General features: G+C 36.5%; 56 protein-coding genes (2 of these 56 running past the window's edge). 30 read left to right on the forward strand and 26 right to left on the reverse strand.

What is annotated here, in order from left to right; genetic code table 11:
• Positions 1-180: the start of a c-type cytochrome domain-containing protein gene (locus ACY2RS_RS02140; RefSeq protein WP_490096948.1), read on the reverse strand. Its footprint begins 207 nt before the window's first position; 180 of the gene's 387 nt are visible here — the first part of the coding sequence; the start codon lies at positions 178-180; the stop codon falls past the left edge of the window.
• A 725-nt stretch (positions 181-905) separates the two neighbouring features.
• Positions 906-2,609 carry an alpha/beta fold hydrolase gene (locus tag ACY2RS_RS02145; RefSeq protein WP_490096949.1) on the reverse strand — a complete coding sequence of 568 codons (1,704 nt, stop codon included), beginning with the start codon at positions 2,607-2,609 and terminating at the stop codon, positions 906-908.
• A 368-nt stretch (positions 2,610-2,977) separates the two neighbouring features.
• Here ACY2RS_RS02145 and ACY2RS_RS02150 point away from each other — a divergent pair, with 368 nt between their 5' ends.
• The 14 genes from ACY2RS_RS02150 to ACY2RS_RS02215 all read left to right on the forward strand — a co-directional run bounded on the left by ACY2RS_RS02150 (position 2,978) and on the right by ACY2RS_RS02215 (position 14,047).
• Entirely contained in the window at positions 2,978-3,313 is a 336-nt protein-coding gene (locus tag ACY2RS_RS02150) for an arsenosugar biosynthesis-associated peroxidase-like protein (protein ID WP_490096950.1), read from the forward strand.
• Positions 3,314-3,461: 148 nt separating this feature from the next.
• On the forward strand, positions 3,462-4,529 hold the full coding sequence (gene arsS / locus ACY2RS_RS02155) for an arsenosugar biosynthesis radical SAM (seleno)protein ArsS (RefSeq protein ID WP_490096951.1): 1,068 nt from the start codon (positions 3,462-3,464) through the stop codon (positions 4,527-4,529).
• Positions 4,530-4,533: 4 nt separating this feature from the next.
• Entirely contained in the window at positions 4,534-5,031 is a 498-nt protein-coding gene (locus ACY2RS_RS02160; RefSeq protein WP_490096952.1) for a rhodanese-like domain-containing protein, read from the forward strand.
• 49 nt (positions 5,032-5,080) lie between these two features.
• Positions 5,081-5,704, forward strand: coding sequence for a TIGR04282 family arsenosugar biosynthesis glycosyltransferase (locus ACY2RS_RS02165; RefSeq protein ID WP_490096953.1), 624 nt, complete (start codon positions 5,081-5,083; stop codon positions 5,702-5,704).
• Between the two features lie 104 nt (positions 5,705-5,808).
• Positions 5,809-6,531 carry a T9SS type A sorting domain-containing protein gene (locus ACY2RS_RS02170; RefSeq protein ID WP_490096954.1) on the forward strand — a complete coding sequence of 241 codons (723 nt, stop codon included), beginning with the start codon at positions 5,809-5,811 and terminating at the stop codon, positions 6,529-6,531.
• Between the two features lie 3 nt (positions 6,532-6,534).
• A complete protein-coding gene (locus ACY2RS_RS02175; protein WP_490096955.1) occupies positions 6,535-7,347 on the forward strand; it encodes a purine-nucleoside phosphorylase in 813 nt (270 codons plus the stop codon).
• A gap of 108 nt (positions 7,348-7,455) precedes the next feature.
• Positions 7,456-8,424, forward strand: a complete 969-nt coding sequence (gene arsM / locus ACY2RS_RS02180) for an arsenosugar biosynthesis arsenite methyltransferase ArsM (protein WP_490096956.1) — start codon at positions 7,456-7,458, stop codon at positions 8,422-8,424.
• Positions 8,425-8,497: 73 nt separating this feature from the next.
• A complete protein-coding gene (locus tag ACY2RS_RS02185; protein WP_490096957.1) occupies positions 8,498-9,034 on the forward strand; it encodes a transposase in 537 nt (178 codons plus the stop codon).
• 57 nt (positions 9,035-9,091) lie between these two features.
• Positions 9,092-9,979 carry a sterol desaturase family protein gene (locus ACY2RS_RS02190; protein WP_490096958.1) on the forward strand — a complete coding sequence of 296 codons (888 nt, stop codon included), beginning with the start codon at positions 9,092-9,094 and terminating at the stop codon, positions 9,977-9,979.
• Between the two features lies 1 nt (position 9,980).
• Complete coding sequence (locus tag ACY2RS_RS02195) at positions 9,981-10,928, forward strand: DUF547 domain-containing protein (protein ID WP_490096959.1); 948 nt, start codon at positions 9,981-9,983, stop codon at positions 10,926-10,928.
• Between the two features lie 98 nt (positions 10,929-11,026).
• Positions 11,027-11,731, forward strand: a complete 705-nt coding sequence (locus ACY2RS_RS02200) for a TIGR04283 family arsenosugar biosynthesis glycosyltransferase (protein ID WP_490096960.1) — start codon at positions 11,027-11,029, stop codon at positions 11,729-11,731.
• A 24-nt stretch (positions 11,732-11,755) separates the two neighbouring features.
• Positions 11,756-12,865, forward strand: coding sequence for a helix-turn-helix domain-containing protein (locus tag ACY2RS_RS02205; RefSeq protein WP_490096961.1), 1,110 nt, complete (start codon positions 11,756-11,758; stop codon positions 12,863-12,865).
• A gap of 124 nt (positions 12,866-12,989) precedes the next feature.
• On the forward strand, positions 12,990-13,481 hold the full coding sequence (locus ACY2RS_RS02210; protein ID WP_490096962.1) for a hypothetical protein: 492 nt from the start codon (positions 12,990-12,992) through the stop codon (positions 13,479-13,481).
• Positions 13,482-13,486: 5 nt separating this feature from the next.
• Positions 13,487-14,047 (forward strand): YceI family protein, encoded by a 561-nt coding sequence (locus ACY2RS_RS02215; protein WP_490096963.1) that lies wholly within the window; start codon positions 13,487-13,489, stop codon positions 14,045-14,047.
• A gap of 33 nt (positions 14,048-14,080) precedes the next feature.
• On the opposite strand, the gene ACY2RS_RS02220 is transcribed toward ACY2RS_RS02215, so the two are convergent.
• The 6 genes from ACY2RS_RS02220 to ACY2RS_RS02245 form a co-directional block, all read right to left on the reverse strand.
• The gene (locus ACY2RS_RS02220) at positions 14,081-15,307 is read right to left on the reverse strand and encodes a BamA/TamA family outer membrane protein (protein ID WP_490096964.1); all 1,227 of its coding nucleotides are present in this window, start codon (positions 15,305-15,307) and stop codon (positions 14,081-14,083) included.
• 68 nt (positions 15,308-15,375) lie between these two features.
• Positions 15,376-16,635 carry a POTRA domain-containing protein gene (locus ACY2RS_RS02225; RefSeq protein ID WP_490096965.1) on the reverse strand — a complete coding sequence of 420 codons (1,260 nt, stop codon included), beginning with the start codon at positions 16,633-16,635 and terminating at the stop codon, positions 15,376-15,378.
• Positions 16,636-16,758: 123 nt separating this feature from the next.
• Entirely contained in the window at positions 16,759-17,682 is a 924-nt protein-coding gene (locus ACY2RS_RS02230; RefSeq protein ID WP_490096966.1) for a glycoside hydrolase family 113, read from the reverse strand.
• Positions 17,683-17,864: 182 nt separating this feature from the next.
• Entirely contained in the window at positions 17,865-18,605 is a 741-nt protein-coding gene (locus ACY2RS_RS02235; protein ID WP_490096967.1) for a hypothetical protein, read from the reverse strand.
• A 46-nt stretch (positions 18,606-18,651) separates the two neighbouring features.
• The gene (locus ACY2RS_RS02240) at positions 18,652-19,572 is read right to left on the reverse strand and encodes a hypothetical protein (protein ID WP_490096968.1); all 921 of its coding nucleotides are present in this window, start codon (positions 19,570-19,572) and stop codon (positions 18,652-18,654) included.
• Positions 19,573-19,685: 113 nt separating this feature from the next.
• Positions 19,686-20,405 (reverse strand): DUF547 domain-containing protein, encoded by a 720-nt coding sequence (locus ACY2RS_RS02245; RefSeq protein WP_490096969.1) that lies wholly within the window; start codon positions 20,403-20,405, stop codon positions 19,686-19,688.
• A gap of 259 nt (positions 20,406-20,664) precedes the next feature.
• Between ACY2RS_RS02245 and ACY2RS_RS02250 the strand changes: the two genes are divergently transcribed.
• The 7 genes from ACY2RS_RS02250 (at position 20,665) to ACY2RS_RS02280 (ending at position 28,813) form a co-directional block, all read left to right on the forward strand.
• Entirely contained in the window at positions 20,665-21,972 is a 1,308-nt protein-coding gene (locus ACY2RS_RS02250; protein WP_490096970.1) for an NAD(P)/FAD-dependent oxidoreductase, read from the forward strand.
• A gap of 3 nt (positions 21,973-21,975) precedes the next feature.
• Positions 21,976-23,613 carry a 4Fe-4S binding protein gene (locus tag ACY2RS_RS02255; protein ID WP_490096971.1) on the forward strand — a complete coding sequence of 546 codons (1,638 nt, stop codon included), beginning with the start codon at positions 21,976-21,978 and terminating at the stop codon, positions 23,611-23,613.
• 332 nt (positions 23,614-23,945) lie between these two features.
• Positions 23,946-24,278 carry a hypothetical protein gene (locus tag ACY2RS_RS02260; RefSeq protein WP_490096972.1) on the forward strand — a complete coding sequence of 111 codons (333 nt, stop codon included), beginning with the start codon at positions 23,946-23,948 and terminating at the stop codon, positions 24,276-24,278.
• A gap of 8 nt (positions 24,279-24,286) precedes the next feature.
• Entirely contained in the window at positions 24,287-25,894 is a 1,608-nt protein-coding gene (locus ACY2RS_RS02265; RefSeq protein ID WP_490096973.1) for a S8 family peptidase, read from the forward strand.
• Positions 25,895-26,094: 200 nt separating this feature from the next.
• A complete protein-coding gene (locus ACY2RS_RS02270; RefSeq protein ID WP_490096974.1) occupies positions 26,095-26,628 on the forward strand; it encodes a toxin-antitoxin system YwqK family antitoxin in 534 nt (177 codons plus the stop codon).
• On the forward strand, positions 26,628-27,326 hold the full coding sequence (locus tag ACY2RS_RS02275) for a glycosyltransferase family 2 protein (protein ID WP_490096975.1): 699 nt from the start codon (positions 26,628-26,630) through the stop codon (positions 27,324-27,326). The genes ACY2RS_RS02270 and ACY2RS_RS02275 overlap by 1 nt, the downstream gene beginning before the upstream one ends.
• A complete protein-coding gene (locus tag ACY2RS_RS02280) occupies positions 27,323-28,813 on the forward strand; it encodes a cellulose synthase family protein (protein WP_490096976.1) in 1,491 nt (496 codons plus the stop codon). Before ACY2RS_RS02275 ends, ACY2RS_RS02280 begins: the two co-directional genes overlap by 4 nt.
• A 33-nt stretch (positions 28,814-28,846) precedes the next feature.
• On the opposite strand, the gene ACY2RS_RS02285 is transcribed toward ACY2RS_RS02280, so the two are convergent.
• On the reverse strand, positions 28,847-30,085 hold the full coding sequence (locus tag ACY2RS_RS02285; RefSeq protein ID WP_490096977.1) for a M28 family peptidase: 1,239 nt from the start codon (positions 30,083-30,085) through the stop codon (positions 28,847-28,849).
• A gap of 30 nt (positions 30,086-30,115) precedes the next feature.
• On the opposite strand from ACY2RS_RS02285, the gene ACY2RS_RS02290 reads away from it, so the two are divergent.
• Together ACY2RS_RS02290 and ACY2RS_RS02295 are read left to right on the forward strand one after the other, a co-directional pair.
• Positions 30,116-31,270, forward strand: a complete 1,155-nt coding sequence (locus ACY2RS_RS02290) for a TolB family protein (protein WP_490096978.1) — start codon at positions 30,116-30,118, stop codon at positions 31,268-31,270.
• Between the two features lie 354 nt (positions 31,271-31,624).
• The gene (locus ACY2RS_RS02295) at positions 31,625-32,890 is read left to right on the forward strand and encodes an MptA/MptB family glycosyltransferase (RefSeq protein WP_490096979.1); all 1,266 of its coding nucleotides are present in this window, start codon (positions 31,625-31,627) and stop codon (positions 32,888-32,890) included.
• Positions 32,891-32,990: 100 nt separating this feature from the next.
• Here ACY2RS_RS02295 and ACY2RS_RS02300 read toward each other — a convergent pair whose 3' ends face one another.
• The 4 genes from ACY2RS_RS02300 to ACY2RS_RS02315 all read right to left on the reverse strand — a co-directional run bounded on the left by ACY2RS_RS02300 (position 32,991) and on the right by ACY2RS_RS02315 (position 38,760).
• Positions 32,991-33,854 (reverse strand): pseudouridine synthase, encoded by an 864-nt coding sequence (locus ACY2RS_RS02300; RefSeq protein WP_490096980.1) that lies wholly within the window; start codon positions 33,852-33,854, stop codon positions 32,991-32,993.
• 242 nt (positions 33,855-34,096) lie between these two features.
• On the reverse strand, positions 34,097-35,059 hold the full coding sequence (locus ACY2RS_RS02305; protein WP_490096981.1) for a carbon-nitrogen hydrolase family protein: 963 nt from the start codon (positions 35,057-35,059) through the stop codon (positions 34,097-34,099).
• Positions 35,060-35,149: 90 nt separating this feature from the next.
• Positions 35,150-37,864, reverse strand: a complete 2,715-nt coding sequence (locus ACY2RS_RS02310) for a carboxypeptidase regulatory-like domain-containing protein (RefSeq protein WP_490096982.1) — start codon at positions 37,862-37,864, stop codon at positions 35,150-35,152.
• A gap of 50 nt (positions 37,865-37,914) precedes the next feature.
• Entirely contained in the window at positions 37,915-38,760 is an 846-nt protein-coding gene (locus ACY2RS_RS02315) for a GLPGLI family protein (protein ID WP_490096983.1), read from the reverse strand.
• A gap of 126 nt (positions 38,761-38,886) precedes the next feature.
• Here ACY2RS_RS02315 and ACY2RS_RS02320 point away from each other — a divergent pair, with 126 nt between their 5' ends.
• The 5 genes from ACY2RS_RS02320 to ACY2RS_RS02340 all read left to right on the forward strand — a co-directional run bounded on the left by ACY2RS_RS02320 (position 38,887) and on the right by ACY2RS_RS02340 (position 42,529).
• Positions 38,887-39,252 carry a DUF2200 domain-containing protein gene (locus ACY2RS_RS02320; protein WP_490096984.1) on the forward strand — a complete coding sequence of 122 codons (366 nt, stop codon included), beginning with the start codon at positions 38,887-38,889 and terminating at the stop codon, positions 39,250-39,252.
• Positions 39,253-39,322: 70 nt separating this feature from the next.
• Positions 39,323-39,874 carry an NUMOD4 domain-containing protein gene (locus ACY2RS_RS02325; protein WP_490096985.1) on the forward strand — a complete coding sequence of 184 codons (552 nt, stop codon included), beginning with the start codon at positions 39,323-39,325 and terminating at the stop codon, positions 39,872-39,874.
• A gap of 70 nt (positions 39,875-39,944) precedes the next feature.
• Positions 39,945-40,733 carry a response regulator transcription factor gene (locus ACY2RS_RS02330; RefSeq protein WP_490096986.1) on the forward strand — a complete coding sequence of 263 codons (789 nt, stop codon included), beginning with the start codon at positions 39,945-39,947 and terminating at the stop codon, positions 40,731-40,733.
• Between the two features lie 87 nt (positions 40,734-40,820).
• On the forward strand, positions 40,821-41,168 hold the full coding sequence (locus ACY2RS_RS02335; protein WP_490096987.1) for a hypothetical protein: 348 nt from the start codon (positions 40,821-40,823) through the stop codon (positions 41,166-41,168).
• On the forward strand, positions 41,165-42,529 hold the full coding sequence (locus ACY2RS_RS02340; RefSeq protein ID WP_490096988.1) for a Kelch repeat-containing protein: 1,365 nt from the start codon (positions 41,165-41,167) through the stop codon (positions 42,527-42,529). The genes ACY2RS_RS02335 and ACY2RS_RS02340 overlap by 4 nt, the downstream gene beginning before the upstream one ends.
• On the opposite strand, the gene ACY2RS_RS02345 is transcribed toward ACY2RS_RS02340, so the two are convergent.
• Positions 42,526-43,431: a geranylgeranylglycerol-phosphate geranylgeranyltransferase gene (locus ACY2RS_RS02345; RefSeq protein WP_490097092.1), complete on the reverse strand. Its 906-nt coding sequence runs from the start codon at positions 43,429-43,431 to the stop codon at positions 42,526-42,528. The genes ACY2RS_RS02340 and ACY2RS_RS02345 overlap by 4 nt on opposite strands.
• Positions 43,432-43,458: 27 nt before the next feature.
• A complete protein-coding gene (locus ACY2RS_RS02350) occupies positions 43,459-44,397 on the reverse strand; it encodes a mevalonate kinase family protein (RefSeq protein WP_490096989.1) in 939 nt (312 codons plus the stop codon).
• Positions 44,398-44,549: 152 nt separating this feature from the next.
• Here ACY2RS_RS02350 and ACY2RS_RS02355 point away from each other — a divergent pair, with 152 nt between their 5' ends.
• Entirely contained in the window at positions 44,550-45,920 is a 1,371-nt protein-coding gene (locus ACY2RS_RS02355) for a T9SS type A sorting domain-containing protein (protein WP_490096990.1), read from the forward strand.
• On the opposite strand, the gene ACY2RS_RS02360 is transcribed toward ACY2RS_RS02355, so the two are convergent.
• The 4 genes from ACY2RS_RS02360 to ACY2RS_RS02375 all read right to left on the reverse strand — a co-directional run bounded on the left by ACY2RS_RS02360 (position 45,917) and on the right by ACY2RS_RS02375 (position 49,249).
• On the reverse strand, positions 45,917-46,996 hold the full coding sequence (locus tag ACY2RS_RS02360; RefSeq protein WP_490096991.1) for a diphosphomevalonate decarboxylase: 1,080 nt from the start codon (positions 46,994-46,996) through the stop codon (positions 45,917-45,919). The two genes, ACY2RS_RS02355 and ACY2RS_RS02360, sit on opposite strands and share 4 nt — an antisense overlap.
• Before the next feature lie 75 nt (positions 46,997-47,071).
• On the reverse strand, positions 47,072-47,602 hold the full coding sequence (locus ACY2RS_RS02365) for a DUF1697 domain-containing protein (protein ID WP_490096992.1): 531 nt from the start codon (positions 47,600-47,602) through the stop codon (positions 47,072-47,074).
• On the reverse strand, positions 47,595-48,011 hold the full coding sequence (locus tag ACY2RS_RS02370) for a DUF4174 domain-containing protein (protein WP_490096993.1): 417 nt from the start codon (positions 48,009-48,011) through the stop codon (positions 47,595-47,597). The genes ACY2RS_RS02365 and ACY2RS_RS02370 overlap by 8 nt, the downstream gene beginning before the upstream one ends.
• A complete protein-coding gene (locus ACY2RS_RS02375) occupies positions 48,008-49,249 on the reverse strand; it encodes a BaiN/RdsA family NAD(P)/FAD-dependent oxidoreductase (RefSeq protein WP_490096994.1) in 1,242 nt (413 codons plus the stop codon). The genes ACY2RS_RS02370 and ACY2RS_RS02375 overlap by 4 nt, the downstream gene beginning before the upstream one ends.
• A gap of 183 nt (positions 49,250-49,432) precedes the next feature.
• Between ACY2RS_RS02375 and ACY2RS_RS02380 the strand changes: the two genes are divergently transcribed.
• Positions 49,433-50,161: a hypothetical protein gene (locus ACY2RS_RS02380; RefSeq protein WP_490096995.1), complete on the forward strand. Its 729-nt coding sequence runs from the start codon at positions 49,433-49,435 to the stop codon at positions 50,159-50,161.
• Here the strand turns inward: ACY2RS_RS02380 and tsaB are convergent.
• The 7 genes from tsaB to ACY2RS_RS02415 form a co-directional block, all read right to left on the reverse strand.
• Complete coding sequence (tsaB, locus tag ACY2RS_RS02385) at positions 50,148-50,819, reverse strand: tRNA (adenosine(37)-N6)-threonylcarbamoyltransferase complex dimerization subunit type 1 TsaB (RefSeq protein WP_490096996.1); 672 nt, start codon at positions 50,817-50,819, stop codon at positions 50,148-50,150. The two genes, ACY2RS_RS02380 and tsaB, sit on opposite strands and share 14 nt — an antisense overlap.
• On the reverse strand, positions 50,819-52,111 hold the full coding sequence (locus ACY2RS_RS02390; protein WP_490096997.1) for an efflux RND transporter periplasmic adaptor subunit: 1,293 nt from the start codon (positions 52,109-52,111) through the stop codon (positions 50,819-50,821). Before ACY2RS_RS02390 ends, tsaB begins: the two co-directional genes overlap by 1 nt.
• 1 nt (position 52,112) lies before the next feature.
• Positions 52,113-53,459: a TolC family protein gene (locus ACY2RS_RS02395; protein ID WP_490096998.1), complete on the reverse strand. Its 1,347-nt coding sequence runs from the start codon at positions 53,457-53,459 to the stop codon at positions 52,113-52,115.
• Positions 53,460-53,529: 70 nt separating this feature from the next.
• On the reverse strand, positions 53,530-54,696 hold the full coding sequence (locus ACY2RS_RS02400; protein ID WP_490096999.1) for an efflux RND transporter periplasmic adaptor subunit: 1,167 nt from the start codon (positions 54,694-54,696) through the stop codon (positions 53,530-53,532).
• Positions 54,697-54,789: 93 nt separating this feature from the next.
• A complete protein-coding gene (locus tag ACY2RS_RS02405; RefSeq protein WP_490097000.1) occupies positions 54,790-56,049 on the reverse strand; it encodes an ABC transporter permease in 1,260 nt (419 codons plus the stop codon).
• A gap of 57 nt (positions 56,050-56,106) precedes the next feature.
• Complete coding sequence (locus ACY2RS_RS02410; protein WP_490097001.1) at positions 56,107-57,351, reverse strand: ABC transporter permease; 1,245 nt, start codon at positions 57,349-57,351, stop codon at positions 56,107-56,109.
• Positions 57,344-57,671, reverse strand: partial view of an ABC transporter ATP-binding protein gene (locus ACY2RS_RS02415; protein ID WP_490097002.1) — the end only. It continues 395 nt past the right edge of the window; 328 of the gene's 723 nt are visible here — the last part of the coding sequence; its start codon lies off the right edge, out of view — the gene reads right to left on this strand; the stop codon is at positions 57,344-57,346. Before ACY2RS_RS02415 ends, ACY2RS_RS02410 begins: the two co-directional genes overlap by 8 nt.

Consider the following 57,671-nt stretch of genomic DNA (forward strand, 5'->3'; position numbering starts at 1 on the left):
GGTATCTAAAATGGCTTTTGCGGTATTGGTATAGGTTACCAATTCAAGAGGATCTGCAGGTTCCATTTCGTCTCCTACGAGTTCAGATAATTCGTTTTGTTCACAACTCATTAAACTACTTCCAAAAAAAATTGCCATCGGAATAATTGATAGTGTGTTTAAATACTTTTTAAAAATCATGAGTTTATTTTTTTTTTTGATACTGAGGATAGATTCGGTTTTATCTGGATGATTAGCTAGTTCGCATTTTAAACTAAAGGTGATTTTGAACGATCGATGAGCTAAATCAATAAAAAATTTGCGATGTGACTGTTCCAAAAGTTGCTTTATATTTTCATTTGTAAAATTAGTAGTAGTGTCAAAAAAGGACTATCACAATTGCGTTTAATGCATGTAAAATAACGACACTACATAAGATTTTACCAAACATAAAAATTCACTCTTATTATTTTTTTGAACTTCCAGGAGCAGGTAAATAAAAAAGAATTGATTTCAAAGTTAAGCCTGCTAGTTTATTAGGTGTTACCTCTACTACATATTAAAGTAAAAAGGAAATAAAATGCTTATTTTTAAGAAATAAGTTGTCTTAACAAAACATCCTCAAACGTTATTGTTATTGTAGTAATTAAACTTTTCAATTTTCCTGTGATCATTTATTCTAATGTATAAAGACATCACTAATGCAAGAAAAATGATCAAACATAAAGAGAGTACTACAAAAAAAAGAACACTAGATCCTATTTCAAATAATTCATTTATAAGAGATTTTTTTATTGTCATTTTGAAAAGTATTACAACTATCTATACTAAGGATTACATCTGTAAAAATAGCCTCAGTTTTAAATTCAAGGTATTACTATTACGAAAAATACATATACAAAAACGACATTTATATACATATAAGATTACAATACAACTGCTTTGTCAATGTCAGGATATCCAAAAACACTGGTATCAAAAGTTATAGCAGTTGGAGGGACCCCATAAGCTTTTTTGAAACATTTTGAAAAATAAGACGGACTTGAAAACCCAAATTGAAATGCAACCTCAGAAACCGAATATCTATGAGATAATAATGCAGATTTTGCTTTTTTTAATCGCATACAAGTAATAAGTAATCCTGGAGAAGAACCCGTAACTTCTTTGATTTTTCTTTGTAATTGCCTCTCACTCATGCACAACTTTTTACTGAGCATACCTATCCCTAAGTCACTATTTTCAATATTTTGATCTATAATAGTTAACACTTTTTCTAAAAAGGTAGCTTGATTAGATTCATAAACTATTTCTACATTTTTCTGTACTGAAGACTGAGTTTTATTCTGCACCAAATAAAGTTTACATAACCCATCTGAATGATACTCTAATATTGAAGCAGTTTTAGTAAAATCTAGAGCCGCCCCAGACAATAACTGTTTTACCGTTTGTGTTACCAAAATTTGATTTTCATAAGCCTGTTTTTGTATAATATCCATTAAATACGTATCAATATTCTGTATAGCTTCTTTAACGTTTAGGCTCCCTTCACGCATATACACTCCCATTATAGAACAAACGGTATTATTTTTTAAATAATTCATTAACTGAGTACCACAAAGAGTAGCTTTCCCCGGTCCTTTAAAAACTATTAAAAATTCTTTTTTAGTAATATGTACCATGTAACCTCCATAAGAAGAAACAAATGCATTTATTTGTGCTTTATTAAAAGTGTTTTTTGAAGATGATATAAGTCTTCCAAAAAGCATTGTAACCAGTCCTTTTTTATATTCAGGCTCGGGAGGTATCTTATTAATAAAAGAGGTCATTTCTAAAAGAACTTCATCTATGTTACCCGCCCAAAAAAGATGGTCATCCCCTCCAAACTCAACAAATTTCGAATCTTTTATATGTTTCGAGATATATTTACCTTCTTCTATTTTAACATCAATATCACCAGTTCGTTGCATTAAAAGCGTGGGCACTTTTATATACTTTAAAATATCAATAATATTAACTTGCGTATTCATCTTAGTTAGTTGCATAGCAGCCTTAGGACTTGCGCCAGATCTAAAATAACTAGCTAACCAACTCATAAATTGCTCATCTTCTGCCTTTGAGGGTGCAAGTGAAGCTAAATTCATTTCTCCACTTCCCCAGTTATGCTCAATCATGTCATACACTTCTTGACGTTCCTCATCTGTTGGAGCCCAAGGATAATCACTTGAATATGTTCTTTTAGCAAAAATTCCAAAAGCCATCAACGCCATAACTCTGTCTGGATAGGTAGCACTAAATAAAGCAGAAACACTACCCCCTTCAGAATGTCCAAACAAAATGGCTTTTTCTGATTGAGTTGCATCCATCACAGCTTTTATATCCTCCATACGTTCCTCCAAGGTAGATAATGTAACAACACGATCTGAAAGTCCCGTACCTCGTTTATCAAAAAGAATAATTCTTGCTTTTTTACTTAGTTTTTCAAAAAAATACACCAGTTCTGGACAGGCCCACATCCAGTCTATGTTTGAAACCCAACCAGGGATATAAACCAAATCTACAGGCCCTTCACCAAAAACTTGGTAGGCGATATTAATAGTACCACTTTTAGTATATTGGATAGGTGGTTTCATGTTGATTTTTGTTAGATGTTGTTTTCTTTTTTTTATTGCTTGTAAGACCCTTGACAAGTCAAAAAACCATAAAAATCAAATAAAAATTAAAAAACATATTGTACCAAAAAATCTGGGGTAGCATATAGGTGTCACTTTCATAAAACATTAATAAACATACATTTAAATCATTAGCACTGAATTATGTCACAACAGTTAATGATTACTTTTAATCAAGTTTATAAGTCTCTTATATTAAGAATAGTATAGTGCTTCATAATTAACACTACAAAACTTGTAAGCATTATTTCTTACAAGAGACTACTTATGTATCTTTACGCACAAAAACCAAATAAGCACAGTGTGCGTATTTTATAATAAATAATACTATGGCTAATAATTATTACGATCCGGCTGACCTTAGAAAATTTTCCAACATTACCGAATGGAGTGAAGAGTTAGGAACCAAATTTTTTGATTATTACGGCAAAGTTTTTGAAGAAGGAGCACTAACCGCAAGAGAGAAAGCATTAATCGCATTAGCGGTTTCCCATACAGAACAATGCCCTTATTGCATTGATGCGTATACTAAAGATACCTTGCAACGTGGCGTAACGAAAGAGCAAATGATGGAAGCCATTCATGTAGGTGCCGCTATTAAAAGTGGTGCAACCTTAGTGCATGGAACCATGATGATGAATAAGGTGAATAAATTAGAGATGTGAGCAGGACGTAAGGTTTTGCAACGCAAAACCTTACGTATCGCTCATCCCGATCCCGAAATTTCGGGAGCTTCGGGATCCCTATTAACAAAAATACGATTCTCATATCGTAGATTAAAAAAGTAAGATACCCGCCTGCGCGGGCATGAGTATGGCAAAGTTAAAACAACAATCACTGCAAAAAAGAGAGAACGAATTGGCAAACGCAAATCGCCAGTTGGAAATCTTAAGCAATGGTATTTTCCAAAATGGAGAATTACCCACCTTTGCAAAAAAAATAAAGGAAACCAACCAATTTCCATTACGCCCCAAAAAGCTCGAGATTCTCCAAATTAATGTAGGCTACATGTGTAACCAAGTATGCGAACATTGCCATGTTGACGCTGGACCAGACCGTAAAGAAATTATGACCTGGGAAACCATGGAGCAATGTCTTGAGGTGATTAGAAACACAGGCGCACACACCCTAGATCTTACGGGAGGTGCTCCAGAAATGAATCCAAACTTTAGACGTTTTGTAGAAGAAGCCAGCAAAGCAGGTATTAAAGATTTTATAGTGCGTAGTAACCTAACCATTATTAGAGCCAATAAAAAATACCATGATTTGCCGCAATTCTTTAAAAAACATAATGTGCATGTAGTAAGTTCTATGCCGCATTGGACGCGCGGTAAAACAGACAAACAACGTGGCGAAGGGGTGTTCGACATGTCGATCACTGCCCTACAAGAATTAAATGCTGTTGGCTATGGAATGCCAGATAGCGACCTTAGATTAGACTTGGTGTACAATCCAAATGGCGCCTACTTACCTGGCGACCAAATGAGTATGGAAAAAGAGTTTAAGAGTGCCTTGTTAGAAGATTTCAATATTCAATTTCACAACCTATTTGCAATTACCAACTTGCCTATTTCTCGTTTTTTAGATTACCTCATTGCTAGTGATAATTATGAAGATTACATGTATCAACTCGTAGAAGCTTACAACCCTGCTGCTGTTGCAAACGTGATGTGTACCAACACCATTTCCATTTCATGGGATGGATGGTTGTACGATTGCGACTTTAATCAAATGCTTGGCCTAAAAGTTGCTAGTAAAATAAAGCACATTAACGATTATAACGAAGAAATTTTAAACAACCGCGACATCATTATTTCGCAACATTGCTACGGATGTACTGCAGGCGCAGGAAGTAGCTGCCAAGGAACCGTTACCGAGTAAGACCATGAAAACACTAGCGTATCTCTTTATTTTTCTGTTTGCAACAAACCTAGTTGCACAAAAAACAATAGACGATATTATAAAAAAATATAATGACGATAGTGTTCCTTATATCACTTCGGAAATGTTAGCCACCAGTCAACATGATCCTTCCATGGTACTCTTAGATACCCGTGAAGCATCTGAATATTCGGTAAGCCATATAGAAGGCGCCATTTATGCAGGTCATGAAACATTTGAGATTTCTACTATTTCAGAAACAATAAAAAACAAAGACACACCCATTATTGTGTATTGTTCTCTTGGAGTGAGAAGCGAAGAAATTGGTAAAAAACTGCAAAAGGCTGGCTACACCAATATCCAAAACTTGTACGGCGGTATATTTGACTGGAAAAATAAAGACTATCCCGTTGTAAATACCCTAAACAAAGAAACAGATAGCGTACATGTGTACTCCAAAGAATGGGGCAAATGGTTGTTAAAAGGCAAAAAAGTCTATTAACCATCTAAGTTCTAAAATCGTTAATCAACACTCTAAAATCGTCAATCTATTGTCTGCCAAATCCAAAGACGCCCTCATTATTTTTACTCGAAATCCGGAGTTAGGGAAATGCAAAACCCGATTAGCTGCCACCGTGGGAGATCCAGCTGCTTTAGATATTTATACTTTTTTACTAGAACACACGGTTGCTATCACGACACCGCTTGCTGCAGGGAAATTTGTGTACTACTCTGTAAAAGTGAGAGCAAACGATTTTTGGGATGCAGGACATTTCAGAAAAAAACAACAGCACGGAGACGATTTAGGCATCCGTATGCAAAACGCCTTTACCGAAGTGTTTAGCTTAGGCTATGAGAGAGCCATTATCATTGGTAGCGATATGTACGACATGACCACACAGGACATAGAAAACGCATTTACGCAACTAAAAACAAACGATTTTGTAGTGGGTCCAGCCGAAGATGGCGGTTATTACCTACTAGGTATGAAAAGGATACAACCAGCACTTTTCGCCAACAAAAATTGGGGGACAGATACCGTTTTACAACAAACGCTGGAAGATTTAACTTCAGACACTGTTGCCATTCTAGAAGAGAAAAACGATGTCGATTACTACGAAGACATCAAAGATATTCCAGCCTTTCAAAAATTCTTCAAGCATTTAGATCTTTAATACTTTAGCCCATGTATTGCTTGAAGCTTTGGTCGAGGCGCAAAAAATTTATCTTTTTTTGAAATCTTTGAATGTGTACTACGACATAGTAAAGAAAAATTACTATGAAAAAAATTACTACACTCTTAATGGTTGTATTCTTTACAACTTTAACGTTTGCGCAATGTATTGAAGTTGCAACTGGATTTGGAAACAACACCAATATTCCTATGTATAATATCGAAGGAGATGTGAGTGTCACGCTAAACGATGGTGGCGCTACCCTAACCCTTGATTTAGGAGCCAATTTTATGACAGCAGCAGGACCAGACATTCGTGCCTTTTTTGTAAACAGCAATGGTCTTACCGATGCCCAATTGGTAAACACTCAAATAGGAGATCTTGAAAACCTAGAATTTGGTTTGGTGGGAGACATGAATGGAACCAATCAAAACGGAGCAAAATCTTTTACCATTGACATTCCTTCTGGCACCCAAATCCAAAATTTCGATAAAATCTTTTTCTACTGTCTGCAGTTCGATCAATTTTGGGATTTCGGGACCATCATTCCCTTTTCAGATGTCACTTGTGATGTGCTAAACACAGCATCTTTTCAAGCAAACTCTTTTACCATGTCACCAAATCCTGCAACTACTCTAATTTCTATTTCTGGAGTGAATCGTACTACATCAGAAATACGTATTTTTGACGTTCTAGGAAAGCAGGTATATCAAAACACCCTAACCGAAAATGTAAGTGTTGACATATCGTCACTAACCAGCGGTGTATACTTGGTTTCTGTTGTTCAAGAAGGAACACAAACCACAAAAAAATTAGTAGTACAATAACATATGATTAAATACATCGAAGAAGCCATAGAGTTTCTAAAAAACCGCGGATTTGGAACACCAGAAATAGGGATTATCTTAGGAACGGGATTGGGAAAGATTATTGACCATGTGACCATTGAGGCAGAAATGAGTTATAATCACATTCCTAATTTCCCAACAGCAACCGTTGAATTTCACAAAGGGAAATTAATTTATGGTGAGTTGGCTGGCAAAAAAGTAGTGTTAATGCAAGGGCGTTTTCATGTATATGAAGGCTATTCTTTACTAGATGTTACCTTCCCAGTTCGTGTGATGAAAGGACTCGGAATTTCAAAACTTTTGGTAAGTAATGCTTCTGGTGCCATTAACTTAAACTTTAAAAAAGGAGAAATCATGCTTATTGATGACCACATCAATTTGCAAGGAGGTTCTCCTTTGGCTTTTAAAGGTGTTGAAGAACTGGGTGAACGATTTGTAGACATGAGTCAACCCTATGACGCTTCTATGAATGAAAAAATTGAGGAGATAGCTGCAGTAAACAACATCAACTTGCACAAAGGAGTGTATGCAAGTGTGGTAGGACCCCAGTTAGAAACACGCGCAGAGTATCGTTACCTTAAAATTATTGGTGCAGATGCAGTAGGAATGAGCACCGTACCAGAAATAATCGTTGCCAATCAGTTACAACTTCCAGTAGCTGCGCTATCGGTGTTAACAGATGAGTGTGATCCAGACAATTTAAAACCCGTCGATATTCCGGATATCATTGCACAAGCTGGAAAGGCTGAACCACAAATGATAACCCTATTTACAGAATTAATTAAATCACTTTAAAAGAACTATTTTATCTTGTACAAAAAATTACAAGTATACCTATAGCTTCGGAAATTTTAAAAACCGGTCACCTGTTTACACCGTAAATAAAGAAAGCAGCACAAACACATGAGTTACTTAGAAACAACCCACGACGTATATAAAGAAGCAGCATTAACACCAGATGTTGGTTTATGTTGTACGACCAACCCAATTTGGGAATTACCAGGATTGAAGATTCCTAAAATCATGCAAGAAATGAACTATGGCTGCGGAAGCACGGTACATGCGCGTGATTTATCAAACAACCCAAAAATGTTATATGTTGGCGTTGGAGGTGGTATGGAGTTATTACAATTTTCTTATTTCAATCGCCAAAAAAATGGTGTGGTTGGGATAGATGTGGTAGACGAAATGTTAGAAGCCTCTCGTAAAAACTTTAAAATTGCCGAGGAACAAAACGACTGGTTTAAATCGGAGTTTGTAGACCTTAAAAAAGGAGATGCTTTAAACTTACCAGTAGCAGATAACAGCATTGATGTGGCTGCTCAAAATTGCCTATTCAATATCTTTAAAGCAGAAGATTTAAAGCGTGCTATCGAAGAAATGTATCGTGTATTAAAGCCTAATGGAAAACTCGTCATGAGCGATCCAACCTGTGAGCAACCTATGAACGAAACTCTTCGTAATGATGAACGTTTAAGAGCACTTTGTTTAAGTGGTAGTTTACCTATAGACGAATACGTAAAAGCTCTTACAGATGTAGGTTTTGGAACTATTGAAATTAGAGCAAGAAAGCCCTACAGAATTCTAGATCCTAAAAACTACCCAACAGACGAGTTAATTTATATCGAATCGATTGAGGTGGCTGCAATCAAAGATCCAATGCCAGAAGATGGGCCTTGTATTTTTACTGGAAAAGCCGCTATTTATTATGGAGACGAAGATTTCTTTGACGATGGTTTAGGACATATTTTATTAAAAAACCAGCCATTAGCTATTTGTGATAAAACGGCAGGTGCTTTAAAAGCATTGGACAGAGATGATATCTATTTTAGTGAATCTACCTATCATTATGATGGGGGCGGGTGTTGTTAACAAACAACCTGACAGGTCAACAAGACCTGTAAGGTTATCTAACAAGTAATATATAAATTAACTTATTTAATGAATGGAACCCATAGAAACAGGCCATTATTATCACATTTACAATCGTGGAAATAACAAAGAACCAGTTTTTAAGGATGATGCAGATTACAAACATTTTCTGTATTTAATAGCAAAACATTTACTCCCAAAAGCAACTGTTTATGCATATGCATTGTTATCAAATCACTTTCATCTGCTAATCCAGATTAAAGAAGAGGCAGAAAAACCCTCTCAGGCATTTTCAAATTTATTTAATGCGTATGCAAAAGGGTTTAACAAAAAACATAACAGAGTAGGTAGTTTGCTGCAAAGACCCTTTCGTCGCATTAAAGTAAAAGATGAAAACTATTTACGAAAACTAATTATTTATATCCATCGTAATCCTGAAAATCATGGATTTACAAACGATTTCAGAAAGTACGATTACACCTCTTACAATTCAATTATATCAACAAAACCGACAAAACTAGAACGATATAAAACGATTGAATTGTTTGATACTGTTGAAAATTTTATTTTTTGCCATAGAAATACCGTTGAGATTGATGATTATATATAAATTTAATAACCTTGTTTAAACTAACCTGACAGGTCTTCCTGACCTTTAAGGTTCCTTATGGAAAAATACAGCGACATATTTAGAGATTCGTATCAAGGATACTTTAACTACCTCCTCAATGAGATAACACATTTTCATTGGGAAAACTACTTCTATGGACTCATCATTGTTTCTTTAGTAGTATGGGGATTAGAAATTGCTTTTCCTTGGAGAAAGGAGCAGAAAATTTTTAGAAAAGATTTTTGGCTAGATACCTTTTACATGTTTTTCAATTTCTTTTTACTGAACTTAATTGTCCTTATTTTTTTAAGTAATACCACAGAAGCGCTTTTTAATGATTTCTTGGCACTCATGGGAGTCCAGCTATCGAATTTTCAACTCCTCGATTTAAACGCGCTACCCTATGGGGTCGGACTCTTAATTTTCTTTGTAGTAAGTGATTTTGTACAATGGAACACCCATCGATTATTACATAGAGTACCTTTTTTATGGAACTTCCACAAAGTACATCACTCGGTAAAAGAAATGGGCTTTGCGGCACACTTAAGATACCATTGGATGGAACCCGTAGTGTATAAATCTATATTATACATTCCCTTAGCCATTATTGGAGGTTTTAATGTGGCTGATGTTGCTATCGTACATTTTTTCGCCCTAACCGTCGGACATATAAATCATGCAAATTTGGGTTGGGATTATGGCATTTTAAAATACGTCTTTAACAATCCCAAGATGCATATATGGCATCATGCAAAAGAACTACCTTCCAAATCTAAGTATGGTTCCAACTATGGCTTGACCTTAAGTTGTTGGGATTATATTTTTAACACAGACCATATCCCTTATGATGGTCGTGATATAGAATTAGGATTTGAAAAGGATGAAACATTCCCAAAACATTTTTTGGAACAAGAATTGTATCCCTTAAACTCAAAAAAACAATAATATGAAACATATAGTATATAGCATTGCATTAGCAGTGTTACTTGTTGCCTGTGGTACCTCTAAAAAGACAACAACTCCAAAAGAACCATTGGCACCAACCAATACTGATGTTACTGTTGGAAAAGGCACAAAAGTAACAACTACTGCTCCTGTAAAAGACATGCCGGTAGTCACACCAAAAGAGATCGAGAATCCAAAAGAAATAAAACAAATCCCACCTCCAATTACGGAGCTACCAGAAACAGAAATTGAAAAAGAAACTCCAGAAGTGACTATCCCAAATACTACTGTTCCTTACGAAGAAGAAGTATTTAATCATGAGGGTTTTGATGAACTTTTAAAAAGTAATGTAAGCGCTGCAGGTAATGTGGATTACTCGAAATTTAAACAAGATAGGACTGTACTTCGCATATACATTGCTGCATTAGGAAATAAAATGCCCACAGATGCTTGGACCAAAGAAGATAAACTAGCGTATTGGATGAACGCCTACAATGCCATGACTATCGATCTTATTTTACGTAACCAACCTGTAGCTAGTATTAAAGACATTAAAGACCCTTGGAAACAACGCTTATGGAAATTAGGAGACAAGTGGTATAACCTAGATGAAATTGAACACAAAATATTACGTAAAATGGACGACCCAAGAATCCATTTTGGTATTAACTGTGCCTCTTTTTCTTGTCCACCCCTACTGAACGAAGCCTTCACTTCCAAAAATGTAGATGCGCAACTAGATGCACTAGCTAGACAATTTGTAAACGATACTAGCCGAAATACAATCACTCCAGATCGTGTTACGGTTTCAAAAATATTTAATTGGTTTTCTAAAGACTTTAAGCAAGAAGGAAGCTTGATAGACTTCCTAAACAAGTATTCTGAAACTCCAATAAACAGCAATGCTAAAGTGCGTTATATGGACTATAATTGGGAGTTGAATGAATAGTAGGCATTAGCAGTAAACAGTTTGCAGTATGGATTGTTTTCTGAATACTATTTTGCAACCTACCTGCTATTTGCAACAAATTTTCTAAGTTTACACTCATGATTAGCATCATCATTCCTGTACTTAACGAAGCCTCATCAATTACAGAGCTCTTAGCACACCTAACACAACAGGCTACAGCATCTAATATTTCAGAAATCAATGTAGTAGATGGAGGAAGTGAAGATGAAACAGTTGCTATGGTTGAAGCATTTGCTGAGACCTCAACAATACCTGTTGGCCTTTTACATTCAGAACGAGGGCGTGCCAAACAAATGAATATTGGCGCAAGAGCTAGCACTGGAGATATCTTATATTTTTTGCATGCAGATTCATTTCCACCGAACGCATTTGATACCCTGATCATTTCCGAAGTAGAAAAAGAAAACCTCGCGGGTTGTTTTAAAATGAAATTTGACAGCGATCATTGGTGGTTACGCCTTGCAAGTTGGCTTACCCATTTTAAATGGCGTGCTTGTCGCGGCGGAGATCAGAGTCAGTTTATCACCAAAGCACTTTTTAATGACATTGGTGGTTTTGATGAAACCTATATCATTTACGAAGACAATATGCTCATCAACGAACTCTACAAGCGTGATGAGTTTGTTGTGATTCAAGAATGGATTGGAACCTCGGCAAGATTGTACCGCAAAAAAGGCATTTGGACCCTACAATATCATTTCTGGGCCATCTATGTAAAGAAATGGTTTGGCGCAGATAGCGATGCACTTTACAGCTATTACAAAAAACACATTGCTTGTTAATACATCTTTTCTATCTTTAGCAAAGTGGAAACGAAAACTGTCATCTTTGTTATTTTATTGGCTATTGGAGCCCTGCAAGGAATCATCTATGGTAGTATCCTTTGGAGAACAAACACCATTCACAAGAGGGCCAATCGATTTTTGGCTGCCATCCTCTTTTTCTTTTCGTATCGTTTAATTGTTGAAATATTACATTTCTTTGGCCTTGGCAAGTATGATACTTGGTATTATATCTTACTGGAAATGAATTGGATTTACGGAGCGTTGTTATACTTTTTTGTGGCAAGCTACGTCAATCCGAATTTTAAAATTTCAAAAAAACAACTTGTTCACTTTATTCCTGTAGGGATTGAAATTATTTGGAGCTTCTATATTAAATCACAAAACTTTTATTGGGATGGCACCAGAGAAAGCCTTACATGGCTAGGGTATTGGGGTTATGTTGCCTGGATGCACTACCCAACTATGTACATTATTGGCGGAGGATTACTCATGTTTTACTGTTATAAATCTTGGAAGCTATTACAAAATCCCCCGCAAATAGATGGTTACAAAGTACTTCCCAAACACCTGAGCTGGATAAAAAGAGTGGTTTTAGTACTTGGATTATTTTCTATCATTTTCACATTGGTAACTGCCATTGACTTTTTGTTTTTTGATTATGCCTTTAACTTTTTTGGATATCCCATCTTTATCGTCATGGCAATGATTACCTATTGGTTAGGCCTCGAAGGATTTTCACGAAGACACACCGTTGCTGTAAAAGAAATTGAAGTGCTCAACCAAAAAGACAAGACACAGTTAGAGGCTATTGCAAACAAAATCACTCAAAAAATGGAAGAAGGGCTTTTTAAAAACCAAGATCTTTCGGTGGCGCTCATTGCTGAAGCTATAGACGTAAAACCCTATTTGGTCACGAAAACATTTACCACCATTTTTGAAAAAAAGTTTAGTGATTACACCAACGAACTTCGTTTTAATGAGCTTAAAAAACTACTTTCAAAGCCCGATAGTGATAAATTTACACTCCTAAGTCTTGCTTTTGAAGCAGGGTTTAACTCCAAAGCGTCTTTTAATAGAACCGTTACAAGAATAACAGGAAAATCACCAAAGCACTTAAAATCAGATTCTTAAAAGTTTCATTTTTAAAATTGAAACCTATCTCCGCTACAAGCTTTGTCTCAATTTTTTAAACGAGACGACTGCTATACCCTTTTCATGACATCTTTGCTTCAGTAATCATAAAAAAACTGAAATCATGAAATCGTACATCACATGCATCTGCTTATTTTTAGCAGCCTGTTCTTCAAAAGGACAAATTAATTATGGAACTCCAAAAGAAGATCAAATTCCCGAAAAACTTCAAAACATACGACGCGCTATTGAAGTTCAAAACTTTCCAAAAGAAAACGACCCGGTAAAAATTAAAGACACCTATTATTGGAAACATGCCACTTCTATTCTTTGCAAAGAAAGTGACATTACCATTACCGAATACGGCGCTTACTTATTCTATAATGACACCTGGAATTTACGCAAGTCATATCCGCTAAAAGAACTCAACAAAAACTTTGGAACCAAAAAGCAAGTCTTACAACATTCTGAACCCTATACCTGGGCAAAAAATTACCGAACAGACAAACAACTTTTTGGAGGTTGGGCACTTTGGTATTTTATAGGAACCACGGCAACTGGCGAAACTGTTTGCGGCTACAGCACCATACACACTACTACAAATCTTTTAAACTAAACACTATGAAAACGATCATCATTACACTTGTATTACTAATAAGCTTACAAGGCTTAGCACAGACAAAAGGAAGTATTTTTAAAAAAGAACAACAGGTTTCCTGGATTGGAAAAGCGGCTACAGGCGGTTATAGTCCAGAGGGAACGTTAGGAATCCTTTCTGCGGAAATTTTAGTTGACCAAGAAAAAGTAACTTCCTTATATATTACCATCGATATGCGAACCTTATATCACGAAAACAAACAATTAAAAAAACACTTGCGCAATAAAGACTTTTTCGATGTTAAAAAATATCCCGTAGCAACTTTTGTATTAAAAGAAGAAGCTAGTATGGAAGAAACAACTGTACTAGTTGGAGAAATGACCATTAAAGGAATGGCACAAGAAGAAAAAATTCCAGTGACCATTACTCAAGATGATGCAACCATTCACATTTCATTTGAGCATACAATGGACAGAACCCAATATGGCGTTACCTTTAACTCCCCTTCTATTTTCACTTCCATGAAAGAAAATTTAATAGCAGATAATTTTACCTTAAAAGGAAGTCTAAGCTTTAAGAAATAAAAAAAGGGGCGCTTTTACATGGAGTGCCTCTTTTTAAAAATACTGTCCGATACCAAACACAAAACCATTGGTAGCATCTTGGGTAACACCGTATCCATAATCTATACGCAACACCGTATTAAAAATGCGCTTATGAATAAAACGAAGCCCTACTCCAGGATAGACTCGCAGATTTTGATCATCGCCAAAATCACCAAAAGTTCCTCCTGGATTTCGCCAGGTTCCTGCATCTACAAACACATTGCTTTGCATGCTAAACCAATCTTTATCGATAAGGGTATGTCTGTATTCGGTGTTGATAATTAACGCCGCAGTACCGCGATCTATGGTATTTCCAACACCTCTAATATTTAAATTATTATCTACAGAAAAAGGTGCAAAAGGAGATTCATTATTTGAGGCAACACCAAAGGTGAGTCTACTCGCCCAATTGCCTTTTTCACCTACCCGTAAATATCCTACTAGGTCATTTCTTAAAAATAAAAACGCAGGCAATACCCCATTAGAAGTGGTTACATACTGAAAATTTAGGGTGTTTTTTATTCCGTTAAGGTATTGGTAATAGTAATCTACTGCGTTGTATTGATACAATAATTTATATAGCAACTTATCAACTTCTAACGATTGGGGCACATTGTCGGCTACAGCACCTTCGATGTAGGTATAGGTTTCTGTGAAGAAATTTGCGCCTAGGGTTACTGTGTTCGAAAAATTGATTTCATACATCCCAGCCAACTCATACGAAGTATTGTTATACTTATAGTCTGCCGTACCTTGTTCTAAAAAAACGGGTTCTTCTGTTGTCAGGTTTTGATAATTCACTTGCAAGCCTAACTTATTGGTAAACAAATAGGGCGCTTTAAAATTGAGGCCAAACGAACTATAAATATCATACTGATAAAAAGCACCAATCGTAATATTTTGTCCGAGTGTATTAAACTCTTGTATTCCTACTCGAAATGCAAACTCGTCATCATTGGTGGTAAAGACATTGGCAAAAGGAATGATAGTAAAATTTTCTTCAAAGCCATACACAACCTTATAACTTCCATCTGCTTTTGGATGCACTTGATAATAGGCATGTGCAATGCTAGGCAAACGTTTGAAACGTTTTATATCTGCTTCTAATTGTATAGAATCTAATACGGTACCAACTTCTAACTTGGCAATTTTTTTTATAAAGCTATCTTGTGTTTTGTGGTTACCCTGTAATACAAATTCTGAGACAGTCCCTTCTTGCGCTATGGTACATAACGACATTAAAAAGAGGCATAAAAACAAGGAATATTTCAAAAGAAAAAAATAAACATTATTGCAACACAAAAGTCTTAAAAATACTGCCCGATACCAAAAACAATCCCATTGGTGGCATTTTCGCCAAGACCGTAGCCATAATCCAATCTAAATACCGCATTAAAAATACGTTTGTGTATAAAACGAATCCCGGCTCCGGGATAGAATCTAAAATTATCTGCATCTACCAAATCATCAAAATTACCCCCCACTGTACGCCAGGTACCCGCATCTAAAAAGACATTGCTTTGTATTACAAACCAACCTTTTTCTAGCAAGGTATGTCTGTATTCTGTATTTAAAACAATTGCCGCTGTTCCGCGATCTATGGTATTTCCTACGCCACGAATATTTAATTGATTGTCCAACGCAAAAGGTGCAAAGGGCGTATCTCTTTCAGAGGCGTATGCTAATCGCAATCTGTTGGCCCAATTGCCTCGTTTACCTACTCTTTTAAAATATTCGAAATCATTTCTCCCTATAAAGAAATCTTTTAACACCCCTTCTCCGCCCGTAACAAATCTAAAATTTAACAAACTTCTAAAACCTGATTGGTATTGATATTCAATCTCAATGTTATTGTGTTCATACTCGCCGCGATAGGCAATTTTATCGGCGGTTAAAAATTCAGGTTTGCCATCGGGAAGATTACCATCAATAAATGTGTATTCTTCATTCGAAATAGTAACTCCTACTTCGGCTCTGTTGTGAAAATCATGTTCGTATAAAATATTTGCTTCATAGGCTTTAGAATCGAATCTATAATTCAAGGTCCCCTCTGGAAAAAATACAGGTTCTTGAGAGACTTCATTTTTATAGCTAACTCCGACCCCTAATTTGTTGGTGAACAAATACGGAGCTTCCCAATAACCTCCAAAAGAATCAAATACATCGTTCTGATAAAAGCCACCTATGAGTTGGTTTCTTCCTAATAAATTAAACTCAAATAAAGAGACACGATAGGAGAACTCCCCATTATTATCGGTCGATATTTGAAAGCCTGGAATAATGGTAAAGTTTTCTTCAAAAGCATACGTGACTGTGTAGTTTCCTTCAAGGTTTCTTTCTACCGTATATGTTGCGTTTGCAATTCCTGCCAATCTTTTAAGCCTAGAAATATCGGTTGCTATTTTTGTAGAATCTAATACGCTTTCTTGTTTTACTTTTACAAGTTTTCGTAAAAAAGAGACCCTCGTTTTCTTTAAGCCTTCAAACTCTAGTGTATGCACAATTCCCTCTTGGGCATTGGCTAAAAAACCAAGTGATATAAGCAAAACAAACAATCCCTTTTTCATACAACCAATTTCTTAGGGTAGACGAAATGCTTTGGTAATGTTTACAAAAAAAGATTCAATTTTACCCGAAAAATCCTTTGACCAAACAAACGAACGTGCTTTCATGATTTCAAATTTCAGAAATTATTCTTTAGAAAATTGTTGCTTTAAAATGATTTCAACAGGTTTGTTTTGAGGGGTAAACATGTGATTATCGTGACCTCCTGAGGTGGCATCATCGATAAACCATTTCCAAATAAATCCGCCAGAAAACCAAGGTTCTGAGTAGAGTTCTTCAAAAAGTGCTTGCATCAAATTTTGCTGCGCTTCTAGATTTACACCCGGCATGCTTCGTTCACTTTTCCAGGGTTCTTTGCCAGCATAATCTACACTTCTATATCCGTATTCTGTAAACAAAATAGGTTTTTGGTTGACTTCGGAAATTCCCTTCAACTCGGCTTTCCAAGGTTGCCATCCTGCTCTTGCTTCGGCAACGGTTGGAGTTTTGCTATCGGAAACAGGAAAATACCCATCCACTCCAATAAAATCTAACGATTTCCAAAAAGGAACACGTTTGTACTCATCCCAATTGGCAGCATAGGTAAGTTTGCCTTTGTATATTTTTTTAATGTCTGAAATGAGGGTGTCCCAATACTCGGGTCTGTTGACTATAAATTGTTCTAACTCGGTCCCGATGCAGAAAATTTCAGCATCAACCTCCTCGGCCAACTCAGCATAAGTCATTATAAATGAACGATAACTATCCTCTAAGGTTTTCCAGTCTTCTTCGCTTTTCATTTTGAGATAGCCCGTAAATTCGCCTCTCCAAATCCAAATTTGCGGCTTGATCATCACGGCAATATTATTCTTTTGCAAAAGGGTTGTATATTGTTTAGCCCCAGCCTTTGTTTCTCCAAACCATTGCCTATCGGTATTGTGCATGATGCTAGGAGTATCTAAATTTTTAATGAACCCAAAAGGCATTACCGCAGCATAATTGACATTAATATTTTGTATTGCTGCCACATTTTCTTGAGAAGCAGGCTTTCCAGAAGCTACGAAACTCACCGCATTGATTTTATGAGATTGCCCAGTGCAGCTTTGAAAAAGAATGAGGCAAAAAAGAAGCCTAAAAAAAAGTTTCATTTATAGTAAAATTAAACGTCCAAGATACTGAAAAAAACCTCTCAAAGAACCCATAAGAAAACCCAAGAGAACAAGAGAGGTGCATCTGTGGGAATACAGATGTTTTAGGGTATAGTAAATGACTGTTGTAATATTAAAAAATTCACCCAATTATCATCGCTCACTCCCATTAGTGTGAAAGCGTAAGTGTCTCCTGGTATAAGTACAGGCGGTGTATCTCTTGTAATATTGAGCACTACATTACCTAATTCATAGTATTGAAACTGCGTATCAAACGTATAGGTTCCAGAGAGCAACTCTTCTTCTTGATTACTCACTACTTGAAAATAAATGGCGTCATCTTGAGTAACAAGATCTTCCCAATTAAAAATGGGTTGTGTTGGTATTGTGAGATCTATGGCTACACTCTCTTCAAAGCTAGTATTTGACGTTAGATGTTTTAGTCGAATGGGGTTTGACAATTGTAACACGCCATCTTCTAAAAAACTAACAATGACCCATCGTTCGGTTACATATCTTGTGGTAATCGCTTGCAAATAGCCGTCAAAAATAGCACTTGGGCTCACTGTTTGTTCTACATATTTTGAGAAATCGTTTGGATCTACTGTTGTAGTTTCGGTTTCAAATAATCGTAGGTTCGTTACGCCTGGCCTAGGATAAAAATATACTACAACTTCATTGTCATTTTCAGTTCCAGAAGCACACGCAATTACACTCCCAGTTTCAAAAGAAGATTGGCTAACAAGGTCTTGCAAGGTCAAAGGTGATGCTTCCCTAACATCATCTCTGTCCGTGCAGCTCAGAAGCAGCAAACAAAGAAAGGTATGCAATACTATTTGTTTCAATAGAGGGTATGTGATGGTTTATATTTCAGAAAAAACGATACCATTATTAATTTATAATCGCTCTTAATCCAAGACTAAATGTTTGTCCGAGTCCCTGAAAACTCTCACCTCTAATAAATTTCCCATAAGAAGCTTCAACATTTAATTCCTTAGTTATTTGATATTTTCCTCCCAATCCAACTTGAGTATAATTTTGAGAAAAATTGTTCCCTAAATCAATTAAAAAGGCTTGTTGGGCGTTCACAAAAACAGTCGATTTTTGTGTTGGAAAATAACTTAAAAAGGCACTTACTGGCAAAAACAAACTCTCATTTGCAAAACGCTCCCCTACATTTTCTGTTGCAGCATCAGCGTCTATGGCATCTTCTCCAAAATTATAACCAAAGTCTGCCTCTGTAAAGATTTGCCATTTGTTATTTCCAAACGTTTTGTCGTAGAAAAATTTTGTTTCCCAGAAAAAACTGCGCTTATCCAAATAAGGTGCATTTGGCACATCCTCAAATACAGGTATAAAGAAAGAACTTGTCAATGAAAAGTTACTTATGTTTTTAAAAGGCTGAATTCTTATAGAAGGTGCAATGGTTGTTAAACCACTTCTTGCATCTGTAGTATTGTTTTCAAACGATAACACATCTAAGGTGTTTGCGCCTCCAAATGTATTTGCTCTTACTTGAAAAATAAGACCAACATTAATGCGCGAATTATTACTAATACCTGTGTAAATTTCGGTGGTATTGGTAAAAAAAGTTTCTCTAGGAATATCTACACTATTAGAACCTTCATCTGTTCTCTCTGTTTGCGTGTAGATGCTATTAAAAAATTTGATATCCCATTGCCCCTTACGTAATAGTTTTGATGGGGTAAATTCTTGAACGTTACTTAAGCCTTCCTTCTCCTCTTGGGCGATTCCTGCAAACATGGTGAAACATAAGGCGGCTGTAATGATTTTTTTTACTGAAATTTTCATAGTTTTTTTTCTAGCTGTTCATTCAATATATAGGACAGCATTAATAAATAGGTTGTTTTTTTGTGCTTCACGACCTCGAGCTTGTAGCAATAACAAGCTCAAGGTGAGAAGGCTTATTTTTTTGCGTTTAGGGTCCAATCGTATTCGTAATAAGATACCTTCGCTTTTTCATTGATAGGCTCTTTTCTAAATTGATTGATATAGTCTATTTCACTACCATCATGGGTAAAATCTACTTTATACCACTCAAATATTTTAGAGAGTTGTACTTTCTTTCCTTTTACTTTAATGAAATTAGGGTTGTTAAGAGCGATGGTTGTTTGACGCTGTAATTGTGCTTCTAATGAAGCTGGTGTATAAGCTTCATTTATAATTGGGGGACATCCTAGTCCAGCACATACTAAAGCAAAATGAAAACGAGCTTCTTTAGGAAATTTAGCTCTTAATAATTTGTTTTCTAGATCATTTAGGGTTGTTTTTGCACCTCCTAAACTATAGGTAGTCTTGTCAAAAAATCCCTTAATAGAAAGTGGTCCTTTTACAGGATACTTTGCTACGATGCCTTTTATTACTGAAATATTATACGCATTAATCCAAAAGGCTTGGTATTCGGCTACGTTAGAAGTCGAAACGGTAATAGCTGCTGCTTGCGTCATTAAATCATCTAATGCTTCAGGATTATTTTTAATGGCTTTATAATCTACTCGCCCATTAGACACATAGGTTTTAAAGAATGTATTGGCATCGTCAAAAAATTGCTGTGTGTTTTGTGCAACACTATTTGAAAGTGACACCAATATAAAAGCTAGTGTTAGTAAAATGATTTTTTTCATGATTTTATTTTTTTGATGCCCATTCAGTCTGTAACATTTCATAAGCCTTACAAAAGAATTTCATAAAAAATGCACAAACAAGAAATAGCAATACTTCCCGAGCCTAAAAAGATTAAAAAAACATTTTTATCAAAATATCTGTAAAGTTTGTAACTTGTTAAGCGACATAGAACCAATAGTTTTCATATTTCTCCTCAAACAGTGCTCACATTCTGTCTGGGTAAAAAAGAAAACAAACCTCTAAACCCATCCAAAAAGTATGAAACACATTGTCATTATTGGAAACGGAATCTCTGGCGTTACTACAGCCCGTCATATTCGAAAATTAAGCGACCATAAAATCACAATCGTATCTGCAGAAACAGATCATTTTTTCTCACGAACTGCATTGATGTATGTGTATATGGGACACATGAAATTTGAACACACCAAACCTTATGAAGATTATTTCTGGGAAAAGAACCGAATTGATCTTAAAAGAGGCTTTGTAAATAAAGTAGATCATGCCAACAAAACACTTCTATTTAAAGAAGGTGACAGTATGCAATACGATCAATTAGTGCTTGCTGTTGGATCTAAACCCAATAAGTTTGGATGGCCTGGGCAAGATCTTGATGGAGTACAAGGACTCTATTCTAAACAAGACCTTGACGCCTTAGAGCAAAATGCTCCTAATAAAGATATCTGTAAAAGAGCCGTTATTGTTGGAGGCGGTTTAATTGGTATTGAAATGGCAGAGATGCTGCGTTCTAGAGACATCCCTGTCACATTTTTAGTAAGAGAAACTAGTTTTTGGAATGGCGTTTTGCCAAGCGGTGAAAGCGAAATGTTGAATAGGCATATCAAAAATCACCATATAGATTTACGATTAAATACTAATTTAAAAGAAATTATTGCCGATGAGAACGGCCGTGCAAAAGCTGTAGTCATTGCAGAAACGGACGAAGAATTACCATGTAATGTGGTAGGGCTCACCGCTGGCGTCTCTCCAAACATTGATTTTTTGAAAGACAGCGGCATTGAACTTGGCAGAGGGATTAAAGTAAACCCAATGCTAGAAACCAACATCAAAGATATTTATGCTATTGGTGATTGTGCAGAGCAGCATGAAGGTATTAATGGTCGTAGACCTATCGAAGCCGTTTGGTACACAGGACGTATGATGGGAGAAACACTTGCCCAAACGCTTTGTGGAAATCCGACCCCATACAAGCCTAGACATTGGTTTAACAGTGCTAAATTTCTAGATATTGAGTACCAGACTTACGGATGGGTCTTTAGTGAACGAAACAAACAAGAATTTGAACAACACTTTCATTGGCATCATGAAGATGACACTAAGTGCATCACCATGGCGTATCATAAAGACACCAACAAATTTCTTGGCATCAACACCTTTGGTATTCGAATGCGACATGAAGTATTTGACAGATGGCTTACCGAAGAACGCACAGCCAATTTCGTTATTTCAAACCTAAAAGAGGCCAATTTTGATCCAGAGTTTTATACTCATTTTGAAAAAGATATACAAACTGCTTACCAAAAGCACCAACCTATAAACGCATAAATTATGGCAATAGAAAGAAACATGGCACTTACAGGACAACCTCCTAAAAGCCTCAATACAAAACAAAAAGCTGGAGTCTTTATTGGAATGACTGGGTTAATAATCTTAATCTTAGCAGCTTTTAACATGACCAACAGCAATACAGGTATTTGGCTCACAACTTCCCTTACAGCAATTATGGTAGGGATCATTATCTTCTCAAAAGGAGCCTATGACCATAAACTAGAAGGTATCAAAAACGATGGTGTTTGGTTTAAATCGATGTCCTCAAGAGGCGTATTGGGGTGGATTGCTGGAATAGCGCTCACAGGATTTTATATTGTGTTGTACTTCTTTGCAGAACTCTTAGGTCTGGGTCAAGGTGTCGACGGTACTAACACGGGTATGGTTGGCTTATTTGATCCATTAAGCAGACTTTTAAGTGGGAATCCAGCGAGCCAATGGTTTATGTATGGAACCTTATACACCATAGCCATCTTAGGATTTGGAATTAAGTTTTTAATGAAGTACAAACACAACAAGTATGAACAATTACGAACGGTAAGCGTGATGTTCTTTCAAACTGCTTTTGCATTTGTGATTCCAGAATTGATGGCGCGTCTTAACTCAGACACCTTCTCACTACCCTACAATGACCTAAAATTAATGTGGCCATTAAACTATTATGCTTTTGATCAATGGCGTGTAGATCAATTTATAAATGCACAAACCATAGGAGTTTTCTTTTTAGTTTTAGCAGTATTGATGGTATTTGTAATCTCTCCATGGCTTACCTATAAATACGGAAAACGTTGGTATTGCTCTTGGGTATGCGGATGTGGAGGCTTGGCAGAAACGGCAGGAGACTCATTCCGTCATTTGAGTGACAAAAGTATGAAAGCATGGAAACTAGAACGTTGGATGATCAATGCAGTGCTTGTCTTTTCGGTGGTAATGACGGCAGGTGTTATTTCTACGTATCTAGGCTACGATGACACCAAATATTGGTTCACAAAAAACGTATTTCTAACGAGTTCGGGAGTATTCTTAGTTGTAATGTTTGCCATTATAGCTTACTTTAAAAGAGATCAATTAAAAGGAGATGCTTTTAAAGGTGCCGTAGTTGCTTTGTTAGTAACACTCGGATTTTTTGTAGCCATGTCTTTTACAAAATTTCATGAAATTCAAATAAATGCAGCGTATTTCTCTTTTGGACTCAATACAAATACCTATGGTCTTGATGGAGCCATGCGTACTTTCTACGGATTTGGAATTGGCTCTATATTTTCTGGGGTTATAGGAACTGGATTCTACCCTATTTTAGGAAATAGAGTTTGGTGCCGCATGGGCTGCCCTATGGCAGGCATTATGGGAATCCAACAGCGTTTGTTCTCAAAATTTAGAATTACCACTAACGGTGGACAATGTATTTCTTGTGGGAACTGTTCTACCTATTGCGAACAAGGAATCGATGTTAGGGCCTATGCACAAAAGGGAGAAAACATTGTACGTAGTTCATGTGTTGGATGTGGTATTTGTTCTGCTGTGTGTCCGCGCGGTGTTTTAAAACTAGAAAACGACGCCTTAGAAGGACGTATTAATCCAACCGAAATATTATTGGGCAACGACGTAGATCTTATGACCTTGGTAAATAAAAAATAAAACAACCCAATGTAACAAACCAGCTATGATCATAGCTGGTTTTTTTATGCCTAAAAATTAGATATCTTTACTAAAAAACACTTTGGGGGATCCTTTTCATTTTTTTATCATTGCGTTACGATACACAATTGTAGCTACATTGGTGATGTGCAGTATCATTTTGGCAATGATTCTTGCAGATATATACTTACTGCATCCAGATGACCCTCGTTTTAAACTTTCAATTGCCATCCCCTTTTTCTGGATTTGTGGTATTCTTATGATACTTTACTTCTTAGTTCGAAAAAAAGAAAAGCAAATTGAAAAATCCAAAAACCTTTAAAAAAATTCTCATGAAAAGAAAACTCAGTGTCCTTTGTGCGATATTCACCATCTTTATTTGTTTTGCGTCTTGCAAATCTAAATCTAACACCCAGCATATTTCAGAAGAAAACAAAACTACTGTTCTAGTGGATCTCAAAGAAAATAGTAACCCAGAAGCCCTAATATTAGATTTTAGTGAGATTAATCTTCAAAAAATCAAGTTAATAAGCAAACCACTCAATATTTTTCTATTTAGCTTTGATAACACAAAAATAGAAATGGATGAACTGCTTTCACAACTGAAAAAATCTAGTATTGTTGAAAACGCACAATCCAATAAAGAAACCACAAATAGAAACTAAAAATTGCTATGAAAAATCTCTTACTCACACTTGCTCTGGTTTTTGGAGCGTCGGTCTTTGCACAACAATTAAATTATGTTCCAGGTGAACTTTTAGTGCAATTAAAAAACGATTACACGCTTTCTCAACTACAAGAAGACAGTCAACAAGGAACTATTATTGAAGGAAAATTAATCTCTAAACCTTTGAATATTTATAATATTTCAATAAACACAACAACAGAAAGTGAGCAAGACATCATGAGGAAATTATACCTCAATCCAAACATGTTAGTTGCACAGTTAAACCATACTGTATCCTTACGTGCTACCACACCAGATGATACGAGATACGATGATCAATGGCAATATTTTCAAGAAAACGATAAAGATATTGACGCCGATGACGCATGGGATGTTACTACTGGAGGAACAACTCCAAATGGGGACATTATAGTAGCTGGTGTTGTTGATGGTGGTTTTAACATCAATCACCCAGATCTAGTAGACAATTTATACATAAATGAGGCTGAAATCCCAGGAAATAATATAGACGATGATAACAATGGTTATGTAGATGATGTAAATGGATGGAATGCTTATAATAGTTCAGGAAACATAAATTCTGGTTCTCATGGAACAGCAGTTTTTGGAATTGTAGGTGCAAAAGGAAATAATGGTGTAGGGGTTGCTGGTGTAAACTGGGATATAAAAGTGATGGCAGTGAGCGGAAGTAGTGGAAACGAATCTATTGTTCTAGAAGCATACTCATATATTCTTGAAAGTAGAATGTTATACAATAGCACAAATGGAGACGAAGGGTCTTTTGTAGTTGCTACGAATGCATCATTTGGTATTGATTTTGGACAACCAGAAGATTCTCCATTATGGTGTGCTATGTATGATACCTTAGGAGAAAACGGAATTCTAAGTTGTGGTGCAACCATTAATGGAAACCAAAACGTAGATGTGATTGGTGATGTACCTACAGCATGCCCTAGCGAGTATATGATTGCAGTTACCAACACCAATATCAATGATGTTAAAGTTACATCTGCTGGATATGGTCTAGAAACTATTGATCTTGGAGCTCCTGGTGCTGGAACCATTACAACAAACTTAAACAGCTATGGTCCTTTTGGAGGTACCTCTGGAGCAACGCCACATGTTACTGGAACCATTGCTTTGTTATACAGCGCACCGTGTCAAGAACTAGCAGATTTAGCTATGAGCGATCCAGAAACTGCAGCACAGATTGTAAGAGACATTGTTTTGAATAATGTTGACCCAAATGAGTCTTTAGAGGGTATTACTGTTACAGGAGGAAGGCTAAATGTTAATAATAGTATGGAAGCATTAATGAATAATTGTGAATCATTGCTAGCTATTAAAGAAAACCTAAACAACACATTTGCCATCTATCCAAATCCAGCTAAGGATATTGTGACAATTAAAGGATTACAAGACCAGCTAGTAGTAGATGTTACTATTTACAACATTGCGGGGCAAAAAATTGCAACGCTTGATGTTACAGATAATACAGTAAATGTAGCTACCTTACCACAAGGCATGTATATCATGCAACTTCAATTTGAAGGAGATGCTGCTATCTATTCTGAAACGTTGTTAAAAGAATAGAAGTTTATAGAAGCTATACGAAAGAGGATGTCTAAAAAAGCAAACTTAGATGTCTGTTCGAGCGCAGTCGAGAACTACAACTCATAAATGTTGAACATAGGTTTCGACTGCGCTCAACCAGACATAAGTTATTTTTCAGTTTTTTGATATCCTCTTTTTTATTTCCGTTAGGATTGTATTCTCATTGCGTCTAAGTCGCTATGAAACTTAGCGTATTTATTTGTATTGCATTTTTAAGTTGTATTTCTGAAAGATTAGTGGCCACCACTACTTTAGATACAACACTAGAAATAACTTCGGAAATATTCGACACCGAAAAAATGTACACCAAAGAATATTTCAGCAATGGTGTCCTAAAAGCGGAAGGTTGGCAAAGCAGCAATACTAAAACCGATTATTGGATCTTTTATCATAAAAATGGACAAGTAGCGGCCAAAGGACATTTCAGCACTAATAAAAAAGAAGGTTATTGGTATTACTACACCCCAAAAGGAGCCCTTGAAAAAGAAGGACATTATAGCAATGATATTGCCGAAGATTGGTGGATTTTTTACGATATTGCAACCGGAAACAAAACCAAGTTTCAATACAAAAACAACCAGAAAAACGGATTTGCACTACGCTACTTAAAACGAACATTGGTGAAAGCAGAAAAATACATCAATGACACTAAAGTAGGCGAATGGGATTCTCTCTGGGCGTTTAAACGTGATAATCCAGACGCAACTTTTTAATGCAACAATCTATCATTAAAGTCATCATTCCAGCCTACAACGAGGAAGGATCTATTGGACACGTTATTAAAGACATTCCTAAACAAGTAGACGAAATTATTGTTGTTAGTAATAATTCTACAGACCATACCGAAACCGTTGCAAAAAATGCAGGCGCTACAGTTTTAAAAGAACCAAAAAGAGGCTATGGATATGCTTGTTTAAAAGGCATGGAATATGTTGCTTCTCTAGATACGAAACCCAACATTATTGTTTTTCTAGATGGAGATTATAGCGATTACCCAGAACAGCTAACCGAACTGGTAGCTCCCATTCTAGAAAAAGACATCGATTTTGTAATTGGTGCCCGTGTCAAAGAATTACGAGAAGAGGGTTCTATGACTGTCCCTCAAAAATTTGGAAATTGGTTAGCTACTTCTTTAATGAATCTAATCTTTGGCTCGCGCTTTACAGATTTAGGCCCTTTTAGAGCAATTAAGTATGATAAACTACTGGCGCTATCTATGGAAGACAAGACCTACGGGTGGACGGTAGAGATGCAACTAAAGGCATTAAAACAAAAATATACATACACAGAAATACCCATGAAATATAGAAACAGAATTGGGGTCTCAAAAGTTTCGGGTACGGTAAAAGGTGCTATCTTTGCAGGCATCAAAATCTTAGGTTGGATTTTTAAATATTCGTTTCAAAAATGATACTGGAAACCATCGTCATGGTCATATATTCTGTTGCGCTTTTGCTCATACTTATGTATGCATTAGCACAATTAAACTTGCTCTTTAATTATTTAAGAGCGCAGAGAAAGCAAGATAAGAGTCCTACTTTTGATTTCTCAAATCCTGATGAAATTCCTTACGTAACAATACAACTTCCAGTATACAATGAAATGTATGTTATGGAGCGGCTCTTAGATAATATCGCTACATTGGAATATCCCAATGATAAACTTGAAATTCAAGTACTAGACGATTCAACAGACGAATCTTTACAAACTACTGCAACACATATTAAGAGGCTTCAAAAAACGGGGCTAGACATTCAACATATTACGAGAACGGAAAGAACTGGTTTTAAAGCAGGCGCCTTAAAGGAAGGATTAGTGACTGCAAAAGGAGAATATGTCGCTATTTTTGATGCCGATTTTCTTCCTCAAAAAGATTGGCTAAAAAAGACCATACCCTATTTTAAGAGTCCAGAAATTGGCGTGGTACAGACACGTTGGGGACATATTAACCGTAACTATTCTATTCTTACCAAGGTACAAGCTTTTGCGTTAGATGCCCACTTTACGTTAGAACAAGTTGGTAGAAATAGCGAAGGACATTTTATCAACTTTAATGGCACTGCTGGTGTATGGAGAAAAGAATGTATCCTCGATGCAGGAAACTGGGAAGGTGATACGCTAACAGAAGATCTTGATTTGAGCTACCGTGCACAATTAAAGAATTGGAAGTTTAAATACCTAGAGCAAGTAGAAACTCCAGCCGAACTACCTGTAGTTATTAGTGCAGCACGTTCACAACAATTTAGATGGAACAAAGGTGGTGCAGAAAATTTTCAGAAAATGATGCGCCGTGTATTGAAAAGCGATTCTATATCTGGGAAGACAAAAATTCATAGCTTGTTACACTTACTGAATAGCACCATGTTTTTAAATATCTTTTTGGTAGCAGTATTAAGTATCCCAATGCTTTGGATTAAAAACGAATATGAGCATTTGAAAGTCTACTTTATCGTTATGAGTTTCTTTGTAATAAGCACGATAATTTTCTTTGTATGCTATTGGTTTATGTTTAGAAATATATATGGTGGTGGGATTAAGAAATTCTTGCGTTATACTGGCATGTTCTTTACCTTCTTTTCTATCGCTATGGGCTTTTCATTACATAATACCATTGCAGTTATTGAAGGACATATTGGTAAGAAAAGTGAATTTGTTCGTACACCAAAGTTTAATATTAGCACGCTCAAAGACAAATGGAAAGGAAACAAATACCTCAAAAAGAACATTTCTATCAATGTGATTTTTGAAGGTCTTTTAATGTGCTACTTCGCCTTTGGAATGTACTCTGCTTTTATTGTAGGAGACCAAGGGGGCGACTTCGGGCTCTTCCCGTTTCACCTCATGCTTTTTATAGGGTTTGGATTTGTATTCTTTAAAAGTTTGACGAGTAAGGCTTAGCGGTTTTTGATGTAAGATTGTTGAATAACAAATTTAAAACGTCACTTTTCGTTCTATCATTTCACCATCTCTGTTTACAGTAACCGTTGTAGTTTTTCCTTCTTCAAAAGTTGCAAGCGCTTTCATGTAACTCATCATATCTGGAGTATCTAAATCTCCTAATTTCACTACTATATCTCCGCGCTGTAACCCTGCTTTTTGCGCTGGCTTGTCTTCACTAATTCCATCAATACGCATCCCTTCGCCATTAAATAAATAATCTGGCACCACTCCTAAAGCCACCTTAAACATAGGCACTTCTTCGCTTTCATTTTTGGTTTTTTTAAACGCTAGCTTTCCAGCATCATCCAAGTCTGTGATGATGTTTACAATATAGTTCGAAATTTTATCCATTCCTTCGTAGTTCAACTTTTCGGGATCATCACCAGGTTTGTGGTAATCTGTGTGTTGCCCTGTAAAAAAATGAAGCACCGGAATGTCTGCCAAATAAAACGAGGTATGATCACTAGGCCCTACCCCACTTTGATGTTCATTAATGGTTAAGCCCTGATTATTATTTGCAAATAAGGTTTGTTTAAATATAGGAGAAGTTCCCACGCCATGAACTGCCACGGTGTTTTCTTCATTTAATCTTCCAACCATATCCATATTAATCATATAGCTCACTTTCTGAGTGTCGATGGTTGGGTTTTTTACAAAATAATTAGAGCCTAGCAATCCCATTTCTTCCCCAGAAAAGCCCATGAACAAGTAGTTATTTTGGTTCACTAAAGGGGATTGGTTTTTTAATATTTCAGCAATACGTAATAACACAGCCACACCACTTGCATTATCATCTGCACCATTATGTACTGCAGGATCTTCTCGGTGTAAAGAGCCTTCACCGCCCATACCTAAATGATCGTAATGTGCGCCAATAATAATGGTATTTTCTGCTTTGTTATCAATGTACCCAAGTACATTGGTTCCCGTTACCGATCCATCTTCTTGTACATTGGTAAATTCTGCTTGTTCATGCGGATTGGCACTTGCTTTAAAGGTAAAGGTTTGGGTGTACTGTCCTTCATTTCCTTTTGGTGACAAACCAATGGCTTCAAAACGTTCTATAATATATTTTGCAGCAAGCAATTCACCTTCAGTTCCTGTTTGTCTCCCTCCCATCTCATCTGCTGCTAAAACTGCAACATCTTCTTTCATGGTGACTACTTTTCTAGGGGTTTCTTTGCAAGAAATTACAAAGACCATCATCAATACTATAATAACTAAACGCATATTCTTATTTTTACACAAAACTACTGAAATATGAGACGCATTGCTACCCTTGTTATTTTTTGTTTACTTTTTTCTTGTAAAAACAACACCGAAAAGAAAACAACAACCCCCGAAACCACCACAAAAGAACCCACAGCACTCAGTATGACAGGTGGTATTCGTGAAGCTGTATTAGATCCAGCAACGCAAGATACACTCATCTACCCTGAAGAAATACACATCAAAAACATACGTCAAGTCACCTTTGGAGGAGATAATGCAGAAGCCTATTGGAGTTTTGACGACAAGCAATTGGTATTTCAATCTAACTTTAAAGAATGGGGTGTTGAGTGTGACCAGATGTTTTTAATGAATGCAGACCAAACCTTTAATGGCAAAAAACCTCCTATGATTTCTACAGGGAAAGGACGTACAACTTGTGCCTACTTCTTACCAGACAATAAGCATTATGTATACGGAAGCACACATCTAGTGGACGAAAATTGTCCAGAAGTTCCGCTACGTAAAAATGGAAACTATGTATGGCCTGTCTATGATAGCTTCGATATTTTTGTAGCAGATCTCGAAGGAAATATTACAGCACAACTTACCACAGAACCTGGCTATGATGCAGAAGCGACAGTATCTCCCAAAGGCGATAAAATTGTATTTACCTCAACTCGAAGTGGCGATTTAGAATTGTACACCATGAATATTGACGGTAGTGACGTGAAACAAATCACAAACGAATTAGGCTATGATGGTGGCGCTTTCTTCTCACCCGACGGAAGCAAATTAATTTTTAGGTCATCACGTCCAAAAACAGAAACCGAAATAAAAAAATACAAAGACCTGCTTGCAGACGGATTGGTAGAACCAACAGACATGGAATTGTATATCTGTAATGCAGATGGAAGCGATCTCAAACAAATCACCAATTTAGGGAACGCAAATTGGAGTCCGTTTTTTCACCCCAGCGGACAAAAAATATTGTTTAGTAGCAACCATGAAGCAGAGCGTGGATTCCCTTTTAATTTATACTTAATAGACCTAGACGGGAAGAATTTACAACGCGTCACACATGGTGAAACCTTTGATGCGTTTCCTGTATTTAGTAATGACGGCAAATACCTAGCCTTCTCTTCGAACCGAAACAACGGAGGAGGACGTGATACCAACTTGTTTATTGCTGAATGGCAAGACTAGAATGATTCGAGATTGCTGATTGGAGATTGTGGATTTTAGATTGTTGAAGTTTGAAATAACACATGTTTTTTTAATATGAAACGGTTTCCACCTTTGAAGGGCTAGTTTCTTATGAGAGAATATAATTGGTCGAAAAAGCTTATCCCCAACCCTAAGCGTCGGGAGGGGAAATGAAAATTGGCGAAATCGAAGTCATGTTACCAACATTAAAGTGACTTATATAATTAAAAAAGCAACCTTATAAAGTCTTTATCTGCATACAAACATCTGCTACTTCCTGTTTTGGGTAGTTGTTTCCTGTATATCCTATTTGCTTATTTTCTGGAACGCAGTGACTTTATAAATCTGCTCTTCGTGTTTGCAGGTTTATTTTATGCAGCATGGACACTTATAAAAGACAAAAAAAATAGTTTTTGGGTATTAGCTTTTCTAGGAATCCTTTTTAGGTTTCTTTTTTTACCCGCCATTCCAAACTTATCACAAGATTTTTATCGCTTTATCTGGGACGGAAATGTTTTACTACAAGGCTTTAATCCCTATCTATTTACACCAGAACAATTTTTTGGAACTTCCCCTATTGGTTTTGATAGAATGGAGCTGACCATTCCCAATAGCGAAGCGCTTTTATCTGGTATGGGAAATCTAAATGCAAGTCATTACAGCAATTACCCACCTGTAAATCAGTTGTGCTTTGCTATTGCTGCTTTGTTTGGCAAAAGCTCCATACTAGGGTCAGCTATAGGACTACGCATGTTAATTATAGGAGCAGATATTGGTGTTTTATATTTCGGAAAAAAACTACTCGAAAACCTAAAACTTCCTACCCAAAATATCTTTTGGTATTTCTTAAATCCTTTTATCATTATAGAGCTTACAGGTAACCTTCATTTTGAAGGAGTGATGCTCTTTTTTGTAGTATGGGCGTTATACCTGTTGCACAAAGGCAAATGGTTTTGGGCAGCCGTATTGTTAGGCGTTTCGGTATCTGTTAAGTTATTGCCCTTATTGTTGCTGCCGCTGTTTTTTAACTATCTAGCACCCAAAGGGCTTTTCACCAAAGGGTTCTGGAACTTAAAAAAATTCTATTGGACAGTTCTAGGTACCATCGCCCTCACTTTTGCGCCGTTTCTCTCACAAACTTTTCTTTCAAACTTTGCGGCAACCATCGAACTCTGGTTTCAAAACTTTGAGTTTAATGCAAGTGTTTACTATATCATTCGTTGGATAGGGTTTCAAACCATTGGTTGGAATATCATTGGCACCGTTGGTAAAATCCTGCCATTGATTGTCATAGCAAGTATACTCGGTCTTTCATTTTTCAGAAAAAACAATACTACCCAACAACTCATCACTGGACTCTTGTTAGCTGTATCGGTGTACTTTCTATTGTCCACTACGGTACATCCTTGGTATGTTGCAACACCATTAGTTTTAAGTGTCTTTACGCGCTATAGATTCCCGATAGTATGGAGTTTTATGGTATTTTTTAGCTACAGCGCCTATGGAGCTCAAGGCTTCGATGAAAATCTAGGCTTGGTGGCGATGGAGTATATTGTCTTGATTGGATTTGCGATATTTGAGATGTTAAATTCAAAAAAGAAAAAAATAACATCAAACTAAAATTAATTTGTCCGTTCGAGCGCAGTCGAGAACTACTTCACAATTAGTCTTCAAATAAAGGTTTCGACTGCGCTCAACCAGACAGTAGCAATAACAAATATTACAACATAGAAAACAATTCTAACTCTTCTTTAGTAAGGGTTTTCCAGCGTCCTCTTGGTAGGTCTTTTTTGGTTAAATGTGCTAGTGTAACACAATCTAATTTTACAATATCATAGCCTAAATGTGTGAAGATTTCACGAATCACGCTATTTCCCATGTGTTTGATTTTTAAACCTACCTCTTTCTTAGGCTTATTCTCCACATAGCTAATTTCTTCGATAGAAATTTTCTTGGTACCAATTTGAATACCTTCGGAAATTTCCTTGAGATCGGCTGCTTTTAGGTTTTTATCCAATTCTACATGAAACAAACGCTCCATGCCTTTCTTACTCAATTTCTCTTTCAGCTTATCATCATTGGTAAAAAATAATAACCCAGTTGCATTTCTTCCTAGTCTTCCGATAGGTGTGATACGTGCCGAAGTAGCGTTGGCTACTAAATCCATTACCGTATTTCCTTTGCTTTCGCTGGTTGTAGTAGCAAAACCTTTTGGCTTGTTTAGCAACACATAGACCATCGGTTCTGGGTTGATACGACGTCCATCAAAACGCACATCATCTTCTAATTTCACCTTGTAGCCCATTTCATTAATCACCTTCCCATTTACAGTCACCAAACCAGTGGCTATATAGGTGTCTGCTTCTCTTCGAGAACAAATTCCAGCGTTTGAAATGTACTTGTTTAAACGAATTCCGTTCACAATATCTTGTTTCTTCTTCGCTGGTTTTGGTGCTTCAGGTTTTAGCGCTGCACCCGCTCTTGATTTTCCATCTCTAGGTTTTGCTGGCGCGTTGCTTTTAAACTTGGCGTTTTTACCGTGCCCTTTTTTGGCTCCTCTTCCTTTGTTATCGTTTCTGCTCATGGTGTAGATTCCTGAAATTCAGGTGTTTTTAAATTGGGCGCAAAGATACACCTATTATTAAGAAATCGAAATAGATCCCGAAAGCTTTCGGGACGAAATGAAGATGACGGGTGACGGGTGAAAAGATTTGAAAATGTGACAATTTGAAAATTTCACTTAACTCCTTTGCTTCTTTGCTTCTTTGCTTCTTTAAAACCAAACAAAATCTAAAAACACTTCGCTAGCACTTTAAGGTCTAAAAATTAAACTTCCCCAAGATTAATGGTAGATTGTCTTTCTCTGTTTACGTTTAATTTGGTTACATCTGGACGGGAATAATGACCTACAGGATCAAAATTTTGTCGTTCTTCATAGACACGATTAAAATCTAAGGTATGGTAGATGTTTCCGTCGGTACGTGTGTCAGGTTCGACGATCCATGCTCCATCGGGTCCTGCAATACAGCTTCCGCCATTGGCTAAAATGTCTGGACTTTTTTCTGAAATTTTAGTGTAATGCGGTGTACTTTCTGGAAAATCACTTTTTTGCATGAGCGAAGAAACTGAAATCACATAACTACGAGATTCTCGCGCAATAAATCTTGTAATGTCTTTGGTATTATGATCGCTTCCCGGCCATACCGCAATGTGCAAATTTTCTCCTTGACCGTAGAGGGCTGCTCTTGGCAGCGGCATCCAATTCTCCCAACAATTTAAACCACCAACAGTGAATTGTTTGAGCGGATGAACTTGCAATCCGTTGCCATCTCCCGGAGCCCAAGTGAGACGCTCATCGTAGGTAGGTTGTAATTTACGATGTACCGATTGAATTATTCCTTCTTCGGAAATATACACCAAAGAGGCATAGATACTATGACCACCACGATCTAATGGGCGTTCAATAATCCCTAAATAGATGGCCATGTGGTACTTTTTTGCCAAAGCACATACATGATCTAGATCTCCATTTTCTATGGTCACCGAATTACGCACATAATGTGCATGCAATTCTTTATTAACCTCTTTATTCCATGCAGCACCATCTGTGAGGGCTAACCAAAATGGATAGCCAGGCAAAAGGCCTTCTCCAAACACAATAAGTTCGGTATCTTTTTTTGCTGCTGTTTCAATTTGAGCATATATTTTTTGAAGGGTTGCTTCCTTATCCAACCATACTGGGGCAATTTGCGCTAAGGCTACACGTAATAAATTAGAATTCTTTTCCATAGCAGTAAAGTTAGAAAGATTATTGAACACTATAAAAGCATTTAGTTCTTTAAAATTTCCGAAGTAAAAGTCGAAAAATTATTTCGCTACTTACAGATTATACACAAATCTCACGGTAACAAAACGAGGTTGGATAAAGGTCTCTGAGGTAAACACCGAAATATCATTAGCACTATTCCTTACCTGAGAATCTATGTTAAGCAAATTGGTCGCTTTTAATTCGTATTCCCATTTTGCATCTCGATCTTTTCGATAGGCAAGTGTGGCATCCCAATTTTGAAATGATTGTGATGTCCCGTTTCCGAGATCTTGATTGGTGTAACTATAATCGGTGCGAAAGGTGAACTTCTTCAAGATATAGGCATCTACAGAAATAGAAGGCGCATTTGTGATAAAGGTTGTTTCGCGATTTCCCTGGTTATTGTTTACAATGCTGTATCGATAGCGTACACTAACATTGGGCGCGACTTTAAAATTGGTACGTATTCCTGGTGTATAGGATTGTGTAAAACCTTCATTGGTTGCTCTTTCGCCTTGAATTAATTGGTTGATTTTACTGTAATTAAAGCCTGCATTGATGCTCGCTCTAATTTTTCCGAAGGTACGTTGCACACGTCCATTGATGTTTACGTTTTCATCTGCAAAATTTGAATTGAAAAAAGTGCTGGTACGTATCACGTTTTCGAAATCTGTAACACTACGAACCTGATCTATATTCTTGGAATAAGCGGCTCTTGCAAACACATTGGTATAATTAAAAAGATTAAAACTACTGTAAAAAATACTTACATTGTGAGACAACGCATTTTGAAGATCAGGCGCTCCAAACTGAATACTATTGTAATTGTTCACCACCAAACCTTGCGCTAATCTTGTAACATCGGTAAATTGGTTTCTCATGTTATAACGCACCGTTAACGCCTCACTCTTTTTGAATTGAATTCGAGTTTCAAAATCGGGTAAGATTCTAAAAAAATTATCTTCGTAGGTCTGTGAGAACTGCGTGTTTTTGTTTCCATAGGCATGTACAGAGAAACCTGGCGTGATGGTAAATTTTCCTGTTATAAAACGATAATGCACTCCTAGGTATACATCGCTAAAATTATAATTGGTATCATTGGTTGCGAGTCCATTATTAATGGTGGGCGTCACATCTTCTTGGGTTCCGCTTTCTAAAAACTGAAAGATGTTTGAGTTAAATTGCTGATTGCTTAAAATGGTACCGAGTGTAAAATTGATATTGCTCTTCTTATTGATCAAGTAATAATAATCAAGCTTGGCGTCAAGTTGGTTTGATTTGATTCTTCTTGATTGTCCGAAGTTATAAGTTGCTAAAGAACCGTCAATCCCAAGTGCTGTTGCAGTGTTATCGAAAGCATCTTCGCCGTCTGGATTGTTGTCTAGTACAGCATTATAAAAGGGATCTTCATTTTTTAATAAATGCTGGGCTTCAAAAGCGAAGATATTTTTTTCGTCTAGGGTGTAATAATAATTTAAGTTCTGATTGATACTATAAGGCGTCACTTCATCAAATTGATTGGTATTTCCTACCACAGATGAGAATAACTGCTGACGTTGGGTATCGTTTGAAATTTTACTAAGCACATCATAATCTAATTGATTATTCGCATTGGGCTGGTAGGATGCACTTAACTTTAACAATCCTTGATCTGATCGCTCTCTGCTGGATTGCTCTGTGGATTCGTCTGGGATTTCCAGTTCAGGATTACTGTATTGGATGAAGGACATTTCCGAAGAAAGAATTCTACTACTGTTATAAATTAAGAATCCGCTAAAATCTAATGCCGGATTGGGAGAATAGCTAAAATTTGCCGTGGCTAGTTTGTTTTCAACCTCCAAGGCATTGTTTTGACTGGTGAGGAAATTGAGCCCGTTATCGCCCAAATTAATATTGGTGCCGCTGTTATTGCTGGGGGGTCTAAATCCGCCCCCAAAGCCCCTAAGGTCACGACGTGTAAGGGCCACTTCCCCCGTATTATTTAGGTCACCAATAAAGTTAATACTGTATTTAGGGTTGTAGTAGAATAATTTTGGTTGTAATAAGTACAATTCTCCTTCGGGAGAGACACCAGATCCACCTGTGATGTTTCCAAACCAAAAGCTTTCTTTTCCTTCTTTTAGTTTGATATTAAGGGCTACGTTGTCTTGGTTGTTTCTTACGCTTCTTAGTTGACCAACCTCAGCATAATTACGCAGTACTTGAATTTTGTCTACGGCATTGGAAGGAATATTTTTGGTGGCCAATTTAGTATCACCATCAAAAAAATCTTTTCCATTTACCATGAGTTTGTTGACCACTTTACCCTCTACCTCCACTTGTCCGTCTTCGTTAATTTCTACACCAGGCAAATTTTCTAGTACATCTTCAAGTTTTCGCTCTGTTCCCGTTTTAAAAGAGTCTGCGTTATAGATGAGAGTATCGCCACGCACGACAACAGGCATTTCGTATGAAAGCTCTACTGTTTCTAGGGTGTTATCTGCTTTGAGTAAAAAGTCTTTTGTGATGTTGGCTTCTTTGGTGCTAATGAGTTCTTCGTAGCTTTTAAAACCAATGTAGCTCACTTGGATTTTATAGGTGCCATTTTCGCCAAGTTCAAGTTGATAGGCACCTTTTTCGTTTGTGATTGCGTAGGATTCTAGGCCGTCGGTTTCTTGGTTAAAAGCAACGACGTTTGATAATTCTAGCGGATTATCTAGGGTATCACGAACGACGCCTCTAAGGGTTACTTGTGCTGAAATAGCAGTTGTACATAAGAGTATTAAAATACACGCTATTTGTTTCATGGCAGTATTTGGTTGTGTTTGTTTTCGGCAAAAGGCTGTAATGATAAAATTTAGTTTCTTCTTCTACCTCTATTATTTCTCATTTCCATCATTTTACCAACGATGGTTTCTTTATAGGCAGCTTTGGTAATTTCTTTTCCTTTTTTTGGAGCTATAATTTCCATTTTCTCTTCTGGGTTCATAACTACTTTAGAACATAACATGGTTGTGTTTCCAGCAGTAACTTCAAGGATCAGACCTGGTAATCCGTGGTATTCTGCAGGGCCGTGGCTTACTGGGATTTGTAAGGTATACCATGCTTCAACGTTTACTGTTGGTACTTCGGCGACAGGTTCTCCTTCTTCATTAGTTGCAGTATCGGATGCATCTGGAGCTGGTGTTCTTCTTAGTTCGGCCCACGAAAAGTCGTACCAAGTTAATTCGTTTTCTGGAATCGCAGCTGTGGCTTTAAAGCACGTGTATTGCCCGATTACTTTAGATTCTTTTTCTAAGTTCCAGTCAATAGTATGTAAGGCATCTTTTACTAGAAACTTCTTTCCGTAGAACTCTTGGCTTTGCACCAATTTGCTATCTTTTATGTTTTTGTATTGTTCTCCTCTTGAAAAGTTGCTACCCCAAGTATCAGTAGCACCTGCCATAGCATCGATTTGTTTTTCTTCGTTAAAGACAGATTCGGTTTTGTTAAAATCTAGAATATATACTTTTTCTAGTCTGTTTTTTAAACGTGCTTGTACTTGTTTTAGCTCGGCTTCGCTTCTACCCTTTCCCCAATTCCCTAATTCCATTTTAGATTTTGAAAAATAATATGCTTTGCCTTGAAATTCTTGAACGTTTGGCGTAAAAGAAACAAGCATTAAAAAAGAAAGTAAGACTAGTTTGAACGTAATAGATTTCATGATGGAATGTGTTACAATGTTTAACGAATGTAAACAAAGATTAAACCTAAGCATGGCTGTTTTTTAAAACATTAACATAATTTCATTTTTCTAGTATCTTTATAAAACTATTTAAAAATTATCTTCATGTCTACTACACCAGAACACGATGCAAGAGTAGCAGCTATCACGTTTGCATCTGTATATCCTCACTATGTCCACAAAGTTGAAAAGAAAGGACGAACAAAGGAAGAATTACACCAAGTAATAACCTGGCTCACCGGCTTTGACAACACCAAGATCCAAGAACTCATTGATAGAAAAGCAACCATAAAAACCTTTTTTGAAGAGGCAACGCTGCATGAAAATGCACATTTGATTAAGGGTGTGATTTGTGGCTATAGAATTGAAGACATAGATACACCACTAACCAGACAAGCACGCTATTTAGACAAATTAATAGAAGAATTGGCTAGAGGAAGGAAGATGGAGAAAATTTTGAGAACATCTTAGTTGTAAAACACAGAATTTGGAACTTAGTTTAATTCTAGTATCTTTAGGAGTTTAAGTATAAAACTCCCCCATGATTAGAAGTTATAGAAACGAGGTATGGAAGCCTATTATTTTTGACACTAAAGTTTCAGAAAACGAACATTACCAAATCTCAAATTTTGGTCGAATTCTTAATTGTAAAGGCGAAAAACCTTTTTTAATAAAGTCTTCAGACAGTAATGGCTATAAAGGCTTTAACGTTAGACAAAAAGCAAACAACCGTTTAACAAGACGGTATCTTCACAAACTCTTAGCCCAACATTTCTTGGAAAAAAAAGAAGGCCAGATATATGTAATTCACTTGAATTATGATAAAAATGATAATTCCCTAAAAAACTTGCAATGGGCTACTAAAAGAGAAAAAGAAATCCATCAATTTACCAATCCTGATTACATTAACCAACCTCCTAGGATAAACTATTCAAAACTTACTGAAACTAAAGTCATGTTGTTAAAACGCAAATTAAACGATCCAAATAGGAGAACACGTTTAAAGATCCTCGCAAGGCAATTTGGTGTTTCAGAAATGCAATTGCATAGAATTAAAACAGGTGAAAATTGGGGACATATTAAAGAGTATTGATTCCAACATTAATGCAATATAACTCCTCCTCAATTTTAAATGATTTAAAAACACTAAGCCCCAATACCGCATGAACATCTACGATGGCCCTTACTTAAAAGTACAATTCGAAGAAGAGAATAACAGATTTATAAATTCATGGAAAACGCCACCAACAACTGCAGATGCTTTTAAGAGTGAATTACTCGAGTACCTCGCTGCGCTTGAAAAGATAAATCCGACTCAAATTATCTGGCTACAAGAAAATTTCACCTATAAAATTGAGGATTCCACAAAACTGTGGGTAGAACAAAACATTCTTAGACCCAGATTTGAAGCAGGGTTTGTAAAAGAAGACAAAGATGGATACCACCCCATTGCCTTTGTTGTTGGGCAAGATGTACTTACACACATGGAAGTCATGGGTGTTTTTGATGCTCCTAATCCCAGTGTCTTTAATCCAAAACATTTTGCAACCAGAAAAGAGGCTGAAGATTGGCTTGACCGGGAGTTTTTGTTTGATCCAACCGAGCACAAAAAGACTGAAATTATCTATAAAGGCTTGGGTGAAAATGGAAAAGCAATTCTTGAAGTTCGTAGCCCAACAAATGAGATTACCAACACCATTAAAACTTTTAAATCTATTCTTGAAGAGAATGAATTTATTAAAGAAAATGTAGACAAATACTCCTTACTCACCAAAAGAGAAATAGAAGTGTTAACGTTGATAGGTAAAGGAGAAAAGCATCAAAAAATTGCCGATACCCTCTTTATTTCGATTCATACCGTACGAGAACACCTAAAAAACACCAAACAAAAATTAGGATTGAGTGCTAACCCAGACTTGCTAAAATTTTACAATGCTTTTTTAAAGAAATGATGTAATATTTAAACTGTTAAATATTTAGTAAAGTCATATTGAACATAAGAACAATGCACTAACTTTGAGTGTATTAAGTTAATCGTTATGAAAAATTTAGTTTTTGTTCTATTATTATCAGTCCTAGCCACTCCTTCTTTATTTGCTCAAACAAACATTTTGGAGTTAGATTCTAATCAAAGTATGTGTATTTCTGGAAAGGGAGTTGGTCAAGATGCTGCTATAAATCCTTTTGGAGATAAAAACAGTATTGCCATTGTGAAAAATCTAGGAGAGACCCCTTTTAGTATCCGATTACAAAAAAAAGGAACTATTATAAAAACAGTTTTAATTGGTGCTAATGAAACAAAAGAAATAGTGCTTATCAAAGGACATGAACTTTATTTTGATAGTACTAAAAAAGCAAAGGTAGATGTTAGTTTCAGAGAAAAATGAAATTAGCCATCTCACACTACCAAGAAGTTATCGTACTTCTATTAGTTAGTCTATTCACTAATCCTATTTTTTCACAGACAATATCTGGTATTGTTATAGACGCTACTACCAAAAGTCCTATCCAAAATGTACATGTTGTTCTTTTAGATACAAAAATTGCCACTTTTACAGATGCAAATGGTTTTTTTGAAATCTCGATAGATCCTGAAATCAATACTAAAATAGTAGAATTCACCTTTCTAGGCTATGCCTCAAAAACCACAGTAATACAGGAATCTGACACTGTTATTTCCCTTCAAAAAGTAATTGAACCCCTCGATGAAGTAGCCATTCAAACTGAAAAAAAACTAAAAAGACAATTAAGTTTTAGTGAGCTTCCTGGACTTAGCAAAGGGGCTCATTCATTTGCCTCCTTACTTTTAAACGACAAAATATATGTGTTTGGTGGTGATGCATCTTTTGAAAAGAACAGTGGCAAAAAAGCATCATTAAAAACCGTTGGAATCCCAGGAGTTACTTTTACAGATTTTATAAAAAGATATGAAAACAATGAGCCTTGGACTCAATTTTCTAATAAACTACAAATTTTTGACATCGCTAAAAACACTTGGGAGATAGCTCCCATCAAACTAAGAGAAAGGGCGTATCATTCAGTTACCAATATTGGTGAAGTATGTTACATCTTTGGTGGCAAACGCTTGACACCAAATAACACGTATGTTGATACTACAATTGAAGTAGTAGATTTAAAAAACAATCGTATTGTAATAGATTCTAGCAATCCTCATAATGCGGTAAACGCTATGTCTTTTGCGTATAATGATAAAATTATTTTACTTGGAGGAAGTACAAAAATAAACAGAATTGGAAATAAAGAGTATATGGAAAATGCCCATTTTCTGAACACCTCCAATGGCTATTGGTATGACATCCCAGCAGTAGGCATAAAAAAAGAAACACAAGGCGTATTAATTGACAATACCCTTTTTACTATAGGTGGGCATAATGGTCGATCTCTAAAAAAAATTGAAAGTTTTAACCTAGAGAAAAGTACAGAATGGACAGAAGAGGCCACCCTTTTTAAAAGATTAGCAAATCCAGGAATTACGCATCACAATGATACCATATTCATTTATGATGAAGGTTTTTTTTACACCTTCAACATATATACAAAACAATTAAGGTCTTATAGCATCGACTTAATGATTGTAGCCCCAAAACTTCATTATCACAAGGGGAATATATACATTATTGGAGGTTATCATGAAACTAGTTTTTCTAAAGAACCCTCAAGAAAAATGTATAAAGTAGCTTTAAGTGAGTTTTTGAATACCCGCTCTATAAGACAAGAGATGTTTTAAAAAACCCGACTCAATACAACATCTACATTGATAAGCACGATGCTAAAAACACCCACTACAATGATAAATTTTAAAATATTATGTAATGCTACGTAATGTTTTTTTTGTACAGATTTCCAAAGTATGATAACAAATATAATAAGCGCAGCAATGCTACCATAAAAGTAATAAGACATATAGCCAATTGGAAATTTTGCAAGCAGCAAACACGTAGGCACTAAGGTAGCAACACTTAAAAAGCTAAGCATCTTTTTGGCTACAGGAACTCCGTACACAACAGGTATGGTTTTATAATTTTGGGCTAAATCTCCCTTCATATTTTCAAGGTCTTTTGTGAGCTCTCGCATAGCAATAAGCAAGAATAAGAAGGTAGCATGCACAAAAATGACGCTGTTAAAATTTCGGTAGTAAATAAACACCGCAAAAAATGGGATTACCGCCAAAATAGCTGCCGTGATATTACCCACAAATAAAAACTTCTTGAGTTTGTGAGAGTAAAACCAAATCGCAAAAATATAGATAGAAAAGAAAGCAACTGCCCTAAAAGAAACATAGCTAGCAGCAATCACAGATAAGAAATTAAGTACAAAATAACCAGAAAGTTTTGTGTTCTGACTCACCAATCTGTCTAACATTGTTTTTCTAGGCCTATTGATAAGATCTTTCTCACTATCATAAAAACTATTAATAATATACCCACCTGCAATGGCAGCTGCAGAAGCCAACACTAGCATCAATAAATTAAGATCGAACAACACCTTCCCTAGTGGTAAGTGAGGTGCTAAAATATAGATGGAGGTAAGATACTGTGCTAGGATAATAATTAAAATATTATACCCACGAACTACAGAGAATAAGCTGAAAAACTTTAACAAGATGTGTTTTTGCTTTCGGCTTAGCATCATAAAAATTATAGTGTGAAATAAGCGTTAGAAGTTATATACAACTTCTAGTTTATGTCCTTCTAAGGCAGCACGTGCTGTATCGATATCTTCGGTAAAACCTAACATGTAACCTCCGCCACCAGAGCCACATAATTTAAGGTAATACGCATTGGTATCGATTCCTTTTTTCCAAAGGGTATGAAACGCTGGAGGAATCATAGGTTTAAAGTTATCAAGAACCACTTTTGAAAGTTGCTTCACATTTCCGAAGAGTGATGTTACATCTCCTTTTAAGAAATCGTGAACACAGGCATCGGTATGTTTTACAAATTGATTCTTCAACATACTTCTAAACCCTTCTTGTTTCATATTTTCCATAAAGATGTTGACCATAGGTGCAGTTTCACCAGTGATACCACTGTCTAATAAAAACACAGCTCCTTTTCCATCTGTTGTTTGAGAAGGAATATCGGCGCTTTCTATATCTTCTTTACTATGAATTAAAATAGGTAAGCTTAAGTAACTATTTAAAGGATCAAGACCTGAAGACTTTCCATGAAAAAAAGACTCCATCGCCGCAAAAATATTTTTTAAGGTCAGTAGCTTTTCACGAGTTAAATTTTCAAGAACAGTGATTTTATCTGTAGCGTATTTATCATAAATAGCGGCAACTAATGCCCCACTACTTCCTACGCCATATCCTTGAGGAATACTACTGTCAAAATACATTCCTTCACTTACGTCTTCTTGAAGTGTTGCAACATCAAAAGCCACCAAATCTGGTTGGTCTTTCTGTAATTGCTCTAAATACACTGCAAAACGTTTTAGGCTATCATTAGATTTGGTAGTCGCCACCGTATGGTGCTCATCCATTTTTAATGCGCCGTTATAAAAGTTATAAGGAATCGATAAACCTTTGGAGTCTTTGATGATACCATACTCTCCAAAGAGTAATATTTTTGAGTAGAAAAGAGGGCCTCTCATAAATGATAGATTTGTATCATTAAAGATACGTAATAAATACAAAGATAGCTGAAATCCATAAATTATATGTTATGAAATTCCCAAAAACCATCAAAAACACAAAAGCCTAATTACTTGATTTTTTGTATCTTAGTTATCATAACAATCTAGCTATGAAAAAAACAGTATTTCTTTTTAGTTTTTTGGTTTGCACCTTTCTAATCAATGCGCAAACACATACTTTTTTAAATGTAAATGGAGATAGTAATTGGCACAATCCTGCCAATTGGTCTGCCAACAGTGTACCCGATGCAACAAGTTCGGTTGTTATTCCAGATGGTTTTGAAGCTATTGTAACAGCTCAAAATGCTTTTGCAAACACCATTACACTTGAGGGGGCAGCCATTCTTGAGTTAAACAATCTTTTGCAATTAACGAGCACCCTAGATATTTCACCTGTCGCTAACTTAAAACTTAAAAACGGTCATATTACGGGTGGGATGATTAACAATGAAGGATTTATTAAAATTACTGAAGCACTCCAAAAACAAATCACACAAGTCATCATTAACAATAATAACAGTATCATCATACAAGATTCTGGCGTTCTTAACCTATCTCTAGTGACCATTAATAATACTACTGATGCTATTTTTGAAATCATCGGGAATTCTGGATTGGTTAACAACGATGAAGACACACAGTTTAACAACTTTGGGCTGTTTAAGAAAAGTTATAATGGTACCAACATTGGTAATTCATACGTAATACTAGATTTCACAAACGATGGCATTATTGATATCGACACAGAAGAAACGCTCTTGTTTTTATCGCCACTATCTTCCCTACACAATACTAGCACTGGAACTATTCAAGGAACGGGTACGCTAGATATCACTGGAGATTTCATCAACGAAGGGACCGTTTCTCCTGGAGGAGATGAAATTGGCACACTTAGTTTTGTAAATACATTTCATATTAACAATGGAACGCTAGCCATAGATATTAATACCGAAAATGACCATGATAAAATACAGATTCTAGGCAATACAACTATTGAAGGTGATATTATCATACAATCTGAAAACCAAGCGTCCCAATTAGATGCTTTTTATACCATTGATATTCTTACTTCCTCACAAGGTATTGATAGCTGTTCTTTACCAACGCAAATTAGTTATAAGACATCTGACGGGATTGAAGCTTGGATTGTAATATTTAATGTGAACTGCGAAACGAATACCATTCAGCTTGAAGTTTTAGAATTAATTATACTACATACTGAAGAATTGAAAACCCCATCACTATTCGAATTAACTAGCAATCCTGTGTCAAGTACTGCGGAAATTTTAGTGACTCCCAACCTGCTTTCTGAAAATGTGACCCTTAGCATTGTAGATGGTTCAGGAAAACAACTACAAACCCAGAATATTTCCGAAGAAAAAACAAGGATAAACACTAGTGCATTATCAAATGGCATTTACTTTATCCAAGCAACTAGCAAGGCACAAAAACAAACAGAAAAACTTGTAGTACAGCATTAAATTTCCGAAGCGCCAAGTCCAACTTGGTCATGGATGTACTCTCCATTTTTACAGAAGGTAGCGAGCTCTTTTTTGATAAATAATTGTACAGTCTCTTTCTCGGCTTCTGGATATAACACATGTACATTAGCACCTGCATCTAGCGTGAAACAAAGCTTGCTTCCCGTATTTTTTCGATATTCCCAAATACGGTTTAGTATCTCAAGTGTGTTAGGTTTCATCAAAATAAAGTAAGGCTTGCTAGCCATCATCATGGCATGTAATTGTAAGGCTTCACTTTCTACTAAAGAAATGAAAGCGTCTAAATCCCCTTGTTCAAAAATAGGAATGAGCTTTTGTAAATTTGCATTAGCTTCTTTAAAACGTTCTTGTGCATAGGGATTGTTATGCATCAAGTCATGCCCAACGGTACTACTTACTTGTTTTTCTCCTTTATCTACCAATAAAATAGTGTCTTGATAGTTTCTGAAATGTTCGTGTATGGCAAATGGGTATCTCGTACCAAATAAGTTGCTACTGCCTTCTATGGCTGCATGTGCTCCCCAAACCACCAAAGGTCCGTCAAGACTTCTAGCAGCACTTCCCGAGCCCAGTCGCGCTAAAAACGATGTTTTGGTTTTGACAACTTCTGAAGCCAAAGGTGTTGCTGTTAGTTTTTGTTCTAGTGCCACCAAACAAGCCGCCAAAGCACACATGCCACTTGCAGAACTTGCAATACCACTACTATGCGGAAAGGTGTTTTGTGTCTTTATAGTAAATTGATAGTCTCTTATAAAAGGAACATAGGCTTCAATACGTTCAAAAAATTTCTGGATTTTAGGCTCAAATCCTGCCTCTCGATTTCCATCTAAGTACACTTCAAAATCAAACCCTGCACCTTCCTTCTTTTCATAATTCAATGTTGTTTCTGTTCTACATTGAGAAAGCGTAAAACTCACAGAGGCATTTTGAGGTAATTGTTCTCCATACTTGCCCCAGTACTTTACCAAGGCGATATTGCTGGGAGATTGGCAGGAAACACTTCCGTTTTTTATTGTTTCAGAATAGGCTTTTGGAATAAAATCTTGATGGGTCATATATAAAGTTCCTAGAGGTAAACCCCTATTATTTGCAGTTGTAAAGATACGTAAATAGGCCTCTTTGAAAAATTTTTAAAAAGCTAGTAGCTCCACAAGTTTTGCCATCGTCTTGTAATTACGAGAGGTGGCAGCAACTTGTAGCTTGTTTTCAAAAAAATTATTGTTCATTTTTGCTCTGCCAGCACCTTTAGCTGGGTAAAAATAGATACATCGTTCCAAAATATGATATTCCTCGTCTGGGAAAGAATAGGCTTGAAGTTTGGCAATTGCCTCAGTAGATGGAACTGTTGCCAATAGGGTAAAATAACTTTTCTCTTTAGTTTCCTCGGGAAAAGGACAGGTATTAAAAGTCACCTCCAATTCAAGAGCTTTTCTTACAATAATAGGGACTTCCCAACCATATTTTTTAAGAATGGCTTCTTGAATTTTTTCTGTTATGACTTCGGCAGATAGTGCCGATTCAAACACCCAATTTCCAGTATGAAGATAGACCTGAGGATTCTCAAATGATAAGTCAGATAGCATTTGTAATTGTTCCACCTTCGGAAATTTTTTAACACCACTCACATTAATACCACGCAACAGGGCTACATACCTATTCATATCCTTCTTTTTTAATTCTTTTGCGCATTTCATTTCTACGCATGGGCATTTTATCTATAAGGGCAAATAATTCTTGCGGAGCCGTGTATTGATTAGCCTCATATTTTATCTGACCGTCTAAACCGTATAACCGAATTTCAAAAACATGTTCGCTTTCTTTTACTTTAATACGTTGTGGGTTCTCAAAAAAATTATAATAAGCACAGGTAGTTGCATAGCAATCATAGAGCACGATCTTTCTATCGATCATTTCTTTTTCTAATGATAGGAACGCAGCTATTTGTTTTTGAGCAGTTTTAGTTTCATTACCATCTGCATGAATGGTAATCACGCGTTCTTTAAAATAGTGTTGGCTAAGTTCCTGCGCGAAACTTACTTGAAGTATCAATATACAGATCAGTAGTTTCATACCGATATCGTTTTAGTAATTGCGTTGGCAACCATGTAACCACCCGTCCAAGCATTCTGAAAATTAAATCCGCCCGTAATGGCATCAATATTTAAAATCTCTCCAGCAAAATAAAGACTAGGGTGTTTTTTGCTTTCAAAGGTTTTAAAATTTACCTCTTCTAGGGCAATTCCGCCAGCGGTTACAAACTCCTCTTTAAAAGTGCTTTTTCCATCTACTTCAAAATACGATTGGCAAAGTTGCTGCGCAATATTTTGTAATTTCTTTTTAGAGATATCTGCCCAGATTTCGTTAGCATCAATACCACTGGCTTGCATGAGGCTTTGCCATAAACGCTTGGGTAATTCAAATTGTGCGTATTTATATAGCGTCTGTTTTGGATGTGCTAATTTTAAAGACAATAAGGCATCTAAGAGAGCCTCTTGGGTTTCATATAAAAGCCAATTCACACGAATGGTAAACTTGTAATCTAATTGTTCAAGTACCCTAGCACCCCAAGCAGACAATTTTAAAATGGCAGGACCACTCATACCCCAATGCGTAATAAGCAAAGGTCCTTCACTTTCTAGAGCCACTTTTCCATTTGAATCGATTACTTGAACACTCACTTCTTTAGAAACACCAGGCAAATCTGAAATACGCTGATCTTTGATATTAAAGGTAAATAAAGAAGGCACCGGTGAAACGATGGTATGTCCTAAACCTTGTACTAGTTTCCAAATTTTAGGATTACTCCCCGTAGCAAGAACCAATTTTGAAGCCAAGAAAATTTCCGAAGCCGATGTAATACACCAACCTTCTTCTCTTCTTTTAATTTCTTTAACGGGCTGACTTTTTAATACTGAAATTCCCAGTTTTTGAATTTCGGTTAGAAAACAATCAATAATGGTTTGCGAACTATCTGTGTTGGGAAACATCCTGCCATCTTCTTCCATTTTAATGGCAACACCTCGTTCTTCAAACCAAGCCAATGTGTCTCCTGTCATAAAGGAATGAAAGGGCCCGAGTAACTCTTTTTCACCTCTAGGATAATTTTTACTCAGTTCATTTGGTACAAACTCTGCATGGGTAACATTACATCTTCCACCTCCAGAAATTTTCACCTTCGTAAGTACTTCTTTTCCTCGCTCTAAAATAGCAGTACGCGCATTAGGATTCATTTCTGCAACATTAATTGCAGTAAAAAACCCAGCAGCACCGCCACCCACGATAATGATATCAAATTCCTTTTCTTTCACTAGCTAAAAGTACATATAAAATGCGTGATTTAAACGCAGCATTGTAGTTTGAAAATAAGCATTAAAATACTACTAAAGTCGCCATTTATAAATTACGACTTGACATTCATAAAGCACGCGCAACAGTGTTTGCAAGCACTATATACTCTTTATACTTTTACTTAGAACATTAAATTTAGAACTATGAAAAAAGTAGCAGCAGCACTCATTTTATTTTGTTTAACAAGCACTATTAGCTATAGTCAATACTGGGATAAGCTTTTCCAAAGCGATATTATCATGTTAGATAATTATATAAAAAAGAACGAAAAAGGAATTAACTTTAAAGAAACCAAAACCTACAAAGGAACTCCATATAATAACCCTAATTACTTGCCAGGAAATGTATATAAGGATGGTACATTACTTGCCACAAATGTATCCCTAAGGTATAATGCCATTGCAGATGAGATTGAGATAAAAGAATCACTAGAAAGTCCAGATGAAGCTGCAAGAGTGCTTACCAAATCTCCAGACATTTATGTCAAAATTGTTAATGATATTTTTGTATTTGTACCTTATGAAGGAGGTATTGAAAAAGGAGGTTACTTCAACATCCTATATGAAGGACCACAGATTAGCTTGTATAAAAAAATGAACAAAAAATACACTCCTGGCAAAAGAGCCTCTTCATCATTAGTAAGAGATATACCAGCAAAATTTGATGATGCACCTGTCTATTATATTGTAAACAAAGTGGGGAAGTTTTATCAATTTCCGAAGTCAAGAAAAGGGAAATTTAAAGTCTTCGGCACTAATAAAGATGAAATGAAGCAATACACTAAGGATAAAAATCTAGATATAAACAACGAAGAAGATTTGAAAAAAATCATTGCCTATTACAACACAGTTGGTGGTATTAGTTCGAAATAAAATCTTTCAAGTAATAAGGCTCAAAATAAGCGACATCTTCGGTGTCGCTTTTCTTGTATTTGGCAGCTACAACAATAGCCATTTCTTTAGCTGATGGCAATGCTGATTCTATAAATATTGCATTAGGGTGATTGCAAATCTCTTTAAATTTTGCAACACCATCACCAATAAACGTAACACTTCCTTTGGCTAAATACCCTTCAAACGAGCTTACAGTTAAAACTTGAGCTTGTGTTTCTCGAACCTGTTCCATTTCAGAAGAAAAAATAGCCGAGTATACTTCCATCCTTCTAGCATCTAACATGGGAATTACTGTGCTAGAATCTTTCACCTGTCTTGCCAACATCTCTAAGGTAGGTACAGAAATTAAAGGAACTCCTAAAGCATAACACAGCCCTTTAGCGGCAGATACACCTATTCTTAGTCCTGTATAAGAGCCAGGACCTTTACTTACTGCTATAGCATCAATATCTTGTTTAGATAGTTTTGCAGTATCAAGGACTTTCGCAATATATTGATGTAATTTTTCGGCATGAGAAAAGTTTCTCCCACCCTCATTTTTAGGATTATCTTCCTGTAATGCAATAACGCTTCCGTTTACCGAAAGCGCTACAGAGCAATTTTTAGTTGCTGTTTCTATACAAAGTATGGTTGCCATTACTCCTCTTTTGTTTCTTCCTCTTCTTTCTCTTCTTCTTTAAGATCTATTAAATCATCACAACGAAGGGATTTTGTAACGGTGTTATAAGGTCCTGTAATTACCTCATCTCCTTCTGCTAGTCCAGATAACACTTCAATATTACTATCGTCTTGAATACCTGTTTTTATAACACGTAATCCTGCTTTGTTTCCATTCTTTACGAAGACTACTTCATATTTCTCTTCTTTCGCAGATTTGATTTTCTTCTTATCCTTTTTTTCTTTCGTACAGGTAGTATCTGTTTTAATAACAACTGCGCTAATAGGAACTCCAATTACATCATCTCGCTTCTTTGTGATGATATCGACCGTTGCAGTCATACCTGGACGAAATGGAGAATAGTTTTCTGGCTTGCCTTCTGTTAAATCTGCATATGATTCTGGAAGGATGCGTACCTTCACTTTAAAGTTAGTTACTTGATCTGCAGACAAGGCTGTTTGTGCAGAGTTTGCGATTTCAGTAACAATTCCTTTAAATTCTCTTTTTAAGTAGGCATCTACTTCTACAATGGTCTCATCCCCAACATTTACTTTTACAATATCATTTTCGTTTACATCTACTTCAACTTCCATGTTAGTAAGATCTGCAACACGCACTATTTCTGTACCTGCCATTTGTGCTGTTCCTACCACACGTTCTCCTAATTCTACTGCCAATCTTGAAATAGTTCCAGACATGGGTGCATAAATAGCAGTACGAGATAAGTTATCACGAGATTGTTTTACATTCGCTGCAGCACTTTGCACGCTGTAGTAAGCAGATTTCACATTGGCTTCGGCCCCTTCATATTCTGCAACAGAACGGTCCCAATCTAATTTTGAAATAACGCCTTTATCAAATAGCGTTTTATTTCTATCGTAGTTTGCTTTTGCATTTCTTGCAGATGCTTCTGCCTGTGCTAGCTGGGCACGCACGTTTTGTAATCCGGCCTGACTTTGACTCACCGCTGCTTGAATTAAATCTGGGTTTATCTTTACCAATAACTCCCCTTTATTAATTTGCTGTCCTTCCTTGATAGGGAGTTGGATGATCTCTCCAGAAACTTCAGAAGACAACGCTACTTCAACTTCTGGCTGTATCTTTCCAGTTGCTGCTACCGTTTCAACAATGTTGATAGGAGTAATTTTTGCGATTTCAACCTCTTTTCCTCTTTTGGTTTTACCAAAGAGTCCGGCTTTTTTACCACCTACGAGCACTAGTACTGCTACTAAAACAATACCTAAAATCCAATAAAGTGTTTTTTTCTTCATATTAAAACTTTAACTCGGTGGCTGGGATACCAAAATATAATTCCAGCACCTTTATTTTAAAAATATAGTCAAATTTGCTTCTGTTTAATTCTACAAGCGCATTGTCGTAACGTAATTTAGACTGACTAAAATCGAATGCATTGGTGGCTCCTGCATCATATCTATCTTTAGCATATTGATAAGCCAATTCTTGAGACTCCAGCGATTTTTGAGCAGCCTCATATGCTTTTCTGGAACCTTCTGCATCTACATAAGCTTGGTATACATTAGACTCTAAATCTAATTTTGCCTGCTCTAATTGAAATTTTGTTCTCTCTAGGTTTATCTTGCTACGTTGCACACTCGCTTTTGTTCTAAAGCCGTTAAGAACAGGAATGTTTAAACTTAAACCATAGCCTAGTCCATCATTTAAGTACAACTGCTCTTCAAAAGGAATAGCGACTCCCGTTAATGGGTTTGCTTGTGTCTCAGAATATCTTGTATTGTATCCAAAAAAGGCACTCAAGGTTGGCAAATTAGCTCCTTTTGCAATTTGCACATCTTTCTCTGCTATGGTTACATTTTGTTCTGCAATCTTCACTTCAGAGCGAGATTCTTTAGCTCCAGCGATGATATCGTCTACTGTTTTTAATCCTATGGTATTATTAACTACTTCATAGTCTTCTTCTGCAATATCAAAATTCTCATAATCCTTAATCAACAATAATTGCGCTAGACTAATCAAAGAAATTCTCACTGCATTTTCTGCCACAGCGATACGTTGTTGTTCGCTAGCATCGGTAGCTGCAATTTCTAATAAATCGCCTCTTGGTAATACTCCTGCATCTACCAACTCATTAGTACGTTGTATTTGTTCTTTGGTCACTAGATTTTGAGCTACTACAGCAGCAGCATTTGCCTTGTTTAAAAGCACTTGTAAATACCCATTAGCTACAAACAATGAGATATCATCTTTCATTTTATCTAATCTATACTGACTTGCTAATCTTGATAAATCTGCACGTTGTACTTGTCTAAAATTACGCAGTCCATCAAATAATGTATAGCCTACATTGGCACCTCCATTGGCAGATAAAAAAGTAGCGGTTGCTGCTTGGTTTGTAGTTGGATCGAAACTTAAACCTGTGTTTTCAGAAACGCCTGCACTTAAATTTACAGTAGGCAAGAAAGCACCTATGGCAGTCATTTTTTCAATCTCTGTTGCAGTTACATCGAGTTCGCTTTGTTTTACTGAAATGTTATTATCCAGAGCGTATTGCACACATTCGGTAAGTGTCCATTTCTTTTGTTGTGCGGTAGCCGCAGTTGCTATGGTTAAGACAAAAAATAAAATCCCTAACTTTTTCATACTTTGATTGTAGTTGCTGTGTAAGTCTTTAGCTTCTTACTTTTGTTACACTATTTGTTAAAATTTTCAATTAATTTCTGCCGCGTCCCGCAGGTCCAGCTGGTTTTAATTGATTCCAAACTTTAATATTATCCTCTTTGGTTACCCCACTTTTGATTTCTACATTAAGACCATCACTCACTCCCAACTCAATATCTTTACGCTCAAATTGTTGGTCTCCAACAGCTACCTCTACATAGGGTGCTTTTGTTTTAGGATCGTATTGTACTAAGGCTTCCTTAACACTCAACACATCTTCTGCTTTGGCTAAAATGATGGAGGCATTTGCACTTAATCCTGCACGAATAAACGTAGTATCTTTTTTATTCAGTGTTCCTTTAATTTCAAATTGTATGGCACCATTTTCACTCACTCCTTTGGGTGCAATATAATCTAATACGGCATCAAATTTTTTGTTTTCGATGGCACCTACAGTAATTTCTAGAGGAAGGTTTTCTGAAATTTTACCCACTTCACTTTCGTCTACTTTCCCTTCAAAAATCATTTTATCTACATCGGCAATAGCAGCAATAGTAGTTCCATCATTAAAGTTATTAGATTCAATTACCTGGTTTCCTACTTTTACAGGCACATCTAGGATCATTCCCGAAACGGTAGCTCTAATTTCTGTATTGGCAGCAGCTCCCAAACCTCTTGAAGTACCTGTCTTTACAATATCAAAGGTTTGTTGTGCCCCCGTAAGCCCTACTTTTTCTTGATTGAAACGTTGTTGGGCTTGATCGAAACTCAATTGGGCTTGATCAAAATCGTTGGCAGAAATGACTCCCTTATCGAATAATTCTTTTTGGCGATTGTAAATACTGCGCTGACTTTCTAAGGCCAAACGCGCGGTTTCAACTTGTGTCCTTGCACTATTAATATTGTTTTTAGCGCTGTTTAAAGAATTAATGTTAGGCACTACTTTTACCTTGGCAATTAAATCGCCACTCTTAATAACATCTCCAGCTTCTACAAATATTTCATCTATAATTCCTGAAATATTAGGCTTGATAAGCACCTCTTCTTTTGGGACAATACTCCCCGTTGCCACTGTTTTCTTTACAATTGTTTTATTGCTTGGCGTTTCGGTTTTATATACCACCGGATCTGTCTTATCTTTCGTATAGATATACCATATACCAGCAGAAAATGCAATTACAATTGCGAGTAATGTGATGATTGTTCCTGTTCTTTTCATTTCTATTACCCTAAACAGGGTTGTTTTTGGTTAAACGTTTTCTTTGTTTTACTTTTTAAATATTCTTCGGAAATTTTAAAATTTCAGAAGGCATTATTCTACCCGCAATGCATCTACAGGTTTCATTTGTGTGGCTCTGGTGGCAGGAATTAATCCAGCTAGTATTCCAGAAACGACTAATATAAATAAGGCAATCCCTATCACGCCAATGTTGACAGATGGGTTAGCAAAATTCTCTACGGGACCGCTTAAGGATAATACATAATTCATAATCCAAATACCTCCAGCGGCGGCGGCAACACCTACCATTCCAGAAAGTATAGTAAGTACTAATGACTCTTGTAATACTTGAGAACGTATGGCCCAAGGACTAGCTCCTAATGCACGTCTTACACCAATTTCTTTGGTTCGCTCTTTTACTACTATAAGCATGATATTACTAATACCAATCACACCAGACATGAGTACCAAAGCACCCACAAAAAAGCCTACAAATTTTAAAATATCAAACAAGCCCGTAATACGTCCAAAAGCTTCGGCGCGATCAAAATTACCGATGGCGCGGTTGTCTTCGGGATGAATGGTGCGTTGTTGTTTCATCACATCTAAAATGCGGGGTTTTAAGGAAGTAATACTTTGCTCATCGTAGGCTGTAATAGCCATCCAACCTACATTATCTCCCAAATTAAATACCTGCGCAAAGGTAGAAAAGGGCACAAAAATAGTATTGGCATCTTCTTCTGCATTTCCTCCTTGAGAGGGCGCATCGAAGGTTCCTACAACCATAAAATTTACTCCGTTGATCTTCACATATTCTCCAATAGGATCTTCGCCTAGATCAAACAAGCTACTTACTACACCATTACCAATGACTACCGCTTTTCGTTTACTATTCATATCTGAATAGCTAATAAAACGTCCCGCGGTGATATCTAAAGGTTTTTGATTGATAAATTCTGGAACATCACCACTTACTGTGAAGGCTCCTGTTTTTTCTTTTCTGGTCACATTATTGGCTCCGTTATAGCCTCCTAGTTGGGCTTTTGGAGAAACGTATTTTAGCTCTGGTAATTTTTCTTTTAATACAGCAACATCTTCAATCTTAAACTGAACACGTCTTCCTTTTGGTAGTCCTTTGTAGGGTTTAGAAGTACTTTGCCCCCACATAAACATCGAGTTTGATGCAAAATCACCAAAATCTTTACTCACACCATTCCTTAATCCGGTAGTGAGTGCCAAGAGTAGCACCAAAATGAAGATACCCCAAAACACTCCAAATGCCGTCAAGAAGGTTCTAAACCTATTGGCGTTTAAGGATTCTAGTATTTCGCTCCAGCGATCTCTGTTAAACATGTTTTGTTTTTTATGGTTTTAAAAAAGTAGCCACCCTATAAAATTTCCGAAGCACACCTACTCATCTCTAAGTGCCTCAATAGGTTTTATATTCGCCGCTCTTCTTGCAGGAATATACCCTGCCAAAGCACCAGCAACAATGAGAATAAACACGGTTGTGATTGCCGTATTAAAATCTACTTGGGGTGCCTTTATAAAATCGTTGTCTACCATGGGGCTCACTAGTTGCAACAAGCCAACACCTGCAAACAACCCGATAAAACCTGCAATAGCTGTAATAAAAATGGATTCCTGTAGAATGAGTCCAATAATAGAGCTAGGCAAAGCACCAATGGCTTTACGAATACCGATTTCTTTGGTACGCTCTTTTACGATAATAAGCATAATATTGCTCACACCTACCACTCCGGCAATGATGGTCCCAATCCCGATAAACCAAAATACATTTCGTATCACGGCGATGAGACTGTATATTTTTTTTGCTTCCTCTAATGTATTGTTTACGCGAACAGCCCCTCTATCGTCTGGGGCTACGGTGTGTTTTGATTTGATGTCTTGTTCTAAACTTTCAGATAATGCAGCACTCAAAGCAACAGCTTCATCAAAGTCATCACTCATCTTTACGGTGTAGGCAAGAGATCTAATTCTATCGCCGCCATTAAAGGCAATTTGTGCTGTGGGTAGCGGCACAAATACACGACCTTCTTCCCTAGCACCTCCCGGATCTGTGTAGACACCTACGACTTTAAAGTTAACGCCAAAGACAGAAATGATTTCTCCAATAGGATCTTTACCTTTAAACAAATCTTCTTTGATAATATTTCCGATGATAGCCACCTTGCGCGTTTCATCCATATCGTCCTGACTCAAAAAGCGTCCCGAAACTAGGTCGGCATTTTCTATAAATTGCTGGTCCGGATTGGCACCTTCTAATCTATAATTTCCAGTTTCACCGTTATAGGTAACTTGACTTCCCCACATATTATATATGGCAGTTTTGTATTCTAGCTGTTCTTCGTATTTATCGTTTATCTCGGTAAAATCGTCATTACGTAATTGAATACGACGTCCTGGATTTAAGCCTTTATAACCTTTTGTGGTTACACGGGTTCTTACTGCAATACGGTTGGTTGCGTCTTGCTCAAACTGAGACTTCACTCCTTTTTGGATTCCGCTGCTAAAGCCTAATAAGATGACCAAAATAAAAATACCTGATGCCACAGAGAGTCCCGTCAAAAAAGTACGCAACTTATTTTTGCCTATGGTTTCAAATATTTCTTGCCAACGTTCTATATCAAACATGTGCTTCGGCTTTAAGGCGTGCTTCGTTTGCACGCACTTGTGTTACTTTGGTATCGTCTATGATTAATCCATCTTTTAGATTTACGATACGCTTGGTCATGTGTGCAATATCATCTTCGTGCGTCACAACCAAAATGGTTTTTCCTTCATCATTAATTTGCTGGATTAGCTCCATAACCTCATACGAAGTTTTGGTATCTAGTGCACCTGTTGGTTCATCTGCTAATAGTACTTTAGGATCACTTGCCAAGGCACGAGCAATGGCAACACGTTGTTTTTGTCCTCCAGAAAGTTCGCTTGGCAAATGTGTTGACCAATTA

It is taken from the genome of Patiriisocius sp. 208BN25-11, assembly GCF_058147145.1.

Coding starts and splice junctions, on each gene's coding strand:
- ACY2RS_RS02145 (WP_490096949.1), bottom strand. CDS start 2,609: ATGAAACCACCTATCCAATATACTAAAAGTGGTACTATTAATATCGCC.
- ACY2RS_RS02150 (WP_490096950.1), top strand. CDS start 2,978: ATGGCTAATAATTATTACGATCCGGCTGACCTTAGAAAATTTTCCAAC.
- arsS (WP_490096951.1), top strand. CDS start 3,462: ATGGCAAAGTTAAAACAACAATCACTGCAAAAAAGAGAGAACGAATTG.
- ACY2RS_RS02160 (WP_490096952.1), top strand. CDS start 4,534: ATGAAAACACTAGCGTATCTCTTTATTTTTCTGTTTGCAACAAACCTA.
- ACY2RS_RS02170 (WP_490096954.1), top strand. CDS start 5,809: ATGAAAAAAATTACTACACTCTTAATGGTTGTATTCTTTACAACTTTA.
- ACY2RS_RS02175 (WP_490096955.1), top strand. CDS start 6,535: ATGATTAAATACATCGAAGAAGCCATAGAGTTTCTAAAAAACCGCGGA.
- arsM (WP_490096956.1), top strand. CDS start 7,456: ATGAGTTACTTAGAAACAACCCACGACGTATATAAAGAAGCAGCATTA.
- ACY2RS_RS02185 (WP_490096957.1), top strand. CDS start 8,498: ATGGAACCCATAGAAACAGGCCATTATTATCACATTTACAATCGTGGA.
- ACY2RS_RS02190 (WP_490096958.1), top strand. CDS start 9,092: ATGGAAAAATACAGCGACATATTTAGAGATTCGTATCAAGGATACTTT.
- ACY2RS_RS02195 (WP_490096959.1), top strand. CDS start 9,981: ATGAAACATATAGTATATAGCATTGCATTAGCAGTGTTACTTGTTGCC.
- ACY2RS_RS02200 (WP_490096960.1), top strand. CDS start 11,027: ATGATTAGCATCATCATTCCTGTACTTAACGAAGCCTCATCAATTACA.
- ACY2RS_RS02210 (WP_490096962.1), top strand. CDS start 12,990: ATGAAATCGTACATCACATGCATCTGCTTATTTTTAGCAGCCTGTTCT.
- ACY2RS_RS02215 (WP_490096963.1), top strand. CDS start 13,487: ATGAAAACGATCATCATTACACTTGTATTACTAATAAGCTTACAAGGC.
- ACY2RS_RS02220 (WP_490096964.1), bottom strand. CDS start 15,307: ATGTCGTTATGTACCATAGCGCAAGAAGGGACTGTCTCAGAATTTGTA.
- ACY2RS_RS02225 (WP_490096965.1), bottom strand. CDS start 16,635: ATGAAAAAGGGATTGTTTGTTTTGCTTATATCACTTGGTTTTTTAGCC.
- ACY2RS_RS02240 (WP_490096968.1), bottom strand. CDS start 19,572: ATGAAAATTTCAGTAAAAAAAATCATTACAGCCGCCTTATGTTTCACC.
- ACY2RS_RS02245 (WP_490096969.1), bottom strand. CDS start 20,405: ATGAAAAAAATCATTTTACTAACACTAGCTTTTATATTGGTGTCACTT.
- ACY2RS_RS02250 (WP_490096970.1), top strand. CDS start 20,665: ATGAAACACATTGTCATTATTGGAAACGGAATCTCTGGCGTTACTACA.
- ACY2RS_RS02255 (WP_490096971.1), top strand. CDS start 21,976: ATGGCAATAGAAAGAAACATGGCACTTACAGGACAACCTCCTAAAAGC.
- ACY2RS_RS02260 (WP_490096972.1), top strand. CDS start 23,946: ATGAAAAGAAAACTCAGTGTCCTTTGTGCGATATTCACCATCTTTATT.
- ACY2RS_RS02265 (WP_490096973.1), top strand. CDS start 24,287: ATGAAAAATCTCTTACTCACACTTGCTCTGGTTTTTGGAGCGTCGGTC.
- ACY2RS_RS02270 (WP_490096974.1), top strand. CDS start 26,095: ATGAAACTTAGCGTATTTATTTGTATTGCATTTTTAAGTTGTATTTCT.
- ACY2RS_RS02275 (WP_490096975.1), top strand. CDS start 26,628: ATGCAACAATCTATCATTAAAGTCATCATTCCAGCCTACAACGAGGAA.
- ACY2RS_RS02280 (WP_490096976.1), top strand. CDS start 27,323: ATGATACTGGAAACCATCGTCATGGTCATATATTCTGTTGCGCTTTTG.
- ACY2RS_RS02285 (WP_490096977.1), bottom strand. CDS start 30,085: ATGCGTTTAGTTATTATAGTATTGATGATGGTCTTTGTAATTTCTTGC.
- ACY2RS_RS02290 (WP_490096978.1), top strand. CDS start 30,116: ATGAGACGCATTGCTACCCTTGTTATTTTTTGTTTACTTTTTTCTTGT.
- ACY2RS_RS02300 (WP_490096980.1), bottom strand. CDS start 33,854: ATGAGCAGAAACGATAACAAAGGAAGAGGAGCCAAAAAAGGGCACGGT.
- ACY2RS_RS02305 (WP_490096981.1), bottom strand. CDS start 35,059: ATGGAAAAGAATTCTAATTTATTACGTGTAGCCTTAGCGCAAATTGCC.
- ACY2RS_RS02310 (WP_490096982.1), bottom strand. CDS start 37,864: ATGAAACAAATAGCGTGTATTTTAATACTCTTATGTACAACTGCTATT.
- ACY2RS_RS02315 (WP_490096983.1), bottom strand. CDS start 38,760: ATGAAATCTATTACGTTCAAACTAGTCTTACTTTCTTTTTTAATGCTT.
- ACY2RS_RS02320 (WP_490096984.1), top strand. CDS start 38,887: ATGTCTACTACACCAGAACACGATGCAAGAGTAGCAGCTATCACGTTT.
- ACY2RS_RS02325 (WP_490096985.1), top strand. CDS start 39,323: ATGATTAGAAGTTATAGAAACGAGGTATGGAAGCCTATTATTTTTGAC.
- ACY2RS_RS02330 (WP_490096986.1), top strand. CDS start 39,945: ATGAACATCTACGATGGCCCTTACTTAAAAGTACAATTCGAAGAAGAG.
- ACY2RS_RS02335 (WP_490096987.1), top strand. CDS start 40,821: ATGAAAAATTTAGTTTTTGTTCTATTATTATCAGTCCTAGCCACTCCT.
- ACY2RS_RS02340 (WP_490096988.1), top strand. CDS start 41,165: ATGAAATTAGCCATCTCACACTACCAAGAAGTTATCGTACTTCTATTA.
- ACY2RS_RS02345 (WP_490097092.1), bottom strand. CDS start 43,431: ATGCTAAGCCGAAAGCAAAAACACATCTTGTTAAAGTTTTTCAGCTTA.
- ACY2RS_RS02350 (WP_490096989.1), bottom strand. CDS start 44,397: ATGAGAGGCCCTCTTTTCTACTCAAAAATATTACTCTTTGGAGAGTAT.
- ACY2RS_RS02355 (WP_490096990.1), top strand. CDS start 44,550: ATGAAAAAAACAGTATTTCTTTTTAGTTTTTTGGTTTGCACCTTTCTA.
- ACY2RS_RS02360 (WP_490096991.1), bottom strand. CDS start 46,996: ATGACCCATCAAGATTTTATTCCAAAAGCCTATTCTGAAACAATAAAA.
- ACY2RS_RS02365 (WP_490096992.1), bottom strand. CDS start 47,602: ATGAATAGGTATGTAGCCCTGTTGCGTGGTATTAATGTGAGTGGTGTT.
- ACY2RS_RS02370 (WP_490096993.1), bottom strand. CDS start 48,011: ATGAAACTACTGATCTGTATATTGATACTTCAAGTAAGTTTCGCGCAG.
- ACY2RS_RS02380 (WP_490096995.1), top strand. CDS start 49,433: ATGAAAAAAGTAGCAGCAGCACTCATTTTATTTTGTTTAACAAGCACT.
- tsaB (WP_490096996.1), bottom strand. CDS start 50,819: ATGGCAACCATACTTTGTATAGAAACAGCAACTAAAAATTGCTCTGTA.
- ACY2RS_RS02390 (WP_490096997.1), bottom strand. CDS start 52,111: ATGAAGAAAAAAACACTTTATTGGATTTTAGGTATTGTTTTAGTAGCA.
- ACY2RS_RS02395 (WP_490096998.1), bottom strand. CDS start 53,459: ATGAAAAAGTTAGGGATTTTATTTTTTGTCTTAACCATAGCAACTGCG.
- ACY2RS_RS02400 (WP_490096999.1), bottom strand. CDS start 54,696: ATGAAAAGAACAGGAACAATCATCACATTACTCGCAATTGTAATTGCA.
- ACY2RS_RS02405 (WP_490097000.1), bottom strand. CDS start 56,049: ATGTTTAACAGAGATCGCTGGAGCGAAATACTAGAATCCTTAAACGCC.
- ACY2RS_RS02410 (WP_490097001.1), bottom strand. CDS start 57,351: ATGTTTGATATAGAACGTTGGCAAGAAATATTTGAAACCATAGGCAAA.